Origin of the sequence: Salinivibrio sp. IB574 (genome assembly GCF_001996205.1) — a bacterium.
Classification (GTDB): domain Bacteria; phylum Pseudomonadota; class Gammaproteobacteria; order Enterobacterales; family Vibrionaceae; genus Salinivibrio; species Salinivibrio proteolyticus.
Map to the genome: position 1 here is coordinate 1 of NZ_MUFN01000013.1, position 53,930 is coordinate 53,930.

Sequence of the window (53,930 nt, forward strand, 5' to 3'; positions counted from 1 at the left end):
CTGAATCAAAATGCTGAGCAAATTGGCAGCGTGGTGACCACCATCAACGCCATCAGCGAGCAGACCAACTTATTGGCCCTGAATGCGGCGATCGAGGCTGCCCGTGCGGGCGAGCAAGGGCGTGGCTTTGCGGTAGTCGCCGATGAGGTGCGCACCTTGGCAAGCCGCACTCAAGAGTCCACGGTCGATATTCAAACCATGATTGAGTCGCTGCAAACGCATACCACTGAGTTGCGTCGCGTTATGGAGGGCACAGTCGAAAATGCGTCTGCCAGCGAAGCTGCGGTGCAAGAGATTGATGCCGAGATCAGCCAAATCGCCGCTCGTAGCAGCACGATTTCTGATCGCAGTACCGAAATTGCAGCCGCCGCCGAGCAACAAGGCAACGTGGCGAGTACGATTTCACAAGATGTCGAACAGGTGCGCAGCCAGTCCACGCAAGTCGCACAAATGCTGCGAGATTCTGCGACCGAAGTCAGCGAGCTTGGCACGCAAGCCCAGCAATTGAAAACCTTGGTGGCAGGACTTCGTACCTAACTCCCTTGGTGTACCGTCCGTATGCTTCCTATCACGCGCCCACCTCTGGGCGCGTTTTTATTGCAATGACACCAGCCTTGCTCGACAATACCCGCCCTTTTTTGCTTTATCCGCAAGTCACGTCATGATGCAGGTGCCTTACTCAGCATTTTGACGTGTTTTGCACCATCAAATTGTTAGGAACGCCCATGACTGCCACTGTGTATCTCGCCAAAGGCCGCGATAAATCCATCAAACGCCGCCATCCTTGGATTTTCTCGCGCGGCATTGCCCGCATCGAAGGAAAACCTGCTTTGGGTGACACGGTCACTGTTTGTGATCATCAAGGTGAATTTTTAGGGCTAGGCGCCTATTCACCGCAATCGCAAATTCGAGTTCGCATGTGGTGTTTTGAAAAAACCCCCATCGACAGTGACTTTTTCCTTGCCCGTATTCGTGCGGCAAAGCCGCTGCGCACCATGCTCGCTCAGCGTGATGGGCTCACTGGTTATCGCCTATTAGCCGCTGAGTCTGACGGCGTCCCCGGTATCACCGTCGACAAGTACGATAACTACTTGGTGTGTCAATTGCTTAGCGCCGGCGCGGATGCTCAGCGTGATAACCTCGTTAATGCCCTGCGTACCGAGTTTCCAGAGTGCCATATCTACGAGCGTTCCGATGTGGCGATTCGCAAAAAAGAAGGCCTTAAACCGCGCACCGGCGTTTTACACGGTGAGGAACCGCCTGCGTCCGTCATCATCGAAGAAAACGGCGTGGCGATTGAAGTCGATATTGCCAATGGCCACAAAACCGGTTTTTATCTCGACCAACGGGATAGCCGCGAACAAGCGGTGAAATACATGGATGACAAACGGGTCTTAAACTGCTTTTGTTACACCGGCGGTTTTGGCTTGTATGCGCAAAAAGGCAATGCTAAGCAGGTCACTAATGTGGATGTGTCACAGCCCGCGCTCGACAAAGCGAAAGCCAATGCGGCGCGAAACGGCTTTGATCTCACCCGTGCTGAGTTTGTGAATGCCGATGTGTTCAAGCTGCTGCGCACTTATCGCGAACAAGGCGAGCGCTTTGATGTGATTGTGATGGATCCGCCCAAATTTGCAGAGTCCAAATCCCAACTGACCGGCGCATGTCGCGGCTACAAAGATATTAATATGCTCGCTATGCAGCTTCTTAATCCGGGCGGTGTGCTGCTCAGCTATTCGTGCTCGGGCTTAATGGATGCGGGCCTGTTCCAAAAGATACTGGCAGACGCGGCATTAGATGCCGGTAAAAACGTGCAGTTTATTGAGCGCTTTGCACAAGCGGCGGACCATCCCACTCACAGTGCATATCCAGAAGGTTTTTACCTCAAAGGCTTTGCGTGTTTGGTGCAATAACACACGGTCTTTAACTGGTGTGCGGACGGGCGCAAAGCGCGTCCGCACTTCTGGACACAATTGTCTGATGAATCTACGTTTAAGTAAGTAGCGACCCGACAGGAGTGTTCAGATGCTAAGCCCCATTAAGCCCAACGACGAAGCTCAACGCCTCAAAAAATTACAAGACACTGGCGTGCTTGATACCGAAGACGAAGAGCGCTTTGATCGCATCACTCGCTTAGCTAAACGCCTTTTCGATGTCCCTATCGCCCTCGTCAGCCTCATTGACGATGATCGCCAGTGGTTTAAATCCTGCTTTGGCCTTAACGTGCGCCAAACGCCACGCGATATCTCTTTTTGTGGTCATGCTATTTTGGGCGATCAACCCTTTGTGGTGAAAGACGCCAGCCTCGATCCACGCTTCGCTGATAATCCCCTTGTTGCAGGCGAGCCACATATTCGCTTTTATGCCGGATACCCGCTCTCGCTCGGCGACGGGAGCAACATGGGCACCTTGTGTGTGATTGATGATAAGCCGCGCCGTTTTAGCGATGAAGATCTGCGCTTTTTGAAGGATTTGGCCCTACTCGCCGAGAGTGAGCTCTCCTCAGCGCAAACCGCATATACCGATGATCTCACGGGAATATCTAATCGACGCGGCTTTATGCAGCTAGCCAGTCGCGCCGTACAGCACTGTCAGCGCATGAATTCGCCGTATTCACTCGCATTCATCGATTTAAACGATTTTAAAATCATCAATGATACTTATGGTCATTCCGAAGGGGATATCGCCCTTCGTCATATGGCTAATCTGCTGCGCGCCAACATGCGCGAATCCGATGTGTTTGCGCGGTTTGGTGGCGATGAATTTGTGGTGTTTCTCTCCGGTGCTGGGCGTGAAGCCGCCGAGCAAGCACTCGACCGTTTTGCCGGTGTGGTGGAGCGGTTTAATCAAATCAATCGCCACACCTACCCTATCTCATTCAGTTATGGCGTGGCGACCAGCTCCATGTCGACGCCGCGCAGCTTGGATGATCTACTGGATGAAGCCGACACCAAGATGTACCAGCAAAAAAATGCCAAGGTGTAAGCCAAAAAGCGGGGTGTCCTACCCCGCTTTGCGTTAATACTCGTGCGAATGCCTGCCTATTCCTATTAGGAAGAAGACAGCGCCGCTGCAATGGTCTCCAAACTGCTCGGATCATCAATCGTCGAGGGGACTTGGTAAGATTCGCCATCCGCCATCTGGCGAATAATACGACGCAAGATTTTACCTGAGCGTGTTTTAGGCAACTTCTCCACGATAACCGCGTGTTTAAAGCAAGCGATCGCGCCAATTTGATCCCGCACACGCTGCACCAACTCCCGCTCTATCTCGCCACTCACTGAGACAAAACCGTCTTTCAGTACCACCAAGCCGAGCGGCAATTGGCCTTTGAGCTCATCGTGCATGCCCACCACCGCACATTCGGCGACCGCTTCATGGCTGCCTAACACCTCTTCCATTTCGCCGGTCGATAAGCGGTGGCCCGCGACGTTAATCACATCATCAATCCGTCCCATCACAAATACGTAGCCATCTTCGTCCATGTAGCCGCCATCACCCGAAACATAGTAGCCGGGGAATTGGCTAAGATAGCCAGATTCAAAGCGATCGTGGTTGCGCCACACCGTCGGCAGGCAGCTGGGCGGCAGAGGACGCTTCACGGCAATGTACCCTTGCTGGTTTGGTGCGGCAATCTCGCCCATTTCATCGAGAATACACACCTGATAGCCAGGACTTGGCATGGTTGCCGAACCGGGCTTGGTCGCAAAGCAGGTTAACCCCAATGGATTGCCCGCAATCGCCCAGCCAGTTTCGGTTTGCCACCAGTGATCCACCACGGGTCGCTGGGTCTTTTCTTCCACCCACTCCAATGTCGGTGGATCAAGCCGCTCGCCGGCCATAAACACCGTACGTAAAGATGTCATCGGATAGCGCGCAAGGTGCTCACCATTTGGGTCTTGCTTTTTAATCGCCCGAAAGGCGGTAGGCGCCGAGAATAAGATGCTGACGTTATGCTCATCACATACACGCCAAAACGCTCCCGCATCCGGTGTACCGACTGGCTTGCCTTCAAACATCACCGTGGTGCAGCCGTGTAGCAAAGGGGCATACACAATATACGAGTGCCCCACTACCCAGCCGACATCCGATGCGGCCCAAAACACTTCACCGGGTTTGACGTTGTAGATCGCGCTCATGCTGTACTTCATCGCCACCGCGTGGCCGCCATTGTCACGCACTACGCCTTTGGGTTTGCCCGTGGTGCCGGAGGTATAGAGGATATATAGAGGATCGGTGGCATTGACGGGCACCGGCGCTGCAGGGGTGGCTTCAGCTAATAACGACGCCCAATCAGCATCACGCGGATTGTCTAAATTGGCACGACACATCGTACGCTGATAGACCACCACATGGTCGGGTTTGTAGCGACTGTCCATGATGGCCTGATCAACCATCGGCTTATAGGCCAAGGTTTTCGCGCCCTCGATGCCGCATGAGGCGGTAAGCACCACTTTAGGTTCTGCATCTTCAATCCGTACGGCCAGCTCGTTCGGGGCAAAGCCACCAAACACCACCGAATGRATMGCACCAAGCCGTGCACAWGCGAGCATCGCYACGGTKGCTTCTGGGATCATGGGCATATAAATCACCACGCGATCCCCCTTNACCCCTAACTCTGCCAGCATGCCAGCAACTTTCGCCACGTAGTCACGCAACGCGGCATAAGTGTAGGTGGTTTTTTTGTCGGTAACCGGCGAGTCGTAAATAAGCGCGGTTTGTTCGCCCCGACCTTGTTCAACATGCGCATCGAGTGCCATATAAGCGGTATTCATGGTGCCATCAGCAAACCAGCGCTCAATGCCATTATCGTCTTTGCTAAGAATGGTTTGTGGAAAGGTAAACCAATCGAGCTGCTTGGCCTGTGCCTGCCAAAATTCCTCGGGGTCACGACTGGCCCAATCCGCATGGTGTTGGTAACTTGCTTCTTGCATAAGCGGCTCCTTATCGCCCACCCTTGGCAGGCGATACGTTTGCAAGCAATGGATTCATTCCGCGTGCTTAGTTAATCACAAACAACGACATAAATTCGTGCACCGGGGTTTTCTCCAGCGCCGCCTGATCGCTACACAAGGCAACAATTTTTTCACTCTGTGCGCGCGGGAAACGGGTCGCCAAGTTGGTGCGGAATTTTTGCTCCAGCACGGGGATCCCTTCCTCGCGACGACGGCGATGACCAATCGGATATTCCACGGCGACTTGTTCAGTGCTGCTACCATCGGTAAAGAAGATTTGGATCGCATTGGCAATCGAGCGCTTATCGGCTTCTAGATATTCCGCGCTATAGCGTGGGTCTTCTTTGATCACCATTTTTTGCCGTAGCGCGTCAATACGCGGGTCGGCGTGATGGAAAGCGTCTTCATAGTGCTCGGCCACTAGATTGCCGTATAGCAGCGGTACTGCCACCATATATTGCAGGCAGTGGTCACGGTCAGCCGGGTTAGCCAACTCCCCTTCTTTAGAAATGATGCGAATGGCGGATTCATGGGTGGTGATTTCAATACGTTCAATCTCATCCACGCGGTCTTTCACCTGTGAATGTAAAGTCACCGCCGCTTCCACCGCGGTTTGAGCATGAAACTCAGCAGGGAAAGAAATCTTAAACAGCACGTTTTCCATTACGTAGCTGGCAAAGTCTTGTTTGACACTAAAAGCGTTGCCATTAAACAGCACATCGTAATAGCCCCACTTAGGTGCGCTGAGCACCGACGGCAAGCCCATCTCGCCTTTCATGGTGATCATCGCCAACCGCACCGCGCGAGAGGTGGCATCGCCCGCCGCCCACGATTTGCGCGAACCGGCGTTCGGCGCATGGCGGTAGGTGCGCAGCGCACAGCCATCCACCCAAGCTTGTGAAACGGCATCAATGATCTGATCGCGATTGCCGCCCAGCATTTTGGTGACCACGGCTGTTGATGCCACGCGCACCAATAAAACGTGATCGAGCCCGACACGGTTAAAGCTATTCTCAAGGGCGAGCACGCCTTGGATCTCATGCGCTTTGATCATCGCGGTCAACACATCGCGCMTGGTGAGTGGTGGTTTGCCTTCGGCCACGGCCACGCGGCTTAAATAATCGGCGGTGGCCAAAATCCCGCCCAAGTTATCTGACGGATGGCCCCACTCGGCGGCGAGCCAAGTATCGTTAAAATCGAGCCAGCGAATAATACAACCGATGTTAAACGCGGCGGTGACCGGATCAAGCTCGTGAGAGGTGCCCGGTACCCGCGCCCCGTGGCGTACTGTGGTGCCCGGCACCAGTGGCCCTAAGTGTTTGGTACATTCAGGGAAACGTAGCGCCAGCAAGCCACAGCCAAGGGTATCCATCAAACAGTTGCGTGCGGTGTTGTAGGCCTCTGCCGAGGCAATCGGCGTGCTATCGACATAGTCAGCAATTTGCACCAATAAGGCATCAGGGTCAGGGCGCTGGTTTAGTTCTACGTTGTTGCTCATGGTCAATTCCTTCTGTGATTTCAATCGGGAGAATGCGCGCTGATTAAGAGCGCTGATCGATAGGTAGCCAATCTTGGTGTTCAGGGCCGTCGTAATCGGCACTTGGGCGAATAATGCGGTTATTAGCGCGCTGCTCAAACACATGCGCCGCCCAGCCCGTTACTCGGCTCATCACAAAAATCGGGGTAAACAATTTGGTTGGGATCCCCATAAAGTGATAGGCCGATGCGTGATAAAAATCGGCATTGGGGAACAAGCCTTTCTCGCGCTTCATCACTTGTTCGACCCGCTCAGACACGTCGTACAGCCAAGCGTCTGGCGCGTTTTGCGCTAGCTGTTTCGACCAATGTTTGATAAGCGCATTGCGGGGGTCTGACTCACGATAAATCGCATGACCAAAGCCCATCACCTTGTCTTTATTGGCGAGCATTTGCATTAACCCTGCTTCGGCTTCGTCAGGTGTGCGCCATTGTTCTAGCATCGCCATCGCCGCTTCATTGGCACCGCCATGCAATGGGCCGCGCAAGCTGCCGATGGCCGCGGTAATGCAAGAGTGCAAATCAGACAAAGTGGACGCGCACACACGGGCGGTAAAGGTCGAAGCATTGAACTCATGCTCGGCATACAGCACCAGCGAGCAATGCATCACAGACTCATGCAGTGGCGACGGGGTTTCATCAGTGAGCATTTTGAGGAAGTAACCGCCAATGCTTTTCACCTCCGGCTGATAGGTATCGACTCGCACGCCATCATGCGAATAGCGATACCAATAGCATATAATGGCCGGCAACATCGCCAACAGCGTATCGGTTTTATCCGCTTGCTCACTAAAGTCGGTTTCTTGATCCAAGTTACCCAGCATCGAGCAACCAGTACGCATCACATCCATGGGGTGCGCATTGGCAGGAATTCGCTCCAGCACGGCTTTTAAGGCGTCAGGTAACCCCCGCTTGCCAACCAAGGTTTCTGTGTAGTCAGCCAGCGCTTGGCGATTGGGGAGTTGGCCTTTGAGTAGCAGGTAAGCCACTTCCTCAAATTGGGCGTGATTGGCTAAATCGGTAATGTCATAACCGCGATAGGTTAATCCAGTGCCGGTTTGCCCCACCGTACACAAGGCGGTGGTGCCGGCACTTTGTCCGCGAAGGCCCGCGCCGGAGAGTGATTTATCTTTGGGTGCGACGGCGACATTTGTCATGATTGGCTCCTTTCCTTTGATGCCATCAGATTCAACCGCTGCATGAATCCGTGAACGTGGCGATAATTCCAGTGGTGTAACCGACGTTTTCACACCGAGGGTGTGCGTCTGTGATCACTCTTTTCCAAATAGGCGATCCAATTGCTGTTCGTAGGTGTGATAGCCCAAGAAGTCATAAAGGGCATCACGGGTTTGCATGGTGTCGACCACGTTTTTTTGGTGGCCATCATCCAGCAGGTGTTGATACACATTGAGAGCGGCTTGGTTCATAGCACGAAACGCAGAGAGCGGATACAGCACCATGCTGACCCCGACGCCCGCCAGTTCTTGGCTGGTAAACAGCGGGGTTTGACCAAACTCGGTGATATTCGCCAGTACCGGCACCTTTACTTGCTCGACAAAGGCTTGGTACTGCTCGAGTGTTTGCATGGCTTCGGGGAAAATCATGTCCGCTCCCGCTTCTACGTACGCTCTGGCGCGGGCGACGGCACTGTCCATGCCTTCCACCGCCAAGGCATCAGTGCGCGCCATGATCACAAATTCAGGATCGGTGCGCGCGTCCACCGCGGCTTTAATGCGGTCGACCATTTCAGCTTGGCTGACAATTTCTTTGTTAGGGCGATGACCGCAGCGCTTTTGCGCCACTTGATCTTCCATATGCACCGCGCCCGCGCCGGCTCGTTCCATTTCACGAATAGTGCGAGCAATATTGAGCGCACCGCCAAAGCCGGTATCAATATCCACCAGCAAGGGTACGTCTGTCGCTGCGGTGATCCGGCGGACATCTTCCAACACATCGTTGAGAGTCGTAATCCCCAAATCCGGTAAGCCGTAAGAGGCGTTAGCAATCCCGCCTCCGGATAGATAAATGGCTTGATGCCCCACCCGCTCTGCCATCATGGCGCAATAGGGGTTAATTGTGCCGACGACTTGCAGCGGAATATTGTTGCGTACCGCTTGGCGAAAACGTGCACCTGCACTCATAGCATTCTCCTTTTGAGCTCATGGCTTAGCGGGTTGAACCGCCGGCATTTCGTAGCCAATAGCATGTTAGTTAATCGGTAATTTGCTGTTCAATCAGTTGGCGACTGCGCTGAATATGACGACGCATCAGCATTTCCGCCAACTCGGCATCTCGCTCGCGAATTGCCGCTAATATTTGCATGTGCTCTTGCAGCGCCTGCTTAGGGCGAGAATGGGCCCGCGGCGATTGAAACCGGTACATCCGCAAGAGGTGATACAACTCACCACACAACAGGTTGATCAGTTTCTGGTTATGGCTGGCTTTGATGATGCAATAATGAAAATCAAAATCGCCTTGTTGGTGAAAGTAGGCCGCCCCTTCCACCCGTTCGATATAGGCATGGTGGGTGTCGAGCACCGCACTGAGCTGCTCAATTTCCGCATCGGTGATGTGCGCGCAAGCCAGTCTTGCGGCCATGCCTTCTAACGCTTCTCGTACCGCGTAAATCTCCGCCAATTGTCGATGGGTGAGTGTCACTACTCTCGCGCCCACATGAGGGACGCGCTCGACCAACCCTAAGGCTTCGACCCGCATCATGGCCTCGCGCAGTGGCCCTCGACTGACGCCAAATGCAGCAGCCAACCCTGCTTCCGATACCTTGGTGCCCGCTGGATAGGTGCCGGTGACAATCGCCTCGATAAGCTGCTCGGTCAGGCTGGCTGACTTGGTGGGCTCACGTGAATCAGCCGGCAACGATTGCGCGTGCTGCGCGAGAAATTGGTCATTTGTCGACAATAAAGACATAAATACCGCCTAATAACTTCAATAAAGCCAGAATAGAATAAGATTGTAGACAATGTAGATTAGACTTTGGTCTGTAGCGGCGCCTTTTTATCGTGATCAAAACCACAACGTAAATGATAATGTACGCATTGAATTGTTATTCACTTGTTATCAAACGGGCGTTTGACTCGACCTATTGCGAGAGCGGCGTATGGTAGTGCGGTCGTTTTAATAGGGATAGAACGCAAATATGGATAGAAATCATTCCAAGCGTGAAAACGCACTCGCGCTGCTTATCGGCAGTAGTTTGGTGTCACTCGGCATCTTCTTTTTCAACCAAGTAGGTTTACTGACCGGCGGCACCGCTGGATTAGCGCTGTTTTTACAGCGAGTCACTGACTTCAGTTTTGGTGAGCTTTTCTTCGTGATCAACCTGCCTTTTTATTGGCTCGCCTACACCCAAATGGGGAAACGCTTTACCTTAAGTACCTTGGTTGCGGTCAGCATCGTCTCATTTTGCGCCGATCATTTAACCGCAGTGCTCACCATCAACACCATTCATCCTGTTTATGCCGCGCTATTTGGCGGCGGGCTAWTCGGCATGGGCATGCTAGTGATGTTCCGCCATCAATGCAGTTTGGGCGGATTTAACACCTTAGCGCTGTTTTTGCAGCAACGGTTTGGCATCCGTGCCGGAAAAGTGCAAATGGCGCTGGATTGCTCGATTGTGATCTTATCGCTGCTAGTGGTCGAGCCTTGGCTAATTGGCTTATCGGTCGCTGCCGCAATCACCACCAATCTTGTCCTTGCCATGAACCATAAACCCGGACGCTACCAAGTTCAGCCACCCCAAGCCGCATAGCGGGCGTGAATGACACGGAAAACACAGATAAATATAGATAGAGGCGGCCTTCCGCCTCTTTTTTCAATCACTTCCTCTGCGACACCTTTTCCCCAATCGTTACGATAGCGCCTCGACATCTAAATACGAATCACTCTTACAATTGATTGCTGCACATGCTAAATTCCGCCTTTTAGGCGCCAATCATAAGGAGTGTTGATGAACGCGGCCGATCCTAGCTTTGACACACCACAACTGCCTGCCGCGGTTGCACTGTCCCCTTTTCCCACTGCTTTAGGCTTGTCAGTGATCCCTGATGATGTGCAAGGCGTGTCGCTTCGGGAACAACTCACCACACCACAAGGTCTCGCACAATGTTTTGCCACGGTAAACTCGACCTATGGCGATGCCGATAGCCGCGCTCAAGGCACGCTTTTTATCGGTGCCTATGCCTATGAGTTTTTGCTTCCGGTGCTGGCTAGCTGGCTTCAGGCTGGACAGCTCCCCTCGCTGGACTTAGATAACTGGCAAGTTAAATACCAACCTACCCGCGTCACTAAACCGAATGGCAAGGAGCTGGTGTATCACAAGCCACATTTTTATCTCAATGCCTTGATTGGCTGGAAACAACCCGCGGCAGAAGAGTGGCTAACTATTTTGCACGGCGCGTTATTACGCCACTTTTCACCTATCGTCGATGCGGTCGCGGAACAAAGCGGTATGCGTGAGGGGCCACTTTGGAAAGTGGTTGCCGATTCAATCTGTATTGCCTTTTTGATGGTGGGTAAACATCGTGATTGCGAGCAGGCCGCACGTGACGCCGCGCTGTCGATCGTCCATCAACGCGGCACCCCGCTTTATAGCAAGCGCAGTGGTTTTCACGATGTCACCGTCTACGATCCGAACGACACGCAAACCGTATTACAAATCCACAGCTTCCGTTTGCGCGGCGGCTGCTGCCGGATCTTTACCGTGGATGAACACAGTTATTGTTCAACCTGCTGTTTTTTAAAGCCTGACGAACAAGCTAAGCGCCTCGCAGAAGTTGCGTGTCAGCGTGAAGGCGTGGCGCTGGATACGCAGCCTCGCTAACTCAGCGCCACATCGACCCAAACAAGGCGATGATCGGAGTGAGCACGCGCATGCTCTTGGCCGTTTTTATCACAAATCAGTGGGTAGTCGGCATCATCAGGGGCAGGCCAAAATACGCCGGAGGCTAACACCGCGAGCTCACGCGAAGGTAGGACATAATCGAGGCGCAACCCACCGTTATGGGTAGCAATTGCCCGCCCTTTACCATTGATAAAGCGAAACGCGTGAGACTGGGCCGCGTCACTTTTTGGCACCTGCGTGCCGATAGCAACCTCGGGATGCACACGCGGATGGTGAAGCAAGGCGCCAATGGCTTGCTTATCCCCATCACCGTAGCTCGGGTCTGCATTTAAATCGCCAATTACCACAAACGGTGTCTTGGGAGATATTCCGCCGTGAGCGCCCTTGTCGTCCACCAACCAATCGACATTATCCAAAAGGCCAATCAGTTGGTGAATTTCATCACTGTTGCGCCGCCAGTTACGCTTTTCTGGCCCATCAAACACGGGCGGTGTGGGATGACACGCCACCACCTGTATTCGATCATCACCAACCAAAATCGGCACTGAAACCAAGTTTTTCGAGGCGAGACGTAGCGCCTGTTGTGCTTGTTCGGTGTAATAATCCGCAGGGAGTTGATGGTGAGGTAATTGATGCCACGCGAAATGCTGCCAAGTGCGAATTTCGGTGTCTTCGATGGGATAACGCGATAAAATCACATAACCAAATTGACCATGATAATCGCCAAATCCATGGCATTGCTGGGCCTCCGTTAAGCGTTGATGCTCGCTGACCGGCACCGTCAGTTTTAACCCCGTGTTGGTGGCGGGTAAATAGCGATACGGATAATCAATCGGCGTTTCACCGTGTTGCGATTCGGCCAAGTGGCGTTCACAAAATGCGGCGAGCGCCCCATCATCACCGCCATCACCTGGATGATCAAATTCACAAAGTACCACCACATCGGGTCGCACTCGTTGTATGGTCGCGGCGAGATTTTTAATTTGTCGGCTGGGGGTAGGCGCTAGCATCTTTGCTTTAATTTCGCCGGGCTGACGCCCAGCCAGAGACAGGTTGAATTGTGCCAACCTAAGGGTTGAAGGTGCTGTCATAACATCCCAACAATGCGCTACATGATGGGCTATTTTAACAAGCTATCGAGGGCACGACGAATTTGTCGCGCATCTTCTTCAGCACGATGCGGTGCTGGCCCCAACGCCTCCATTTCGCGGCTAAAGTCACGCCGATCGAGATCACTGTGCTTTTTTAGCCACTGATTCACCTCCATTAGGGTGAATGAAGGGCGCATGTAGCAGGCTTTGTAAAGCCGCCCCATCCAAAACAGATCCCATTGACTGTCGCACAAAACATGATCAAAAGGCGCGAGGGTCTGGTTGAGATGCTGGCATACATCGAGCACACTGATGCCTTCGCTAAAAAGGCGTTCACGCGAGATCCCATGTATTCGGGTTTCGGCTTCTTTATCCCAGTGATTCCAGTGGCCACTGGCGGTGGAAGGGTCAATCAAAAAACTGTTGCTGTCGCCACTTGGCAACACGTATCCCACCTCGATGGGATAAGACGATAACGACAAACCGGATGCTTCAAAATCCAGTGTCACCCACATACGCGTACTCCTTGCTCATAAACTCTCCTGCATGACTAGGCACTTCCTTTGCCTTGTTAGTTAACTGTAGCCTTTTTGTTGCCACTTCGATGGGTTGTCGCGCTACTTTTGCGTGCTTGGTTAACTTGTGACTGAAAATCCTGACGTTTTTCATTGAATGCGTTAGTTTTTTCTTATTATGTGGCACTCTAAACAGTGCTATGCCAAGGTTTTGTCAGCGGTACGCTATATTTCACTACCGGATTGAATTAGGCTTCGATAACACCCTGCTAAACGCAGTTTGACGTTAAACCGCCATGTTTTAAATAGGAAGCAGCATGAAACAAACGTCTCGCACCATGTCCGCGCGCAAACACGTTGCATTAGTGGCGCACGATCACTACAAAGACGCTTTGACTGAGTGGGTAAAAGAAAACAAAGCGACACTCAGTGAGCATGAGCTTTATGCCACCGGCACCACGGGGCATATTCTTGCGCGAGAAACCGGATTAAAAATCACCCCGCTGATCAGCGGTCCCATGGGCGGTGACCAGCAACTAGGTGCCATGATTTCTGAACAGAAAATTGATGCGATGATTTTCTTTTGGGATCCGCTCAATGCCGTACCACACGACCCTGATGTTAAGGCGTTGCTGCGTGTCAGCTCTGTATGGAACATTCCGATTGCTACCAATCGCTCAACCGCACGCTTTTTGATCACTTCGCCGCTATTTGGCCAAGAGGTGGATATTCAAATCCCTGATTATCAAGCTTATTTAGACGAGCGCTTGTAATCTTTTACCCCGCACTGTCCGTCGATGAGCAATGTCGCCTATGACTAACAGTGCGGGGACTTTCTCACAGATACCCTTTCAGTTCCTCCACAAACGGTGAGGCATGGCCTTTTTGGTGTACTAGCCACACTTGTTTTTGGGCCCGCGTCAGGGCGACATAAAACAATCGCCGCTCTTCCGCGTGCTCAATTGGCTCTTCATTTTTCCCTAACAATGCCTCACCGAGTGAGAGCGAACGCGGCTTGGCCGGGAAGACCCCATCATCCATGCCGAGGATAAACACATAGTGGGCTTCTTGCCCCTTGCTGGCGTGTGCGGTGGTATAGCGAAGCGTCAATGAAGGATACGCATTCTGCCAGCTTTCTAGCGCGTCAGGACGAATAGCGTGCGTGCGGCCTAGCAGCATCACACTCACTGCATGCTCTGCGTTAGCATACTTTTTGGCAAGGCTTGCCAAGGTTTTATCTAACTTGTCGTCCGTGATCGCTTTGATCGCTTTAGGCGCTTTCGCTGGTGCCTTGTCACGCGCATAATCCAACTGTTTGCTGAGCTGCTTGGGGTTTTGCTCAATGAACTGCTGCGCCACCTTCCCCAAGGTAGACGGATAGCGATAACAGGTGGTCAGCCAGCAAATTTCGCTGTCACCGAAACGCTGCGCAAACTCTGTGGTTAAGCCGACATCGGCACCAGCAAAGCGATAAATAGCTTGCCAATCATCTCCCACGGCATATAGCGAGGCACGTGGTGATTGGGTTTCACTGTCCGCTTTACCGTGACACAGTGCCTCTAACATTGCCAATCGTGCAGGCGAAATGTCTTGGTATTCATCGACCATGACAAACTGGATGGGCGTGGTGAATTTTCGCTGCTGAAACAGCTTAGTGGCTTGGGTAATCAAGCTGTCAAAGTCTACCGCGTTCTCCGCTTTTAGCGCCTGTTTGTAGGCTTGGTACAATGGCCAAATCACGGCCAGTTCATTTTTTAAGGCGGCCTGCTCCTCAAAGCTTGCCAGCTTATCGTTCAGCGCACGCTTGGTGGTATTGGCTTGGATCACTCGTGAAAGGCGCGACCAAACCCAAGTGTGCAACCGGCTATCATAGGCACACGCAGTCAGTTCAGCGTTATCATCAAGCGGCAGTGTTTGTTGCTGATGCAGTTTGTCCCATGCTTTACGGTGAGTGGGCTGTTGCCACTGTTCGGCGAGTGTTTGAGTCAGCCAGGCCGCTTTGGCCGTCTCATCACTGGCGAGTGGAGAAATCATCGGCGCCTGCCCTTGGTGCTCGACAAGTTGCTGGCGGGCAAAGCCATGAAAGGTAGTGACATTCACTTCATGGCCGGTTTTGGTTTTTATCCGCGTTTTCAGTTCTTCAGCAGCATCACGACCAAAGGCCAGCAGCAATAGCTGCTCTGGTTTGGCTTGACCACTTTCAATTAAATACGCGGCGCGTGCCACTAATACGCTAGTTTTTCCACTACCGGGCCCCGCCACCACCAAGGTATGAGATTCATCGGTGAGCACGGCGGCACGCTGCCCGTCATTCAATGGCGATGATTCGATGCGATCAAACCAAGCTTGCCACTGATTGAGCATCATCGCTTGCCATTGCTGATTGCGCGTCTTGAGCCACTGTTTATCCCCCCGTAAAACGGGTGCCAGTGTCGTTGCCATCACTTCATCTAAGCTAGCCAAGAATGAGGCTGGGATCCCCTCGCCTTCTAGCTTGTCGACTAGGATTTGTTGCGTCGCGCGCAATTGCGATAAGCGAACATAAGCGGGTGCATTCACCAGTGCATCATACTCTGCCAGCAAACTGGGCCGGATCATCGCCAGCCGTTTTTGATAACGGGCAATATAGGCTTGATAACTGCGATAAATGGTTTGCCCTGCCTGCTGGGCACGGTGCCAAGGCAAGCCAAAGACCTCAAAAGGTAGCGGATTGCCCTCGTCAGTATAACCGGTGAGCGAAATCGTTCCCCACAGCAACCCGCGCGACACCGTGAGCTGCCCATCCCATGCCGAAAAAGGAATGTATTGACGATGGTGGCGAGATTCGAGCAGTAAGCCGTCATCTTCGAGCTGCAAGCTGTAATGGTCGCCATAAACAAGCCATTGTGCCCAGCGGTTTGCGGAGAGTTTCATACTCATGAGTCAGTGCGTAAAAACGCGCTTTCCAGCCTTGATAAGATGACAGGCATGCTACTGCGCAACTCTCGATAAATCAATTCACTAGCAATATGGCTTCCCGCCGCATCACCTATAGCACGCTATGGATTTGACTTGTCGCAAGCTATTTCTAAAAAGCGCACGAAAACGCGCGGATGACGCTTAGTTTTTCAGTATCTTTCTGCTATCTTGCCCTCATTGTTGGCTTAATCCGTGTTTTTATGTCCTTTTCGTTGCCACGCTTTCCTTCGATGCCACTGACGCTACGCGAATACTGGGCGAACCACCGCATCAATGACAGTATCCGCGTCCTAATCGCTTTAATGGGGGTTGCCCTTTACGCGGGATACGCTGGTCGCACCGATATTGTCACGCCACTGGTGCTCGGGGTCATCGCTTCAGCATTAGCGGAAGTGGATGATCACCTATGGGGGCGGATAWAAGCCTTGGGCGTGACGCTAACCTGCTTCGCGGTCGCCTCTTTCTCAGTTGAATTGCTTTACGATTGGCCTTGGCTGTTTGCATTAGGGCTAACCGTTTCCAGTTTTGGCTTTATCATGCTGGGGGCTATTGGGGAGCGTTATGGCACCATCGCCTTTGCCTCATTGCTACTGGCGGTATACACCATGTTGGGGATGGAGCAAGGCAGTGATCTGTGGCTTCAACCCATGATGCTGCTCTCAGGCGCATTTTGGTACGGGTTACTATCACTGGTTTGGATTGTGATTTGGCCGCACCGTCCCGTGCAGCATCGGCTCGCAGCGGTCTTTCGTCAAACCGCCACTTACATGGAAACCAAGTCTAGTTTGTTCCATCCGGTTGCCGAATTGGTTCCGCAACCTACCCGCATCGCCGCCGCCAACCAAAATGCGCAAGTGGTAGCCGCGCTCAACCAAGCCAAAGCATCATTACTGGCGCGAGCACGACGCGGCCGTCTGACCCAGCGGCATCAAACCTTGCTGCAAACGTATTTTATCGCCCAAGACATTCACGAGCGGGTTAGCTCATCCCATTATCGTTACCAAGATCTTGCCGCCCACTTTTTCCACTCGGACATTTTGTTTCGCTTCGAAGCATTGCTCAATGTGCAAGCGCGCGCATGCCGTGAGGTAGCGCAAGCGCTCTCGTTGGGGATCAGCTATCAACATCATCATGCAGGGCAGCAAGCGTTAACGGCTATCCAGCAATCGATGGCGTATTTGGCTAAACACCAAGACAGCCATACTCGCACCGCATTGCTAAATCAGTTGCAGTTTTTATACAAAAACCTGGAGACGGTTGAGCAGCAGTTGGCGAGTTTGAGTAACCTCGCAGTTGATAGCCGCGCCCAAGAAAATGAATTGGCTGATCCCGATGCGCGTTCGCTTGGTGAGATGGTCTTTCGCATTCGCCAACAACTGACGTTTCGATCGTTGCGTTTTCGCCATGCAGTGCGCTTGTCGTTATCGCTCCTCGCGGGGTATGGCGTGATTCAAGGTCTATCACTTGAACATGGCTTTTGGATCTTGATGACCATTCAGTTCGTTTGCCAAACCAATTACTCAGCCACACGCAGTAAGCTTAAAGAGCGGATTGTCGGCACTGTGGCTGGCTTGCTACTCGGCGTGCCGGCCTTATACCTGTTTCCCGATCCCAGCAGTCAATTGGCCTTGATGGTCGTCACTGGGGTGCTATTTTTCGCGTTCCGCACCGTTCAGTACACCCTAGCCACCTTGTTTATCACCTTATTGGTATTAATGTGCTTTAGTCAGTTCGGGGAAGGTTTCGCAGTGATCTTACCGCGTTTGGGCGATACCGTTATTGGCTGTTTGATTGCCGTTGCGGCGGTCCGTTATGTGTTGCCCGACTGGCAAGCGCACCGTCTCCGCGGGATCATGACAGAAGCCTTGCAAGCCAATCGGGACTATTTGGCCCACGTGATTGCTCAGTACCGAGTAGGTAAACGTGACACTCTTACCTATCGAATTGCGCGGCGCCAAGCGCACAATGCGGATGCGGAGCTGACTACCGCGATCAGTAATATGTTGGCGGAGCCCGGCCGCTATCGCACCAATATCGAAGAAACTTTCCGTTTCTTATGTTTAAACAACGCGATGCTGAGCTATATCTCTGCCCTTGGCGCGCATCGAAGCCGGATGGATGATGAGGTCAACCATCAAAAAGTGGCCCAGCTTCACCGTGATATCCACCAAGGATTAACCCAATTAACCGAGCTACTGGCCCAGCCTACCAACCATGATGCACTGCTGGCGTTACAAACTACTGATGACATGCATCAGACTCACGGCGGCTACGGAGAGACTGTCGATAACACACCGCTGACGATGGTATTGCAGCAATTACAACTGATTCAGCGCATGCTGCCAGAGCTTAACCAGTTGACACTCACGCTGCGCCAACAAGCCCTGAAACAAAGTCGCGCATAATTAACGGCGGGGCCAAGGTTCCGCCTTCGGTGACTCACCCTGTGTACCAATACTCGCGTTGCGTGCGGATACTCGACTGGCACGCCAACGCTAAGTCAGCGGGATGTCAATTTACAACAATTTACGTTGTTGACGGTTGAAAGCCCTAGTCGTAGACCGGATATTATTAACAAAGCCACCTAAGTGACTTAACGCTATACCCAAATGACTCGTTTGGAAGCTAGGGTATACACTTATATTTTTAGCGGCTCGTTTAGCCGCATCGCCCGCCTGGAGCAATTATGGCTATTCATGTAGGAATCATCGACTCGGATCCCGTCCGATTGGTCACCCCCGTGTTACACCAGCAACTGCCGGTGAGCAAGTTGGTGTTAATAGGCACCCTTGAGCAAGACCTAGAATTTGAACGCCTTACCCGCGTACTTGCGCCAAAAGGCATCGAAACCGAGTTTTTTGAAATTTCCGATGATATCAATATCCGTGAATTAAAAAGCCAAGTAAAACAACTGGCCGAACAGCTTAGCACCACCTCTGAAGATATCCTTTTTAACGCGAGCTGTGGTCTCCGTCATCAACTGCTGTCTGCTTACGAAGTTTTTCGCACTTATCAATGGCCTAGCTATGTTATTGAACCTTATAGCGATGAATTATGCTGGTTGTATCCAGATGGATTGCCACAACAACAAGTCGAAGACCATATTAGCTTGACCGAATACCTCACGATTTTTGGCGCCCGTTGTGAGCGTCATGATGACGATGTGATCGGTTGTTTAACCGATGATATTTATCGTTTGGGCGAAAAATGGGCCAGCAATGCTTATGAATTAGGACCCGGCTTGGCGACACTGAACTATTTAGCCACCACGTGCCGCAAGGAACAGTGCCTTGATGTGACGTTAAGCGAGAAACAGCAAGGCTACCGTGAACTCGGTATGCTGCTTGACGATCTGACTGAAGCTGGGCTCGCAACATACCAAAATGGGGTGCTAACCTTTAGTTGTGAGGAAGCACGTCGCTTTGCCAATGGTGAATGGTTAGAAAGCTACGTCCATTACACCGTCACGTCTATTCAAAAAGAAATGCCAACCATTCAAGATAATTCACTTTCCGTGCAAGTGTATCGCCAGATTGGCGAGCGCGAAGTGCGTAACGAGCTTGATGTGGCGACTGTGGTCAATAACAAACTGCATATTATTGAGTGTAAAACCAAAGGCATGTCGAGCGATGGCGATGACACCTTGTACAAGTTAGAGTCGCTGCGCGATCTGCTTGGAGGGTTACAGGCGCGAGCGATGTTGGTGAGCTTCCGTCCGTTGCGCCATCACGATATTACTCGAGCTACCGATCTGGGCTTAGCACTGATTGGTCCTGATCAACTTGGTAACCTGCGTACCCACCTTTATGATTGGTTTGTCGCCGCCGGTGGCACCGTCGCGATTCGCACCAGCTAACTCGCGCGCCCAGATTGGCCATCATAAAAAAACGCGGCGCTCATGATGAGCGCCGCGTTGTCTTGATACCGAATGTCTGAATTACAGCAGTTTACGAGCGGCTTCAACCACAATCTTGATCGAGCGCGTTTCGGTTTCTTTAAGCGTTGCGTGGTCAGGGATCTCTTTTTGGGTACGATTAATAATCACACCTGCAACACAGCCCGCACGCAGACCTGAGCTAGCACACATGGTAAGTAGCGTGGCGGACTCCATTTCAAAGTTCAGTACGCCCATGTCTTGCCACTCTTGCATCGAGCCTTGGAAACGACGCACGACACGACCACTGAAGGTATCGTAGCGCTCTTGGCCCGGATAGAAGGTATCGCTTGATGCAGTCACACCGGTGTGAACCGTTGCGCCATCTTCATCAACCGCCGCTTTCATGGCCGTTGCCACATCGAAGTTAGCCACGGCTGGGAATTCCATCGGTGCAAAGTGGGTGCTCGCGCCATCAAGGCGAACAGACCCTGTGGTGACGATCATATCGCCGACATTAATGTTAGGTTGAATGGCGCCGGTAGTGCCGACACGCAAGAAGGTGCGCACACCCAATTGCGCCAGTTCTTCAACCGCAATCGAGGTTGATGGGCCACCGATACCGGTTGAGCAAACCACCACAGGCTTGCCGTCTAACCAGCCTAGGTACAAGGTATACTCGCGCTGAGAGGCAAGAAAGGTTGGGTTGTCCATCAGGTTCGCGATTTTTTCTACTCGCGCAGGATCGCCGGGAATAATCGCAGTGGTGGCGCCTTGTAGGTCGGCATGGTTAACGCCAAGGTGGAATACAGGGGTATCAGACATAATCAGTCTCCTCGCTGGATGCTGTCAGCAGCATCTTCAAATGATTAAAGGCCTGCCAAAGCAGGCCTGAACTCGAAGTTGTTATGCGTCTAGGATACCCAATTCTTCGGGTATTTATGTGACTTTTATCGACCTATTACACTGTCAATCCTTACAGATTTCAGAATTTAGAGATCGCTATCACTTTATGACGGTGTATGAAGACAAGTGCTGTCAGATTTATTGGCGCTTGTCTCGCAACAGCCGTAATGCATTCAACGTGACCAGCGCCGTCGCGCCACTGTCCGCTAACACCGCCACCCAAAGCCCGGTGATCCCCAAGACACTCGTGACCAGAAAGACACCTTTTAGCCCTAGCGCAATGATAATATTTTGACGGACGTTCGCTTGCGTTGCGCGCGCCAACTGTAAAATTCCGGGCAATTCAGTCAAACGGTTATGACTTAACGCCGCATCGGCCGTTTCAAGCGCAACATCCGTACCACTGCCCATCGCTACGCCTAATTGCGCCGCTTTCATCGCCGGTGCGTCATTAATACCGTCTCCCACCATAGCAACACGATAGTGTTTCGCTAAGGCTTCAACAGCATGAACTTTATCTTCCGGCAATAAGCCTGCGCGAAAGTCGATACCCAACTCTCCTGCAATCTCTGCTGCCGCAGCCGGATTGTCACCGGTTAGCATCACTGAATGAATGCCCAAATCACGTAATTGGTTGACGGCTTGCTTGGCATCGTCCCGCAAGGTATCACGCCAGCCAATCAGTCCGTACGGCGCGCCTTCAACCATGACGACCGCCACCGTGACACCTCGCTGTGTAATCTCTCCAGCTTGGTGTCGCTGATTCGGTGTCAACATATCATCCGTCAGTCGATCGAGTGCAATCAAGCTAATCCGGCACCCATCGACATCCCCTTTCACACCCTGTCCCGCTTGCGCTTGGATATTACGTGCTTCTGGCACTTCAATGCCTCGCTCGGCGGTATAAAGCACCAAGGATTTGGCCAGTGGATGATGACTGCCTCGCTCGATTGCCGTGGCATACTTAAGTAAATCCTTCTCGTCACCTTGCCATGTCAGCACATCAGTCACAGTCGGTTTACCCTCAGTGAGCGTGCCCGTTTTATCAAAAGTGACCGCATTGACACTGGCGAGCATTTCTAACGCTGCACCGCCTTTAATCAGTGCGCCTCGACGCGCTGCCGTCGCCAGACCTGATGTGATCGCTGCTGGCGTTGAAATCACCAATGCACACGGACAGGCAATCAATAGCAAAGCAAGGCCTCGATACAACCACTCTTGCCAACTGGCGGCAAAAAACAACGGCGGGACCACAACGACTAATGCGGCAAGCGCAATCATGGTCGGCGTATACCAACGGCTAAATTTATCGATAAACCGCTCAATCGATGCTTTTTTCGACTCAGCCTGTTCGATTAAACGTAAGATCCGGTCAATCGCATTTTCGCCTTGTGCGGATGTGACGGTAAGCTGGACCGTTTTATCGGTCGCAAGGCTGCCTGCCATCACAGCATCACCGACCTCAATATCAACCGGAATGGGCTCTCCCGTCAGGGCGCTTTGATCAAAGCTTGCCATTGTCCCCATCAACTGGCCGTCTGCAGGCAAACGCTCGCCAGCGCTAATTTCAATCACATCCCCTGGTTGCAGTGCGCTCGCCGCCACGGTTTCACGCTCACCAGATGCATGAACGCGAGTCACTGTCTCAGGAACCAAGGCCATCAGTGACTGAATACCATCTCGTGCCCGTGAGGCAGCATAACCTTCCAGCCTTTCACCAATCAGGAACAGTACCAGCACCATCGCGGCCTCGGTGGTCTCACCCAAGTACAAGGCCCCGAGCGCGGCGATACTCATCAGTGTTTCGATAGAAAAAGGTGACCCACTTTTGGCCAGACGTATCGCTTTGCCCACGATCGGCGCCAGTCCGACTAAGGTCGCCAAAGTAAACAGCGTCCCCGATAAAGGTTCAGACCAATAATGGAGTCCCCACGCCACCATCATGACCGCAATTAGCCCGAATAACAGCGCATCTTGCCGCCACTTGTTCCATCCGGTTACCTCAGGTTGTGTTTGGTTGAGAGCGACGAGAGGAAAGCCCGCTTTTTGGGCGGCTTGTTCAACAGCACGTTCGGTAGAAGCCTGTGCATCGGCCGTATAAGTGACACGCAGTTTCTCCGTTGCAAACATCACCTGTGCTTGCGCTACGCCTGACGTTGCCAGAATGGCTTTTTCGAGTTTCGCGGCACAGCTCGGACAGTCCATACCGGTCACGCCCCACTCGTGCGCATTCACTGAATCAATTGATGCGCGCTCAGAAGAGGTGTCTGCACGTTGTCGCTGAGCGTGCGCGTGGCAATGCCCATCCGGGTCATCATCGCCGGCGTTACCCTCGCCCTCCGCATGACTGCTACAACAGCCGCTGTCTTGCGCACATTGTGTGGTTTCAAGCGCAGAGGTGGTCGGGTTTTGATGATGGGGTTGATGACAATGGTGCGATCCACAGTATTTGCACATAGTCGGCTCCTTATGGGCGGTATATCGAACGTTTATACCTACTATAAGGGTTGGAGCCCACTCCAGAGTCAAGCGATGATCGAAACTCATCGCATTTGTCTTACGTTGTGGGTCGGGAAAAGTGCTTGGATTAAGGGAAGCGCTGTGATGCGGGGAAAGAAAGCGAAAAGTGCGCTCAGTGATTAGCACTGAGCGCGTTCGGTTTACTGAATAATAAAAATGTAGCCCTGCAGAATGATAAGATTCACAATATCGATGAAGAAAGCACCGACAATGGGCACCACCATAAAGGCTTGAGGTGCCGGGCCAAAACGATTAACAATCGATCCCATATTCATCACGGCTGTCGGCGTGGCACCTAGTCCAAAGCCACAATGACCACCGGCAATAACTGCCCCTGTGTAGTTACTTCCCATCAACTTAAATGTGACGTAATAGCTAAAGATACCGATTACGATCGACTGAATGGTAAGAATAATCAAGAAAGGGACAGCCAGATCGAGAATATTCCAAAGCTTCAATGTCATCAGCGCCATGGCAAGGAATAGTGACAATGACACTGTCCCAACCATATCAACCGTTTCTGATTCCAGCTTTCTAAATTTAAAGATCTCAAGGGTATTGGTAACAATCACACCCAAAAACAAGGCATATACAAAGTCTGGGATCATTAACCACTGAATATTAAAGCTATTAACCCATTCCGATAAATAACGCGCGCCCGTAATACAAAGCAATAAGATGAATAAGACTTCGATCACTTTCTTTGCGGTTACTTTGTCTTCTTCATTTTCGTTATAGGTCACCAACTCAGGATATTTCTGATGTGTCGTCGTGCCACGACCATATTCTGATTCTAATTGGTGCTTATTAATCAAGCGTTGAGCAACCGGGCTGCCGATAATGCCACCAATGACCAAACCGAGTGTGGCGGAGGCCATTGCAATCTCGAGCGTGCTCTGGATACCGTATTCATCGGTCAATATCTGTGCCCATGCCGCGCCTGTGCCATGCCCACCAGACAAGGTAATGGAGCCAGCCACAAGGCCCATCAGTGGATCCAAGCCAAGCATCGATGCAAAGCTCACCCCAATCGCATTCTGAATAATAATGTAGAAAGAAGCGATAGCGAGGAACCAAAATACTTTTAACCCACCTTTCACCAATTGTTTATAATTAGCCGCTAAACCCACAGTGGCAAAAAACATTAGCATAAAGGTGCTTTTTAACGGCAAGTCAAATTTAAAATCTATACCGTTTGAATGCAGCACTGCAATAACACAGGCAATAATTAATCCGCCAACAATAGGTTCGGGGATATTAAATTTACGTAATACAGGAATTTTTGAATTAACAAAATGGCCTAGAAAAAGCACACCAATGGCGATCAAAAATGACTCTAGTGCACCAATAGAATTGAGTTGATACATATAACCTCTTTGTTTCTCTCATCACATCCTCCCTGATAATCCAATTTGACCTTTGTCTTTTACCTCATGTTATTCACGTTGAAGTCAATGCTGGCTTCCACATCCCAACGACATCTCAGCATCCTGCTTATCGTTTTTAGTTGTTTGACACTGCGAGTATCGCCAAGAGTTGCTTGACGCCTCGGTGTGTCTGATTCGCGGCACAATAGCAGAAATCTGTGATTTTGGCACCAAGTATCGAACTTTATGCGTCAATATCGCCGCTAATCATTGAATTAGCGAGATTATTTACGTCAAAGACAGTGAGTAATGTTGTCGACATTTTCAGCAAAAATCGCCTACATTCGCATCTGTTGGCGACAAATGACGGAGGCGGCGTCGCAGATCGATCGCTAACCATGCCCCCACAGGTATTGCCAATGCCAAATTAGAGGCCGGATAGGCCAGCCAAACCCCATCCAATTGCCAATATGACGCAAAGAGAAATAAAAACGGGAGTTGCAGTACGATATTACCGATACTGATCATTAGCGCGGTTCGCCCGTGATGAATGGCTTGAAAGTACGCGGCGGCAACGACAATAAAGCCATCGAGAAACAGAAGGATCAGATGCAACCGTAGCCCATTAACTGTGCTATCCAGTAAGGCCGGATTGCCGCTGCCAACAAATACGCGTGCCAAGGTGTTGGGTAAGCCATTGATCACTGCTACAAAGGCAACGCCCGTCACTAAGACACAAGACAACGCCATCAATAAGCACCGCTTTACCCAGTGTGGCTGACTGGCACCCGCATAAAAGCTCACTAAAGGTTGCATCCCATTGGCTACCCCCTCGGCTAGCAAATAGTACACAATGACCACATAGCCGATCACGGCATACGCCCCTACCGCCAGTTTTCCGCCGTGCAGCATTAAAAGGTGATTGTGCACCGCCACCATCACAGCGCTATAACCATACATAATCCAACTCGCCGCACCGATTGCACAGATATGCCGTGTGATTGACCAAGCCTGTGACCATGACGGCCAAATAACTTGCAACCGACTCCGCCGAGAAAAAAAGTAGCTGACGCCTACCAGCGTTACCGCCGCTTGCGCTAACGCTGTGGCAATGGCAGCGCCGGTTAATGCCCACTCAAGCCAGACGATAAACACCAGATCAAAACCAATATTGAGCAGCGCGCCTAACATCATCAATCGCGTCGCCAAGCCGGGTTGATCGTCGTTACGCAGTAAAATGGGCACCGCCATCGAACCGAGGGTAAACACATTGGCCCAAACCAGCACATCTAAGTATTGCACCGCAAAAGCCAGCGGCACCTGCTCTGCGCCTTGAAGTGCTAGTAGATATTGGCCCCAAGCGACCAGTGCGAGGCTTAGAAAAACACTGAGAAGTAGCACTAATCCGATCGCGACCGCGAGCGTGTGATGCCCTGATTGATCATGCCCTTTTCCTCGCGCAGCACTTATTTTCGCCCCAGCGCCAACACCAATCATCAGACCAATCCCTAACATGCCTGCGATCAATGGCCAAATCAGGTTAATGCCTGCCAAGCCATCAGCCCCCATGACATGACCGATAAAGATGCCATCAATGACTTGATAAAGACCATTAACCAACATAGCGGCCACGGTAGGTAACGTATAGCGCCAGAACTGGCGTGACAGTGAATGAAGTTGTGCAGGCATTAATGAGCAGTGCGTCAGGGTATGATGATGAGTATCATACCCAATCGACGCCATAGTGCTGGTTTGGGATCAGCACAGTTTGGGATAGCGCACGTGTGAGTGATATTGATAAGTTACATCGTTTCCTCGTACGCGAAAGCGCGCAAAGAAAAACGCCTTGGCCACTTCTCCCCTCAAAGAAACAGCACAAGACGCTTGAGTCTTTCATTTAGACAGGATGCGTGAGGCACTCTCCCATTTGAGTGCTGATCGCCCGGAGAACGTCTCGCCGAGTGATAATCCCTACCAATTTACCCTCATCAACCACTGGATACAGCTTAGGCTTGGTGGGCATCATCATTTCGGCCAGCTTAATGATACTGTCTTCTGATTGCACCGCCAGTGCATTCGGCGTCATACAATCAGACACAGAGTGGGAGTCTTGACAGTGATAGCTGTCTCTTAGCAATTGCTGCAGCATATCTTGCTCGGAAATAAACCCCACTAAACGTTTGTTGGCATCAATCACGGGTCCACCAGTTTGTTGGCTTCGCAGTAATTTTTCCAGCGCACTGGATAGTGGCATATCTGGCGAGAATGTCACCGGCCGCTTGTTCATATAATCTTTGACTTTGATCGACTCCATGTCGCCCCCTCTTCAATACTTAACTCACGCCATATACCTGCTAACCACGTCATATCAAAATGTGTATGCCGCGTAGCGTGGCTATGGTTGTCCCGTTCTTTAAGTGTTGTCTAAGTTAGCGAAATGTCTAAATCACTTTGAACAATTTGTGTGATTGGACAAAGCAATGATGTGGCGTGATTGCTTTATACCGGCTTCACACGCCTCTCAGCCTCACTTGCAACAAGATAAGCTCGTTCGCCCTTCTCTTTTTGTTTTGTCACAAATTGTTAAATAAAACAGTTAAAGAGGTAGATAGGGTTTCATCGATTTCATACCGTATCAAAATAAATGGATGATATTCAAAACGATGGCGACTCACGCACGGGAATGGGAAGAAAACGATGAAAATTATTGCGGTTTACAGTAACAAAGGTGGTGTGGGAAAAACGGCGACGTCGGTGAATATGGCGCATTTGATGGCAGAAAGCGGCTATCGCGTCTTACTTTGCGATCTCGACCCGCAAGGCGCGTCATCGTTTTACTTTAAACTCAAGCCATCCAAGCATTTAGGGCAAGACAGCTTCTTTACCCGTGATAAAAAGTTTAAAAAGTCCATTCAACCCAGTCACTACCCCAACCTTGATGTGGTACCGGCGCACCATGATTTTAAAGACTTCGATATTTTTCTAGCCTCACAGAAAGGCGGGTCAAAAAGTCTCTTCAAACGTCGATTTAAAGCCGTCAAGGATGACTACGATATCGTGATACTCGATTGTCCGCCCTCTCTTTCCGCACTGTCTGATGCCGTATTCCGCCATTGTGATGAACTGCTGACCCCCGTGATCCCGACGACGCTTTCTGAACGCACGCTTGAACAGCTTTATCAGTATTTTATCGCCCATGATTTTGATGTGGCGCGTATTCACCCCTTTTTCTCGATGGTGCAGAAAACAAAGCGCTTACACGTCGACACCATGCATCGGATGCAGAAACAATACCCTGCTATGTTGGATTCTCATGTGCCCTTTAGTAGCGATGTAGAAAAAATGGGCGTGACCTGTGCACCTGTCACCGATATCGGCAAAGGAACCGCTGCGGCCATGTATTATCGTCGATTATGGCGGGAGTTCGCAGCGCGGGTGCTTTCCGATCAACACGCTGCATAGGCGGCGCGCCTAAGCGCGTAACCATTCGCGCATTACCAACCCAACAAGCGGTACAACTCGCCCGTTCTTACCGCGCGATGAGCCTGCGCAATGGTGCCGTCGCGCGCCCACGACTCAATGACCGGCGCAATGATTGGCTCCACCTGACGCCAATTTTGTCCGGCTTGTATGTCTGGCAAGTACAAAAGTCGCAGTAACAAGCCGTCTAAACCCGTTAATAGTTGTTCCGGCGTGCGATCATTAAAAATGGAAGGAAACACGTTATCGTCGTCATTGGGCAGCCCCATGATCTGGGTTAGCTCTTCAACCACACAGGCGACTAACTTACCTTTAGATCGCGCCAAATCAACTGGGATCACGACCGCTGCACGCCGTATCCAACCATTTTTATCAACGGCAAAATTAGCCGCACAGACCGCTTTGCGTAATGGGGTGACATCGTTGGTTTTAAAGTATTGCCGCGCATCGTCTAAAAAGCGTTGGTGGTTGGTAAATACAATGGTCAGATTAGCGGCTTTAGGGTGCGAAGCCGGGATAAAGTTTATCCCCGTCAAGCTTTGCAAATGGTCAAGGTGGTAGCGGACGAGTTTATTGTGAAGTTCGCTGTCGCTGACGACATGCGACACGGTATAGCGCACGGGCTCCTTCCACTTACGAACACCATGTTCACCTTCTACATATTCACTTTTCAGCGCAATGCGATAAAACGCATCTTGAATATAACTCGGTTGCTGCCAAGGTTGCTCAACAGCAAGCGTACTGAACGAGACCAGCCATACGATAAGCCCGATACTAACTCGACCCTTAAACAACAACCTTCACTACCTCAACCCCGCGCTTTCGATGCCTGTTTAGCGTAGCACACCAGTTGAAAAACAACTGGTTGAATTGCGTGCTGTCTGTTTTTTCTTACCATATCTGTTGAACATGGAATAGGGATACCATTTTTCTAGACATTTTTTGAACCAGACCCTCAATTTGATAGCGATCACATTTTTAGTTATTCAGTAATGTGGATAGTAACGGGCGATTTGTCTCACTAACTCGAGGATTCTATGCGTAAAACAGCGCTCGCACTCTTACTCCCCTTTGCGTTTTCCGCCCACGCCGCCACCATCGTTGATGCCTCTGATTTGGATCTTAGCCAAGCACTAGACGCCAATACGGCACGCTCAGCAATGGCGGCAGCACCTGCACTCAGTTTTCGTGAAAAATCACGTATGCAAGTGGGCAATCAATCACTAGTTCGTAAGCAGCAACTGCATCATGGCATTCCGGTTTACGGCTATTCTGTGGTTGAAAACACTACCGCACGGGGCTTTGCGCCAAGTGTTAAAGGTGACGTTGTCACTGATATCGAACAAGATATTGGTGGCACGCTACCCATGATTAACCAGCAGCAGGCCATTGCGATTGCTCAAGGTCAGACGGGCCAAGGCAATCGCCATTTTCATCAAGCGGATGCAAACACGGAATTGTTGATCTGGTTAGATGAACAACAAACAGCGCGTCTCGTCTATAAAGTTGACTACCTTGCCAGCGATAACGGTCATCCTTCGCGTCCGATGAAAATCGTCGATGCGAAATCGGGAAATATATTAGATAGCTGGGAAGGGATCGCACACTTAGAAGCTGGCGGCCCCGGCGGTAACCAAAAAAGTGGGCGCTATACCTTCGGCCCTAATACCCAACTGGGTGGCTTTGAAGTCAACCGCTACTGTCAAATGGATAGCCCCAACGTTGTGACAGTCAACATGAACAATCGGGAATGGGGTGGAAGTGTTCACCAATTTAGTTGTCCCCAGAACAACTACCGCCAAGTCAACGGCGCCTATGCGCCGATGAATGATGCGCAGTACTTTGGACAAAAAGTCTTTGAAATGTATCAAGATTGGCTCGGCGTGCGCCCTATCCGTCAAAAGCTCACCATGCGTGTTCATTATGGTCAAGGCTACGGCAATGCATTCTGGGACGGACAACAAATGACCTTTGGTGACGGCAACGGCAGCATGTATCCGTTAACCACTTGGGATGTGATTGCCCATGAGGTCAGCCACGGTTTTACTGAACAAAATTCAGGGCTCGAATACCGCGGCATGTCGGGAGGCATGAACGAATCTTTCTCTGATATCGCCGCCGCGGCACTTGGTCAGTATGTTTATGGCGACTTCAACTGGAAAATGGGTGAAGACGTGATGAAATATAGCGATGCGATGCGCTATTTCATCAATCCAAGCCAAGATGGACGCTCCATTGGTCATGTCGACCGTTATTATCCTGGCATCGACGTGCACTTTAGCTCAGGTATCTTCAACAAAGCGTTTTACCATCTTGCCACCAGCGCAGAGTGGAATATCCAAAAAGCGTTTACCGCGTTTGCCACCGCCAACCAATTGTACTGGCAACCTAACTCGAGCTTCCAACAAGGCGCTGATGGCGTATGTGAAGCCGCGAAAGCACTAAACTATTCGGCCGGTGCTGTCAGCCAAGCCTTTGCTGAAGTTGGTATCCAAACCCAAAGCTGCCAAGGAACCGGTGAAACGCCTACCCCAGATCCAGAGCCGCAGCCGACGCCTGAAGTGGTACCGCTCACTTTCGATCAGCCAGTGGAACTTCACGGCTACGCAGGTACGGCTCACCAGTTTGTGATTAAGAATGCACCACGCGGTACAGTATGGCTACAAACTTATCGTGGTCAGGGTGACGTTGATTTATATACGGCGGTTGGCCGTCCAGCGAGCGCCGAAGATCATGACTGTGCGTCCACTAACGCGGGTAACGAGGAATACTGTGGTTTTAGTGAGATTCAGGGCATGGATCTATATGTCACTGTCACCAGCAAGGTGGACTACGCCACAAACGTGATCGCACGCCTTGATGACCGTGGTATCGAGCAAAACCGCTGTAGCAATGTCCCTAGCTGGGGAACCTACAACTATTACTACTCCGGCGTCAGCGTTCAATATCAAGGGCATCTGTTCCAAGCGACGCAAGATAACTGGGGCATTGATCCATTCTCGAACCAATGGGTTTGGCAATATCAAGGAAGCTGCCAAGGTTAATATTGCTGYCTTGTGACTGGCGGCTAGCCACGGCTAGTCGCTTTTTTATGATTATCTCGCAGGCCGTTTCCTCACGACTGTGATCACGCCACGATTCTGCCTTCTCCCTGAAAGTGACATTCGCATTACTTCTTTTTTACATCTATGTTAATGATTATTGGTGATAATCAGATAATTGGGCAGATTGAATGCATCTGACGATTTTTTCTAACATATTTCGCGCCAAGCTTGTGGCGCTGCTGTTTTTATTGTGTTCCCCACTCGTTTGGGCCACGCAAGGCAATGCTGAGAACATTCAGTATCCTAGCATGATCATGGGATTACTCGGCGGGCTGGCGCTGTTTCTCTATGGTATGGACAAGATGTCTAATGCCCTCAAAAGCGCCGCCGGTAGCCGCTTAAAAACCTTGCTCGCCAAACTGACCACCAACCGCGTGGCTGGGGTGCTCACGGGCGCCGGCATTACTGCCACCATTCAATCGTCTTCCGTCACTACCGTATTATTGATTGGTTTTATCTCAGCAGGCCTGATGTCACTTGCCCAAGCGACCGGGGTCATTATGGGTGCCAATATTGGTACCACGGTTACCGCGCAAATTGTTGCCTTTAAGATCACCAAAGCAGCGTACGTAATGGTCGCTGCCGGCTTTCTCACCCAATTTATCGCCAAAGCCGACCAAACCAAACACTACGGTAATATGCTGTTCGGCTTAGGTCTGATTTTTCTGGGTATGAACGTGATGAGCGATGCCATGTCACCGCTGCGCGATTATCAGCCCTTTATCGACGCGATGGCGACCATGGATAACCCTCTGCTCGCGATCTTACTTGCGGCGCTGTTCACCGCATTGGTTCAGTCGTCTTCAGCAACAACCGGGATCGTGATTGTCCTTGCAGGACAAGGCTTTATTTCACTGGAAAGTGGTATTGCCCTTGCGATGGGCGCCAATATTGGTACCTGCGTGACAGCACTTCTCGCCTCTATCGGAAAATCCCGAGAAGCCAAACAAACCGCCAGCATTCATATTCTTTTTAATATCATCGGCGTCATGATTTGGCTGCCACTGATCTCGCTATTAAGTGATTGGAGCGTCGCGCTTTCTCCAAGTCACCCCCAACTGACAGGTGTCGACCGCTTAGGTGCTGAACTGCCGCGGCAAATTGCCAACGCCAATACATTGTTTAACGTACTAAACACACTGATCATGCTGCCATTCGCTAGTGGTTTTGTTTGGCTAGCGAAAAAGATTGTGCCACGCTCGAAAAAGCCACTCAGCAGCGACCAGCCCATTATCACGCCCAAATATCTGGCGAAAGAGTTATTGATGACACCAGATATCGCGATGGATCAAGCGCAACTTGAGATAGGCCGTATTGGACGGCGGGTCTGTAATATGATGAACACCCTGCCACCACTCACCTCGAAACTGGCAAGCCAACCACAACGCGACGCGGCGATCGCCGCATTAAAACAAATTGACGAAATTGAAAATCAAGTCGATGCCCTGCACGGACACATCCTGTTTTATTTAGGCAGACTGCGCAAAGAACCACTCAGTCACGCGCAGAGCCAACGACAAATGGCGTTAATTAGCATGACCGACCAACTTGAGAGCATTGCGGATCTGATTGCTAATACGCTAATCCCGATAATGGAAAAATCTCTCAACGCTGAAATCACGATCAGCAATAAAATGCGCGCAACCCTGGATGTGATGCAAGAAAAAGTGACCCATGCGTTACTGGATTGTGTCAATGCGATTCGGCGAGGCGACGATAAGCGTGCCAAACAGGTCTTACATGCGAAACGCGAGCTGAACGCCCTGCTTGATAAAGTGCTCGCCCATCAGGCTGAGCGTCTAGTAGAAGATGATGCTAACCGCTTACAGCTATTTAGCATTGAGATGGAGTGGACCGAGTCTCTCAAACGTGTTTATACCGTCACCAAACGGATCGCGAAGTTGCATTTGCGCGAAAAAGAAGCTTAGCGCTTTATCGATTGGGCAATATTGATGCATGAATAGCAGAATAGACAAAGAAAACGGAACCAAGCCCTAACTTTTGGGCTTTATAACCCAAGCATGTCGGTAAAATCGTTATAACGGCTCCGCCTAATGATATCTAGGAGCCTGAAATGTATACATTATTCCCTTCCCGACCTAAACCTTTATCGGCACTGATTGCCCTCGCTGCATTTAGCAGCACTAGTGCATGGGCTGATGCTCAATGTGAGATTGCCGATTTGGCGACGAGCAACGCACCAATCCAAGCCATTATGAGTGCTGAACGCAGTTGCTTTACCAGCTGGTATGACACCACGTCTATTCGATACAGCAACGTCTACCAAGAAACTTTTGTAAGCAAAGTGGCACAGCGTTTATCGCAGACCATTACCCATTATCAGGGTGAGGACGACCAAGCTCGCCAAATTGCTAACTTAGCTGAGTATGTGCGTGCCGCCTACTATGTTCGCTTCTATGGCGATAAAGCAAATCCTGACTACTCTGACTCGCTGGGCGATCGCCTTGCGGATGCGATCAATACGTTCTTACGTTCACCTTTCGCCACGGCCAAGGGTAGCGCCCAAACCGATGCTTTGCATGGTTTAACGCTGATGGCCGACAGCATCAAGCGCTTGCCGCAAACCCTAGACCTGCAAATTCAACTGCTTGAAAACCTCGACCAAGAACGCTTAGACGAGCGCCGTTACGCGGATGCGCTCAATAACCTTTTCCGCGCTATGGCTGGCCACCAATCTCGTCAAGCCTTTTACGATGTGCTCGCCGCTGATCTCTCCTTGATTGACCGCCTTTATCAGTTCGTTATCAATCACCCTAAGCTGTCTAACAGCAACCACGGCGCGTTGTTGGTATCAAATACGGTCCGCGAAATGGGACGACTATTGATAGCCCCCCAAGCCAGCGTGCGAGATCGTGTGACTAGCCACTATAGAGATCTATTACCCCGTTTCCCGTTGGGCGGTCCAAACGACGCCGTTTGGGTGGGCATGGTAGAAATGGTGGATGCTTACGCTCCCGACAAGATGGCCGAATTAGGCTTGTCTGATGCCAAAGCCACGCTCGAAGCCAAAGTAATGCCTTATCGTCACCAATGTGACGGTCCGGCGATCATTCGTTCACAAAGCATGACACAAGCGCAATCGCAACAGGCATGTGAAAGCCTGCACAACAAAGAAGTTGCCTTCCATCAAACCGTTAACTCAGGTTATCAAGCGGTCGCCGACGATCTGAACGACAGCGTTGAAGTTGTGGTGTTTGATAACCCGTCCGACTACAAAACCTATTCCTCATTTTTGTTTGGTAACTCGACGGATAATGGTGGTCAATACTTAGAAGGAAACCCTGCCGCCCCGGACAACCAAGCCCGTTTTATTGCTTACCGTAATGATAATGGCCAATCGCTTTCGATTTGGAACCTTGAACACGAGTATGTCCATTATCTCGATGGTCGATTTAACATGTACGGCGACTTCAATGACGTGCTTCGCCACGGTCATACCGTCTGGTGGTTAGAAGGCTTTGCTGAATATATGGCCCATGGAGATGACTATGCCGAAGCAATTCGCTTAGGCAAAGAAGGCGGCTATTCACTCAGTGACGTGTTTGCCACCACCTACCAACATGATGTGAACCGCGTGTATCGCTGGGGATATTTGGCGGTACGCTTCTTGTTTGAAAAGCATCCTGAGGCTGTGGATACTTTGCTTGACGCGGGTCGCACCGGGAAATTCGAGCAGTGGGCAAATTTAGTTAAAGACTATGGCCATCGTTATGACCAAGAGTTTGCGCAGTGGCTGACCACCTTGGAAGACACCAATGGCGGCGAACCACCTCGTCCAGAACCGGAGCCGGAGCCAGAGCCAGAGCCAGAGCTGCCAGAAGTAACAACACTGTCTCTCGGTCAAACCGTCACCATTAGCGGTCAAGCATACAGTGAGCACCTGTATCAAATTGATCTAGCCCACTCTGCCAGTGCGCTGACATTTAGTATCGAAGGACAGGGCAACGCGGATCTGTACGTGGCAAAAGGCCGTCAAGCGCACTATTACGATTTTGACGCTACCGAGTGGAACCAAACCAGTAATGAAACCGTGACGCTTAATGATGTGAAACCAGGTCGGTATACCTTAAGTGTCACCGGTCGTGGTGACTTTACCGATGTCACTGTCAAAGTGAATGCAGAAGGCCAAGTGCAACCCGAGCCAACCCCAGAACCAGATCCTGAAACACCGGCAGGCACTGATGACTTGCGCCCAACGCAACTTAACGTCGCCAGCCCAAACAGTATTAGCGTTTATCAACGTCGCTATCTGTATGCCGATGTACCTGCGGGAGCCACCAAGGCGCAAGTGTGGGTCATGGCGGATGGTGACRCGGGGGATCTGAGCGTATTCGCCGCCGAGGATTACTGGCCCACGCAAGCACAAAACCAAGCAGCCTCTAACGTACCGGGCAGCAACCAGTACATCGAAGTTGATTTACGTGACCAGCAGCGTCTGCACTTGCTACTTGTAGGTGATGGAAGCCGAAGCCAAACCGATGTGCGTGTTTATTTTCGCTAAGCACTAAAAAATGTTACCAAGCGCCACTGCCGAGTGGCGCTTTTTTGTTCGGTTGCCATATAAATGGGAAAAGAATAGAAAGAGGAAAAAGACGCAAGGGATGATTGCTGTTTTCTCTCCCACACAAATTGAGACAATGCGGCGAGAACCAACCTTTATCGCTATTCACGAATAATAAGGAGAAACCATGACCGAATGGGAAAAGATGTGCCAAGGACTTGTGTTTGATGACAGCGATGGCTCCATTGATATCCGGCGGGACCACGCCACACGAACCTTGCAAGCATTCAACCAAAGCGTAGAGACGGCAACAAGAAAGCAACTGCTCAACACGTTATTACACACTATCGGCGAGGGTTCGGTGATCCAACCGCCGTTTTATTGTGAGTTTGGCGAAACCATACAGATTGGTAGTAACACCTTTATCAACATGAATGCCACTATGCTGGATGGGGCCCCGATCACGATTGGCAACCATGTGCTGATTGGCCCCAATACCCAGTTTTACACCGCAACCCACTCTCTCGATTATCAAAGCCGCCGCTCGTGGGAGACCTGGTGTAAACCGATTGTGGTCGAAGACGATGTATGGATTGGCGGTAATGTGGTGATCTGTCAAGGCGTCACCATCGGCGCACGCAGCGTCATTGCCGCCAATGCGGTGGTGAAACACGACGTGCCACCTGACAGCCTGTACGGTGGCACGCCTGCACGGTTAATCAAGTCGCTTAATCATCACGATTAATCAATATTGCGCCAGCCATTTGGCGCATTAAGTCCCCAGCGAGTAAACTCGGCCCCACTGTAAATGGCGCGTCCCTGTTTGCCATGAATCACCGAGATAGAGGACGCCTCTTCACCAGCCAGTATCCGATTGACGTACTCTCCCGCCTGAACGCCTTGTGATTCACCAAATAACACCACCCCACCTGCGGTTTGGCCTTTACCCACTGAAAAGTCCCAGAAACCAAACAAAGGGATCGCACTGTGTTGGTTGGTCCATGCCAACACCTTATCCGGGTCTACAACATTACCATTGCTATCACGGATAATTTGATAGAGTCCCACAACAATAATGTCATAGCCATCGCTACTGTTGACCGAGGCTTTCCACGCGTCAAACGTCTCATGGTTCTCAATCGTAGCATCAATCCCCAGTTTGTTCTTCAAACTCTGATACTGTTTACTGATATGATCAGTGGCAATGGTCGCGGTCGTCCCTGCATCAAACATGATTTTGACAATGAGCTTATCTTTATCCAACATCTGTCCAATCTCTCGCATACTGCGCGCAAATAGCGGGCGCTCAAGCACACCGGTTACTCTCGCCTTACCGCTATATTTGGCCATCAATCGACGTGGGTTAGAATTGATACCTAAAAATACAATATCGATATCTTCATTTTGTAATCGAGGTAGCATGTAGCCCAACGCATTATCGTCACCCAGCACCACTACATCTGGCGCGACCTGTTGATACATAGCAAAGGCTTTGTCGGCTTGACTGTCGTAATCAGCTTTCGGTAAGCGTTTAGTGTCCATCTCAAAAGTGTGTAAGGTCACATCATCGCCAAGCGTACTTTCAAGCCCACGAATATAGCTTTCATCCCAGCCGTATTCTTTGTGATAGCTCTCAATCAAGAGGACGTCGGCAGCCCATAAAGGACCCACTGAGGCAGCATAGACCACGATAATCAGTAGCCAGTTTTTCATACTCACGCTCCGTCTTTTGCTTTTTCGTGCTATTAACCCTAGTCAAAAGATGGATATTAAGAAAGCACATAAAAGGAGTGAGAGCGCAGTCATGAATAAAAAGGAAAAAAAGCCGCCACATTCGTGACGGCGGTAGATAAGTGCTTATCGAGGGATAAAGGTATTTTTGTAAAACCCATGGAAGCCCGAGTTCGGCACATAAAATTCGACCCCGCCGAATAAGCGCAGTGCTTTCCCCTCGCCTTGGGTCTGTTGCTCAGGTTCGATGGCACCAAAACGTTTATAACGACTTTGCGACACAAGAATAAATTCGTGTCTACCATCATTGTCCCCTACTGGTGGCGTGTAATGACCGACAATATGAAGCCCCCCACTATGAGCCCCCTCAGGTAGCGGCATATCTTGCAGTAAACGCACCTGAGTAAAGTTGTGTTGTTCATCACGCTCGATAATTGTCTGATATAGGCGACGATCTTCTTCTGCAACACCATCCAGATCAAGGGTATAGAAGATACTCACCATATCGCCAGTACAAACGAGCGTTAACGATGGGAAGTAGTCATCCGGGTAGCCATCGGTAAAATCTTCGGTGATGAGTGATACCTGTCCATCTTTGATTTGATAAACATGCTTGTCTTTGCAAACCACAATAAAGATGCATGACTGCTGCTGGTGTACCGCGACAATATCAAGAATGTCCTGCGAGCGTGACGTCGGAAGCTGAATAATGTCGCTGCTTTGTGGGGCATCTTCGATGCCTTGTGTGAAGTACAGATACTTCGAATAACTCTTTTCGCATAAAAATAATGCTTGGCTATTTGAGTGACGGTCAACACATTCACTTGCTATTGTGCAGCGATCTATTTGCCAATCTGGGTTCCATTGTTCGTAGCTCAAACTATCATTAAACCCATCGCTGAAAAATCGATCGGTACGACCAAACTCAGGGTAATCGAAATCACCGCCAAAGTAATAAGTGCGACCCGTGATTTGAGAAGATACCATCGCAGCCAAATGCGTGCGGGTTTTATGATCCTCAATAGATGGCAATTCTCTCCAATCGGTATTCATCGTTTTCACATCAAACGGCCTAAAGCAGGTATGCGCATCCGAATATATCCGAGTACGACAAATGTACTGACCAACGTCGGCATGAATGAGGTCTGCAGGTCGCACCACTTCATTGGTATAACGCTGTATCGGCGAAGGCTCGGGCTCCGGCTGACGTAAAGCATCGAAAATCCATTGTGCAATCGCGACAACGATACCTACGATAGCGACCACAATACCTAACGGTCCTGCCAACACACTTCCCATCAGTGCCGCGACCGCGAGCCCAAATGCAGCGCCCGATATCAAGAAGTTAACTGAAGCCCACACAATATCCGCGACATCACCGCTGGCAATCGCTTGGCCAAGATTCCATCCGGCAATGCCGACCGCAATAAAGGCGAGCCCTACAAAGCATTTACTCACCAGACTCGATACTCTGCCGAGAAATAATGACTCCGCAATTCGACGCTCAACGTTCATAAACTTGGCAACACGACCGGTCAGTTTGCCCAGAAACTGACTAAATTTAGACATGACTTTCGCGATCTCATCGGTTCTTGGTGTTCCATTACCGAATAAAAAGTGTGTCACTTTAGTCGCAAGGATCTCGTAGCTAATTTGCAGCGAGGTTTCGATAAATGCGGCTCCCAACCCGATAAGTTCAACGGGATTATCCCACTCTTCTCTGTCTGTCGCGGATGCCCAAGTGAAATGTCCTACCCCCAGTAACAAGGTCAACGAAGATAGTACAATGTCAGTCATACTTCGTTGGCCGCTGACCGGCGTTGCCAATTCAGGATATTGTCTCGTCAACGCTTGCTGAGTAGCATCATTCCCTAAGGTCTCATCGCGTAACCCAAGTCCTTTAAGCGTATTCCAAACGCTATGCTCACCACCATTATTGCTAAAGAATTGCTGCCAGAACTGGCTTTGAGTCGACGAGTCATTGTTCTGCAGAATACGGGCAACGGCCAAGAAGTTCTCCTCATTGGCGAGCACAGAATACTGATCGCTCTCACTCCCCCAGCGCAAACTAAACGCGACGCCGTTAATCACAGTGCCGAATAGTACGCGTTCGATGTCACGCAGCGCGTCCTCCGTTTTGGGACGGCCTGCTGCAATATTTAAAGTGCGTATTTTCGCGCTCGTCGCATTCACTTTTTGAACCGCAATATTGAAGCGGTTATCGGCATTGTCGTTTACCGCACAATCGTTAAGCAGCGACTCAAGCGTACTATCTTGCTGGTAGTATGTGACCAGCTCATCTAACCAATAAGACGCATTTTGCTTGTACTGTCCCAGTGCATTATTTTGACAATAGTTTGTCGCGATGGCGTAAAGCTCATCAATGATTTGTTTGAAGGTTTCCCCTTTCTCTGCCAAGTCGATATTGGCATGCGCTTTGATCATGTCCCAACTGTTGTAGGCAAGGCGATTATTGACGTCCACATTGTCTTGCCCTTTATAGCCATACTGTAAATATTGACTGATGTATTCAGCCATATAGTCATCAAAGTAGGTTTGATAGCGCGCATAAACATCACTTACTGACTGTTGATTATCATGCATGGCTAGTACATCGTCATTTGGCTCAACCGCACCGCCTATGTCGGAACTTAGCCCACTGTGATGGATCCGAAAGTTATGTTTCATCATATTCTGAAACATCACATGCGCGAGGTAGTTAGCTTCGTCAGTGGACGTCTCGAAATCCACTCGGTCTAACCCTAAACCGCGATGTTCTGAGGARTCCGTGTAAAAACTGATCGCATCAAGCTCACTGAGCCCTGCTGAAGTGGTTGGTGCGATCCACTGTGCCGCTTTGACAGATTTTGGTAACACGGCACCCGCCGCTATGGTTAACACGGCCGCCGACGAATGGGTTAAAAAACGACGACGACTTTGGGAGCGAAGCCCTTCCCAGACATTGCATTTGCTTTTCATGATCGTCCTCTTTTCAATCGGGATTATCTTGAATGGATAAAAAAACCCGCATCTTCAGATGCGGGTTTGAGGTTATTTAACCGGCTTGATGGTCAACTCGGCATTGTCGAAACCGAGGCTCGCCAGTTCATCGGGGTCAAAGTTAGAAATCAATTCCACCCCATTTGCTTCACCAGTCGTGGTCATTGGTGAAATAGAGCGCTTAACGCGAGAGGAAGTCGCTTTGCCAATCGGCTTCGCTTGGCCAAGCTCAATGGTCCCTGCATACTGGGATTCCGCATAAAAATCACCCGACACATAGGAATAGAACGGACGCAAGCTCTTCCCTGTTGCCCACTGCATGCTTTCTAGGCCATATTTTTCAACTGCCCAGCTCCAGTCCCACCATTTCACTTCGCCAGGAATGTAGCGGTGATGCCATTGGTGTGCGATATCCGCAGACGGCTCACTACTACGTCCCATCGTAAAGGTGTGGCGTACTGTAGGACGATTTTCAGGGTGCGAATGCCACGCGTTACCGCTCCAACGCAAGAAACCGTCAAAAGTCACGTCATAACTAATATCGGCGCCAAAGCGGTACGGATAAGAAATGCTCGACCGATAAAGCTCAACGCGAATAGGGATTTCGGAGTTCGCCGGAACAAATGGGCGCGCTTGTAACGTCACCTGCTCACTGCTCGAGCCACCATTGCTGTTAGCAAAGCTTTGATTCGCCTCAAATGAGATAGTGAGCTTGGTTTTACCTACCAATGGCCACTTAAATTCGTTTTCTGTTTGTACTTTTTGCGCAAATCCATAAGTATTGGTTTTCGACCAATTGGTGGCCTCATCGACTTTGAGGTCAACGACCACTTGTTGAGGCTCGTCGAGGTTATTTCGAGCGACGGCAGAAATCGTTTTGACTAGCTGTTTATCGGACTCAACCACATCACCATGCCAAAAATCGCTGTCATTTAAGGTGTAGGCAAAGTTATCCACTTTGATGGTGGTCTTATCACCACAGCGGTAGCCATCACACCCACCATCATTGTTGCCGCGGATCAGCCATTGATCGCCGGAACGCCAAACGTTCATGTCTTCACCGACGTAATCACTGTGGTTGCCCCCCACCCATGCGTAACCCAGGTAGTGCGCGAGATAACTCAATGGTTTAATAAAATCACTACGGTTGTTGACCAGAGCATATTGAACATCGAGCTCAGTTCCTTCTGGTACGCTTTGAGCAGCGTAATCCGGAATCTCGCCCTCATCATTGATGGGATAGCACCATGTATCTTTCGTTTGGCCGTAGTGTTTGATTTCACCGTTATAGCCGCTACCCATGATCGCCCAATCGCCTTCAAGTCCAGCGATTTGCCATTTTCCCATGCGGTCCATCAAGAAGTGGCGGTGGGTACTCGCCTCGTCTGCTGTTAATGGCCGATAGTTGGCTCGACATTGGTCATCGCCTAAGGTATCGAGCACAATTTGGTCAGGATAGACTCTCGCCTGAGCAACCCCCGCACTGACGAGCACTGCGATGGTGGAGAGAGTCAAGGTTGTTGTACGTGAGATTGTCGCCATTTGACGTCTTCCTTTTGTTACGTGTTATTAGAGTCTTGTCGGCCATTCCAAAGCTGACCCTTTTGACCTTTCCATAGCCAATAACAAAAACAAAATGAAAAACGATGATTTAAATTCCCTATATAGTTCATTACGTTAAGCTGAATTCATATTTATTCTCATAACGTAAAACGTGATATTTATTCAGGAACAAAACTCACCCCCAGAAAAGCAAAGAAAGCCAATTAGAGTCAATGCACTATTATTTAGGTATGGATTTCTATGGTAGGAAGTCGAAATAATAAGACGTTGCAAAATCTACTCAACAAGGCTTATAAAAATAAAGCAAATACTCTATTTTTACTCCCCAGCGAGAAATTGCTCAATTTCATGAGTGGCATGCTCAATATTGAAAGGAGAATATCGGATAAGCACACTGCGATTCGTCTTTCTTGAGACAAAATGAATCGTGGCATACTTGTGCTTTTTTTCTATGTAAACGAGACAATCACACTGACTGTGGGTTAAAAATTGCTCCATTGGAAAATCAAGGCGTGTTTCTTGCGGATAAAAAACGTAAAGGCTTCCGACACGTTTCTGTGTCAGCCCGCCTCGCTGAACCAAATCACTCCAGCGCCAGCCATTGATTTTTCCTACCACAAACACGCTGCTCGCCACACATGCCAATAACATCAACGCCATCATGGCACACTGGCGTATCGGTTTGCTCGATACTGCCTTATTGTCATCGCCCTGCCTCGAGTCGCTAGCAGAAATACCCGTTGCTACATTCGTCGTTAACGGTGCTACCTTAGTTTGCTCTACAGTTGCCTGTGACTCGCTGACAGTCTTGGTTTCTACCATACCCTCTACCATGCGATAGCCTTGCTTGGGTACGGTGACGACCAACGTCGGATCCGCGCTAATCGCCATAAGGCTTCGTCTCAGCGCACTGATTGATTTGGCTAACGATGTTTGACCAATGTATTCATTTCCCCACGCGTAACAGATCAAGGTTTGCTTACATACAGTCTTTGGGGCATGCAGCAACAAACATTCCAGCACTAAAGCTTCACGGAAGCCAAGTCGAGTCGATTTGTGGTCTTTGTGGAGTTTCCTAGCAACAGCGTCGAAGTAAATCATAGGCTTTTTCTTTTTGATTATAAAAAACTCAATAAATCATTGCGATAGTAAACATTTTAATTCGAAACAAGATCACATTTTACATAAAAGTGAGACTCACTCTATTAATATAAAAAATAATAACCGCAATAAAATTAGGCGATTAGACGTATAAAACCGATAATAAATCGCCATCAATGGTTTATTTTCTATACAAAACAGACAAATAAATCAGATACAAATTTTGGAACGATGTCAAATGATTGATTACTGAGCTATTTATTACTATGGAAGTTATTGCATAGTAAGCTATATAATACTGAGTGTTTACTCAAAACAGGTTGGCAACAATAATGAAATATATTTATAAGATAACGATGGCAATCGCCCTACTTATGATGTCTTCAATAAGCTTTGCTGCCATCGGGCAATACAACATTGTATTAGTGCATGGTTTTCAGCCCGCACAACTAAAAACGCGTCCTGATCATGATGAGGTGGTACGCGATGGCGGCGACTATTGGCAAAACTTCTGGTTACAGCATGCTGATGCTCGGATTGACTGGCCTGCTCATGAACGCATCGAAGGGAAAATAGCTTCCGATTATCTTTGGCCTGCGTTGAAAAACCTTTCCGAGCAAGAAACCTGTCTGTCCGGCTGCATTTTAGTCACTCACTCTACCGGCGACCTAGTAGCACGCTATCTGCTCGATAACCAAGAAAACTGGCTGAGCAACGCCGGGCTTGAGCCCCTCAATATTGTCGGCACCTTTGATTTTGCTGGCGCCGGTGGCGGTGTTGAGTTAGCCAACATCGCCGTTAACCTTGCCGAAGGTGGTGGCTGGCTAAACCATGCGATGAAAAAAGCCGTGTCACTTTGGATGGGACAAATGCCAACCAAAGACAACATTGGCGTACTGAATGACTTAAAAGTAGCTAATGCACGCCAATTGGCGATGTGGCCAGATAACCGTGTGCCGCGTATTCGCTTTGTGGGCAATGGTTCGGACTTTTTGGGTACTACGTCTCCCTTTATTCCGGGTAGTGATGATGGCGTGGTCGCCGCCCACTCAGCCTGTGGTGCCGCCGATGCCGATGAGTTTGACAGTTGCTCCACCACTATTGAGTTTGATGGTAAATTGGATTACGTCCATAAAGGCGTTAAACGCTTTATGCCGTTGCACTATCCGCTGTTGATGGGCGATAAGTATAGCCACCTCACCATCTTTAACCCTTGGCACAAGGGAAAAGTCACAGCAACTGATCCTGAGCTTGTGCTCGGTGATAATTCGCGGATTACCGTCGAAACCGTGGATAAAGATGGCTGGTTTGGTAAGAAATATCGCTTTGTCCGTGATTCCGACCGTGACACCTTGTCCGAGCTTGTTCATGCCCTTCCGCAATAATCTCGGTCATGCTGTGACCTGACCAACAAAGCTGCTCTTTTTTTCACAAAGAGCAGCTGGTCAGATTTATTCGCTTTTATCAGCTGTGTTAGTTTATTCACGAATCGTTAATTAGGGATTGCTATGACTAGACTGCTACTCGCAGTAACCTTGGTAGTATCTATTGGAGTTACTGCCTATCTATGGCTTGATGTTCCCGACGCTCCGCCTGCCACACTGACTGCTGAGCAGAACCATCAACTGCCGTCGCCTGACACTGCCGAATACGTACCACCGACGCAAGCATCTACCGCTATAAATACGCAATATCGTCCCGAAGAGCCCGATATCGTGCAGACTTCGATGACACCCACACTCAGCTATATAGCGGCCGATTATGCGGAGCAAATCCAGCACCCCTCCTACTCGATCCCCATTCCATCAAAGCAAAGCCCTTATCTACACTGGAATCGGTATGTTTCGACGCCGATGCCGATTCTCGATGGCTCGGTGAAAGCGGCATTGAAGCTTAACCAATACCGTTACTTTTACCCAGAAAACATCCAAGCCTCACTGGTCACCCCAGCCTCTTTTAATCACGCGACCTTATCGGTCATTGATGTCGAGTCTAATCAGGAACTGACCCGCCTCGATGTCACAGATACACAGTGGAGTATTGAGCCCGAAGCCGATTGGCCTATTGAGCTTCGCCTCAAAGCGGCACTCAGTTTTGATGGTGGCGACGATGTACTCACCGCGGACTTCCGCCTCTACCAACCTATTGCGGAAGTGAAAGGGGTGAAGCCAGTTTTCGGCCGTGGGCCGGATATGGTTATTCCACTCGTTTTGGATATCGATAAAGGCGGTATTTATCGAGTACGTGCCAATTTATTTACTGCTGACGATCAACCCGTTGCGGTGTTAACCACTAAGACACGCCTCAGTGAGGGAGAACAATCGCTGGAGCTGCGCGCATTTCGGGCTTCAATGAGCGGCTATGGTGATGAATGGCAACTGAAGGACGTGGTGATTGAACGTATGTCCGGCTATCCCGGTGAGCGAGCACAATTTGGCATCAGTCCTCAAGACCATTATTTCCTCGGCATTTTTGATACTGGGCAACTATCTGACGAGCCCTATCAAATGACTGAGCAAGAGCGGATGCAATTAGAGTTTTTACAGCATGCCGCTCAACGGTCTTAACGGCTCAGCTTGYCATCTGAGTGACTTGCTCTCGTGCGGTATGAATACATTGACGCACAACATGAGCGGTATTAGTTCGCTGCCACGCCAATACGACGTGACTCACTAAGGGCATGTCTTTAACCGCGACCACAGCGACATGGTCGCTCAGTTGCGTAGTCAATGATTCAGGCACTAAGGCAATTCCAAACCCCGCTGAAACCATCGCCGTTGCTGAATGCAATTGTGGCGCTAGCGAGGCATTCGATGGCGTCAATCCCGTCCCTTTTAGGGCATCCACCAAGGCATCATGCAATCCTGGGCCAATATCACGCGGAAACAGAATAATGGGATCATCGCCTAGTTGTGACAACGTCACGCTTTGTTGCTTGGCAAAAGCATGATTAGCAGGCACCACCAGCTTAAACGGATCAGGAAACAAGGGCGTGTGTGCCACGTGTTCACTGGCATAACATGGTAAGCGTAGAAAGGCGAGATCGACATCCTGTTGGCGCAAGGTTTCCACCAACGCTGGCATGGGTAACTCTATGGGTTGAAAATCAATGTCTGGATGGGCTTGCTGTAACCGCCGAACAAGTTCTAACACGGCTTGGCTCACCACCGTCGAGCTGGCAAATCCAAGCCGCAGTTGATTCCGCTCTCCTCGCGCCACTTGTTTGACCCGCTGTACCGCATGATCTAACTGCGCCAAGATTTTCACCGCATCATCATAAAGCACCTGACCGGCGGGTGTTAACGCCACCCCGCGAGATAAGCGTTCAAATAACGGCACCCCCACCTCTTGCTCTAGCTTTTTAATTTGCTGGCTCAGTGGTGGTTGCGCAATGCCCAACTTTTCGGCTGCGCGGGTGAAGTGTCGGCACTCTGCCACCGTCACAAAATACCGTAAATACCTTAGCTCCATGACCCTGCCTTTGAGAAATCAATGATATTCAGTATCTTACCACGTTTTTTATGTGCCATATCTTTTCGATATCAAAGCCAACCTTTTTTGTATTGGATGCTATCCACGTCAGCTCGCATCATATCTATAGGTTTCATACAACAAACCGTTTGGTTATCAGAACGGTTGTTAAACACGGTTAACGAGGACGCTTTATGAGCACCCAAACCTGCCACTGTGCCGAGCACATTGCGGCCGCCTACGTTGAGCATCACCAACACACTGGAGAAGGCGAAATCTATCAAACCTCCCTGATGAGTGCCTTGATTGATGGCGTCTACGAAGGCGACACCACCATGGCCGATCTCCTCAAACATGGCGACTTCGGCCTCGGCACATTTAACCAACTAGACGGTGAACTCATCGCCTTTGATAAAACCATATTTCAGCTGCGCGGTGATGGCTCGGCGCGTCATGCCGACCCGGACCAAAAGACCCCCTTTGCGGTCATGACCTTCTTCAAGCCAGAGATCAACCAATCTTTTGATCACCCCATGTCGCGCCAAGAGCTGCATGATGTCATCGATAGCTTGGTGCCAAGCGACAATATTTTTTGTGCGGTTCGTATCGATGGTGCCTTTGAGCATGTACGCACTCGCACTGTGCCCAAACAAACCCCACCGTACAAACCCATGCTTGAGGCCATCGCTGCACAACCTGAGTTTCGCTTTGACCATGTCAATGGCGTGATTGCTGGTTTTCGCAGCCCACAATATACCCAAGGGATCAATGTCGCTGGCTATCACGAGCACTTTATCACTGACACACGCCAAGGCGGTGGCCATGTCCAAGACTACGAATTGGCTTGTGGCACCTTGCAAATTGGACGGGTCTCTAAACTGGTGATTGATCTTCCGACCAATGCCAGCTTCCTCGGCGCGAACTTAACGCCGGACAACATACACGCCGCTATCGAACAAGCAGAAAAATAATATCACCTCCCATCGGGAGGCAACCTCACGAGGAGCCCAACATGACTAAAAAAACACAGTGGGACAATGGCGCACAACTGATCGCAAATCACCTAGAACGCCAAGGCGTGGAATACATTTTTGGTATTCCTGGCGCCAAAATTGACCGTCTCTTTGACGCGGTTGAAGACACCAACATTAAGATGATCCCCGTTCGTCACGAGGCGAATGGTGCGTTTATGGCAGGCGTCGTCGGCCGTCTAACCGGCAAGGCGGGTGTGACCATGGTGACCTCTGGCCCTGGCTGTGCCAACTTGGTTACCGGCCTTGCAACCGCAACCTCTGAAGGCGATCCCTTGGTCGCATTAGGGGGTGCAGTGAAACGGGCCGATCAACAAAAACAAACCCACCAAAGCCTTGATACCGTGAGCGTATTCCGCTCCGTCACCAAATACAGCGCCGAGGTTCAAGCCAGCACTGCTGCGTCTGAGATCCTTGCCAATGCCTTCCGCTCAGCAGAAAGCGGCCGCCCCGGCGCTGCCTTTGTCAGTCTGCCTATGGACATTCTCAACGAACCTGTGGAAAGCGATATTCTCGCGCCAACCTTCCCCGCCCAGCCCGGCATGGCAGATACGCGAGCCATCAGCGAGGCAGCCAGTAAAATCAAAGCGGCGAAAAACCCGGTTTTCCTCCTAGGCTTACAAGCCAGTCGCCCCGAGAATGCCGCCGCTATTCGTACTCTGCTTAATCGTACCCAATTACCCGTTCTCGGCACCTATCAGGCGGCAGGTACCGTTGATATTAGCTACTACCAGCGCTTTGCGGGTCGCGTGGGTTTGTTCAACAACCAACCCGGTGATCTATTGCTTGCAGATGCAGATCTTATCATCACCATTGGCTTTAGCCCGATTGAATACGACCCTGAACTTTGGAATACCCATCACACAGACATCGTTCATATTGATGTCGAGTCTGCGGAAATCGAGCACTACTATCGCCCCAGCGTTGAGCTCGTGGGTCAAATTGAGCCTACCCTGAAAGCACTCACCGAGCAGCTCGATCACCACTGGCTGATGCCGTCTACCACCGTCGATGTGCTCGAAGAAGTCGCCCACCAACGTCAAGCGATTCGGGCTTATAGCCAGTCACACCAAGAGTTTGCTTTGCATCCGTTACACCTAATCAAAGTGATGCAGGATGTGATCACCCCAGACACAACCTTGTGCTTGGACATGGGCAGTTTCCACATTTGGATTGCCCGTTACCTCAACTGCTTCCGTTCCCGTCAATTGTTGGTCTCGAACGGTCAACAAACCATGGGCGTTGCGCTTCCTTGGGGGATCGGTGCTAGCTTGCTCAACCCCGATCGCAAAGTGGTGTCCGTTTCCGGAGACGGTGGGTTTATGCAATCGAGCATGGAGCTTGAGACTGCTGTGCGCCTCAAATGCAACTTGCTACACATTATTTGGGTAGACAACGCCTACAACATGGTTGAGATGCAAGASGTCAAAAAATATCAGCGCTTTTCCGGTGTGAAATTCGGCCCGATTGACTTTAAGGCCTACGCCGAAGCGTTTGGCGCTAAAGGCTTTGCGGTCACCCGCCAAGAAGAGCTCGCCAGCCAATTGAAACAAGCCATGGATACCGAAGGGCCCGCAGTGATCGCAATTCCTGTTGATTACAGTGACAACTACAAGCTGATGGCCCCTCGTGAGGCCGGCAGTATGGATCCGGTATTCGCCTAATAGATAAGCTAAATAATGGAGATAACTATGAAAGGTATTAATCAAAAAGTGGCATTGATAACCGGTGCTGCAAACGGCATTGGCGCAGCCATTGCCGACCGCCTCTATCAAGAAGGCGCTAAAGTGGCCATTGCAGACTGGAACCAAGCAGCATTAAATGACACAGCCGCAAAATACGATAGTGATCGCGTCTTGAAGCTCTCTGTCGATGTGTCAGATCCAAAAGCGGTAGAGGCGATGATTCAAGAAGTTGTGTCTCACTTTGGACAGCTAGATATGCTGATCAATAACGCTGGGGTCCACACACCCGGCTCTGTAATTGACGGCACATTGGCTGATTGGGAAAAAATTTCAGGCGTGGATATTGATGGTGTGGTCTTCTGTGCAAAATATGCCATGCCGGAGTTAATTAAAACTAAAGGCTCGATGGTAAACACGGCATCAGTATCAGGCCTAGGCGGTGATTGGGGCGCGGCTTTTTACTGTGCCGCCAAAGGCGCGGTTGTGAACTTGACACGTGCCATGGCACTTGATCACGGCCTTCAAGGCGTACGTATTAATGCCGTTTGTCCGAGCTTAGTTAAAACCAATATGACCAATGGATGGCCTGAATCGGTTCGAGAAAAATTTAATGAACGTATCGCGCTTGGCCGTCCTGCAGAGCCTGAAGAAGTGGCTTCTGCGGTAGCATTTCTTGTCAGTGACGACGCATCATTTATCTCCGGTGTTAACCTCCCCGTTGATGGAGGCGCCACCGCCTCGGATGGTCAACCTAAAATCGTCTAACTCCTTCCATCCTATTTGTGTAGAACAAGGCAGCATCAAGATTGCTGCCTGTTTAAACCTCACCACATAAGCTCAGCCACAATAATATTCGAGTCACTTCAAATATTTAGTACATAGGGCTCATTGCTTAAACCAACACATCTCTTAACATGAAGAAACTATCACAACGATAATGGAGTTCACTATGGCAACGACCCCTCGCACGGTAACCTCTCCGAAAAAATTCATCATCGGAACCGGTCTACTGGCCCAATTGCCAGAGAGCATTCAAGACTTTGGTTCTAACGCGTACATTATTTGCGATGAGTTCTTTCTCGATCAGGTGAATCAAACATCGCTTCCAGCCATTGAGCGCGCAGAAGGCTTAGCCGCTCATGTCGAGAAATTTCAATACGAATGTACCCAGCAAGAAATCGATCGTAACCTTGGCATCGCCGAACAACAAAAAGCCAATGTCATTGTCGGTATTGGTGGAGGGAAAACCCTAGATTGCGCCAAAGCTGTCGCGTACGAGCGAAAAGTGCCGGTTATTTTATATCCGACCATTGCTTCAACCGATGCCCCCTGCACCGCCTTGTCAGTGATCTACAAACCTGACGGTGAGTTTGATCGCTACTTATTCTTGCCACAAAACCCAGATGCAGTGATTGCCGATACCGGCATTATTGCCAACGCGCCAGCACGCTTCTTTGCGGCAGGCGTAGGTGATGCGTTGGCTACCTATTTTGAAGCACGCGCCTGTTATCGTGCCGACGGCGTTAACTTGGTCCAAAAGCGCCCTTCACGCACGGGCCTTGGCCTCGCTCAGCTTTGCTATGAGTTACTCAGTGAAAACATTGATGCCGCCATGGATGCATTAGCCAGTAAAGTCAGCACACCAGCACTAGAACAGATGATCGAAGCAACAATTTATCTCAGTGGTGTGGGCGCAGAAGCTGGCGGTCTTGCCGCCGCGCACGCGGTGAATAATGGAATGACCGCGGTGGCCGATTTGCATCATGCCCAACATGGTGAAAAAGTTGTCTTTGGCTTGCTAACCCAATTGGTACTGGAAAACGCCCCTAAAGAAGAAATTGATAATGTGGTCCGAATTATCAAAACAGCGGGTTTGCCACTCACGCTCGAACAAATGGGACTAAAAACCTTTATTGAAGAAGAGTGGCGTCAAGTTGCGCGCATCGCATGTGCAGACGGTGACACTATGGGCAATATGCCAATGACGGTCAGCGAAGACGATGTCTATCACGCCATGTTAGCCGCGAATAATATGGCAAAGCGGTATTCCGCGGCCTAAACACATCAACCAACTGATTCACCAAGCGCCCGTTTTGCCGGGCGCTTTTTTAGTGGCGCACTGTCAATCCACGCGCTGCGAGCGCGCGAGCTGTTCAGCCAGATGAAAATCAACCACAAACAACGGAGGACGTTCTGGGTAGATTTGCAAAATCAGCGCTTTCAGCTCAGTCAGCGACATTCCTTCTTGTTCAGCATGGCGGGCATTAATGTCCTCGAAAGCAAGCGGAGCAACGCTGTCGATCACAATGTCACACACATAATGATCGGTTTCTAGCTGATGCACCGCGACGCGCGAACCAGGTTGATAGTGACTTTCGGATTCATCGCGAATGGTGATGGTTTTAACACCGGCGGCCACCATGGGCGTTAAGGTGGAGAAAAAGGTGATTTTGGTCGGGGCAGTCATGTTGTTTTCTTCCAAAACTGTGTTGGCCTATAGTGCGATACGATTAAAAAAGCCCGCGAGCACTTGCACGCGGGCTTTCCATACCTTGTGACGTTACGCCATCATCGGCACCAATACAAGCGTGCCAATAATCACGGTAATTAACCCGCAGATAACTGGCACCGAGGTGCGTTTAACCACTTCAAACGGGCTGAGTTTTGCCATCCCAGATGTCGCTACGATCACTCCCGACACGGGCGAAACCGTGCGGCCTAAGTTAGATGCTTGCAACATGGGGATAATCAAAAAGGCTGGGTTAAGCCCCATCTTCGCAGCTAACGAGGGGGCAAGCTCGACAAACGCATAGAAAGGCGCATTGCCTGACCCGGTCGCAATCGCTGCCGCGACAGTGAGCAGGGTTAGCAACAACATCAGCGCGATACCGCCTGCGCCCGCACTTTCCGCTAGGCCCAATAAGTTGTCTATCGCACCAATCGACATCAAGCCTTGAGCAAATACACCGGCAGCCACCAACAGCATCACGACGCCTTTAAAGGCATCCGCCATGCCTTCATAGCAAGCATCGAGATCTTCTAGCGTTCTTCTACCATCAAATTTCTTGGTCGCAAAGTCCACCAATGCCCCTAAAAAGATCGACAAAACCACGATGGTATAAATATCAAGATACAGCCCCTCGATGGTTTTCCCATTGAATAGGAACACCCCGATAATGGGTAAAAACGGCAACACTGCGTAATAAGCAGGCGCGTGGGTTTCTATTTCAGAGACATCCACACGCTCCATCGGCGTGTTTTCTTTGTTATCCAGATATTTATTCCAAAAGTAAGCCGCGGCGGCCATCACGATGATCGCACAAATAGAGACCGGCAATACGGTTTCAACCGCGAACACATGGAGAGGCAACCCGGATTTTTCCGCCGCAATCACCACATCGCCCGACGTGGGTGACAAAATAATGGCAGCAGGTGACGCACACACTGCGGTGGCAGCAGGACGAGAAATGCCCATCGCGGTCATCATCGGGAACAAGGTTGCCATCAGAAGGACACCTAACCCAGTTGCAGAGCTGACAGCCAGCGACATTAAACATGCCACGATATAAGCCGCTACGAGCAGCACATAGGGTGACTTGATCACCGATAGCGGCTTAGAAAACTGTTTCACCACGACGTTGTTGGCACCAATGTGCGACATATAGGCCGCAAAGCCGCACAACAACATAATTTGCATCCCGAGGCCACCACCTCGGTATTGCAACATGTATTTCACGTATTCCAGCGAGTCGGTAAACAGATTCCCCGTTGACGTCAATTTAGCCGGCAGCACACTGTGCCCGATTAACCCGGTGATAATCAGTAATAAAATCCCTGCGGTTAGCAAGGTGCTTGCAGCACGATAACCTTTGACAATGAAGTAGCCCACAGCCACTGTTACAACGAGCCCAATGAGCAGTTCTAGCATAATTCACTCCGCCAGATGATAAAGATAAAAGAATGGGATGGAATTTACTCAGCTCACTGTACTAAACCCCTGCCTGTAGCACGACAACAACCAACCCTGAGCTTGATTTAAGACAAATAAAAAGCCGCCTCTCAATAAAAGGCGGCTTGGCGATCACAGTTTGTCTTGATTAGGTTATCGGCTAGTGGTGGAGATCAAAGCGATCAGCGTTCATCACTTTCACCCACGCCGCCACGAAATCGTGTACGAACTTGGCTTGGTTGTCATCTTGCGCGTAAAACTCAGCATAAGCGCGTAAAATAGAGTTTGAACCGAACACTAAATCAACGCGACTTGCCGTCCACTTCACCGCACCAGAGTCGCGCGCAATGATTTCATAGCGGTTGCGGCCGACGGGTTTCCATTGATACGCCATGTCTGTCAGATTGACAAAAAAGTCATGACTTAGCTGCCCCACTCGGTCAGTCAGCACACCTTCCGACGCACCGCCATAATTGGTCCCCAGTACGCGCATTCCTCCCAGTAGTACCGTCATTTCAGGGGCCGTGAGTCCCATCAATTGGGCACGGTCGAGCAGTAACTCTTCAGGCTGAACGGTGTAGTCTTTTTTCAGCCAGTTACGGAACCCATCTGCAACCGGTTCTAACACCTCAAACGACGCTACATCGGTTTGTTCAAGCGTGGCATCACCACGACCGGGCGCAAAGGGAACGTCGACGGGGAAGCCAGCAGCC

Annotated in this window: 41 protein-coding genes; 19 read left to right on the plus strand and 22 right to left on the minus strand. The window is 50.4% G+C overall.

The features are described from left to right. The 3 genes from BZJ17_RS07875 to BZJ17_RS07885 all read left to right on the plus strand — a co-directional run. Nucleotides 1-537 (plus strand): methyl-accepting chemotaxis protein (locus BZJ17_RS07875; protein ID WP_241836778.1); only part of this gene is annotated, 537 nt, incomplete at its 5' end. 188 nt (nt 538-725) lie between these two features. Then, nucleotides 726-1,913: a class I SAM-dependent methyltransferase gene (locus BZJ17_RS07880; protein ID WP_069588349.1), complete on the plus strand. Its 1,188-nt coding sequence runs from the start codon at nt 726-728 to the stop codon at nt 1,911-1,913. 112 nt (nt 1,914-2,025) lie between these two features. Further along, a complete protein-coding gene (locus BZJ17_RS07885) occupies nt 2,026-2,985 on the plus strand; it encodes a sensor domain-containing diguanylate cyclase (protein ID WP_077456961.1) in 960 nt (319 codons plus the stop codon). A gap of 65 nt (nt 2,986-3,050) precedes the next feature. Here BZJ17_RS07885 and BZJ17_RS07890 read toward each other — a convergent pair whose 3' ends face one another. From BZJ17_RS07890 to BZJ17_RS07910, 5 genes are all read right to left on the minus strand, one after another. Further along, entirely contained in the window at nt 3,051-4,955 is a 1,905-nt protein-coding gene (locus BZJ17_RS07890; protein ID WP_277868796.1) for a propionyl-CoA synthetase, read from the minus strand. A gap of 46 nt (nt 4,956-5,001) precedes the next feature. Further along, nucleotides 5,002-6,453, minus strand: a complete 1,452-nt coding sequence (locus BZJ17_RS07895; protein WP_077640356.1) for a bifunctional 2-methylcitrate dehydratase/aconitate hydratase — start codon at nt 6,451-6,453, stop codon at nt 5,002-5,004. Between the two features lie 43 nt (nt 6,454-6,496). After that, on the minus strand, nt 6,497-7,648 hold the full coding sequence (gene prpC / locus BZJ17_RS07900; RefSeq protein WP_077640357.1) for a 2-methylcitrate synthase: 1,152 nt from the start codon (nt 7,646-7,648) through the stop codon (nt 6,497-6,499). Nucleotides 7,649-7,762: 114 nt separating this feature from the next. Continuing rightward, nucleotides 7,763-8,632 (minus strand): methylisocitrate lyase, encoded by an 870-nt coding sequence (gene prpB, locus BZJ17_RS07905; RefSeq protein WP_069588340.1) that lies wholly within the window; start codon nt 8,630-8,632, stop codon nt 7,763-7,765. Nucleotides 8,633-8,702: 70 nt separating this feature from the next. Beyond that, nucleotides 8,703-9,416, minus strand: coding sequence for a GntR family transcriptional regulator (locus BZJ17_RS07910; protein WP_077640358.1), 714 nt, complete (start codon nt 9,414-9,416; stop codon nt 8,703-8,705). Nucleotides 9,417-9,645: 229 nt separating this feature from the next. Between BZJ17_RS07910 and BZJ17_RS07915 the strand changes: the two genes are divergently transcribed. Beyond that, nucleotides 9,646-10,257: a YitT family protein gene (locus BZJ17_RS07915; protein WP_077640359.1), complete on the plus strand. Its 612-nt coding sequence runs from the start codon at nt 9,646-9,648 to the stop codon at nt 10,255-10,257. A 198-nt stretch (nt 10,258-10,455) separates the two neighbouring features. Beyond that, the gene (locus BZJ17_RS07920) at nt 10,456-11,328 is read left to right on the plus strand and encodes a ferric iron reductase (RefSeq protein ID WP_077640360.1); all 873 of its coding nucleotides are present in this window, start codon (nt 10,456-10,458) and stop codon (nt 11,326-11,328) included. Here BZJ17_RS07920 and BZJ17_RS07925 read toward each other — a convergent pair. Together BZJ17_RS07925 and BZJ17_RS07930 are read right to left on the minus strand one after the other, a co-directional pair. Then, entirely contained in the window at nt 11,325-12,440 is a 1,116-nt protein-coding gene (locus tag BZJ17_RS07925) for an endonuclease/exonuclease/phosphatase family protein (protein ID WP_077640361.1), read from the minus strand. The genes BZJ17_RS07920 and BZJ17_RS07925 overlap by 4 nt on opposite strands. A gap of 29 nt (nt 12,441-12,469) precedes the next feature. Beyond that, a complete protein-coding gene (locus BZJ17_RS07930; protein WP_069588330.1) occupies nt 12,470-12,955 on the minus strand; it encodes a hypothetical protein in 486 nt (161 codons plus the stop codon). 317 nt (nt 12,956-13,272) lie between these two features. Here BZJ17_RS07930 and BZJ17_RS07935 point away from each other — a divergent pair, with 317 nt between their 5' ends. Then, nucleotides 13,273-13,728, plus strand: a complete 456-nt coding sequence (locus tag BZJ17_RS07935) for a methylglyoxal synthase (protein WP_077640362.1) — start codon at nt 13,273-13,275, stop codon at nt 13,726-13,728. A gap of 64 nt (nt 13,729-13,792) precedes the next feature. On the opposite strand, the gene helD is transcribed toward BZJ17_RS07935, so the two are convergent. Beyond that, nucleotides 13,793-15,874 carry a DNA helicase IV gene (gene helD / locus BZJ17_RS07940; protein WP_077640363.1) on the minus strand — a complete coding sequence of 694 codons (2,082 nt, stop codon included), beginning with the start codon at nt 15,872-15,874 and terminating at the stop codon, nt 13,793-13,795. A 239-nt stretch (nt 15,875-16,113) separates the two neighbouring features. On the opposite strand from helD, the gene yccS reads away from it, so the two are divergent. Both yccS and BZJ17_RS07950 read left to right on the plus strand, forming a co-directional pair. Next, nucleotides 16,114-18,318 carry a YccS family putative transporter gene (yccS, locus tag BZJ17_RS07945; protein ID WP_241836779.1) on the plus strand — a complete coding sequence of 735 codons (2,205 nt, stop codon included), beginning with the start codon at nt 16,114-16,116 and terminating at the stop codon, nt 18,316-18,318. Between the two features lie 281 nt (nt 18,319-18,599). Continuing rightward, the gene (locus tag BZJ17_RS07950) at nt 18,600-19,769 is read left to right on the plus strand and encodes a DUF1887 family CARF protein (RefSeq protein ID WP_077640364.1); all 1,170 of its coding nucleotides are present in this window, start codon (nt 18,600-18,602) and stop codon (nt 19,767-19,769) included. Nucleotides 19,770-19,850: 81 nt separating this feature from the next. On the opposite strand, the gene udp is transcribed toward BZJ17_RS07950, so the two are convergent. From udp to BZJ17_RS07975, 5 genes are all read right to left on the minus strand, one after another. After that, nucleotides 19,851-20,612 carry a uridine phosphorylase gene (udp, locus tag BZJ17_RS07955; RefSeq protein ID WP_077456987.1) on the minus strand — a complete coding sequence of 254 codons (762 nt, stop codon included), beginning with the start codon at nt 20,610-20,612 and terminating at the stop codon, nt 19,851-19,853. 219 nt (nt 20,613-20,831) lie between these two features. Next, a complete protein-coding gene (locus BZJ17_RS07960) occupies nt 20,832-23,150 on the minus strand; it encodes a zinc/cadmium/mercury/lead-transporting ATPase (RefSeq protein ID WP_077640365.1) in 2,319 nt (772 codons plus the stop codon). 203 nt (nt 23,151-23,353) lie between these two features. Next, nucleotides 23,354-24,580, minus strand: a complete 1,227-nt coding sequence (gene gltS / locus BZJ17_RS07965) for a sodium/glutamate symporter (RefSeq protein ID WP_077640366.1) — start codon at nt 24,578-24,580, stop codon at nt 23,354-23,356. Nucleotides 24,581-24,904: 324 nt separating this feature from the next. Then, nucleotides 24,905-26,323: an MATE family efflux transporter gene (locus BZJ17_RS07970; protein WP_077640367.1), complete on the minus strand. Its 1,419-nt coding sequence runs from the start codon at nt 26,321-26,323 to the stop codon at nt 24,905-24,907. Nucleotides 26,324-26,477: 154 nt separating this feature from the next. After that, nucleotides 26,478-26,894: a CBS domain-containing protein gene (locus tag BZJ17_RS07975; RefSeq protein WP_077640368.1), complete on the minus strand. Its 417-nt coding sequence runs from the start codon at nt 26,892-26,894 to the stop codon at nt 26,478-26,480. Between the two features lie 383 nt (nt 26,895-27,277). Here BZJ17_RS07975 and BZJ17_RS07980 point away from each other — a divergent pair, with 383 nt between their 5' ends. Continuing rightward, complete coding sequence (locus tag BZJ17_RS07980) at nt 27,278-28,042, plus strand: AAA family ATPase (RefSeq protein WP_077640369.1); 765 nt, start codon at nt 27,278-27,280, stop codon at nt 28,040-28,042. A 32-nt stretch (nt 28,043-28,074) separates the two neighbouring features. On the opposite strand, the gene BZJ17_RS07985 is transcribed toward BZJ17_RS07980, so the two are convergent. Next, nucleotides 28,075-28,854 carry a DUF2927 domain-containing protein gene (locus BZJ17_RS07985; RefSeq protein ID WP_157893174.1) on the minus strand — a complete coding sequence of 260 codons (780 nt, stop codon included), beginning with the start codon at nt 28,852-28,854 and terminating at the stop codon, nt 28,075-28,077. Between the two features lie 243 nt (nt 28,855-29,097). Between BZJ17_RS07985 and BZJ17_RS07990 the strand changes: the two genes are divergently transcribed. The 4 genes from BZJ17_RS07990 to BZJ17_RS08005 all read left to right on the plus strand — a co-directional run bounded on the left by BZJ17_RS07990 (nt 29,098) and on the right by BZJ17_RS08005 (nt 36,431). After that, nucleotides 29,098-31,104 carry a M4 family metallopeptidase gene (locus BZJ17_RS07990; protein WP_077640371.1) on the plus strand — a complete coding sequence of 669 codons (2,007 nt, stop codon included), beginning with the start codon at nt 29,098-29,100 and terminating at the stop codon, nt 31,102-31,104. A 188-nt stretch (nt 31,105-31,292) separates the two neighbouring features. After that, nucleotides 31,293-33,092: a Na/Pi cotransporter family protein gene (locus tag BZJ17_RS07995; protein ID WP_241836780.1), complete on the plus strand. Its 1,800-nt coding sequence runs from the start codon at nt 31,293-31,295 to the stop codon at nt 33,090-33,092. Nucleotides 33,093-33,238: 146 nt separating this feature from the next. Next, on the plus strand, nt 33,239-35,686 hold the full coding sequence (locus BZJ17_RS08000; RefSeq protein ID WP_077640372.1) for a M9 family metallopeptidase: 2,448 nt from the start codon (nt 33,239-33,241) through the stop codon (nt 35,684-35,686). A 187-nt stretch (nt 35,687-35,873) separates the two neighbouring features. Continuing rightward, nucleotides 35,874-36,431 carry a sugar O-acetyltransferase gene (locus BZJ17_RS08005; RefSeq protein WP_077640373.1) on the plus strand — a complete coding sequence of 186 codons (558 nt, stop codon included), beginning with the start codon at nt 35,874-35,876 and terminating at the stop codon, nt 36,429-36,431. On the opposite strand, the gene BZJ17_RS08010 is transcribed toward BZJ17_RS08005, so the two are convergent. The 4 genes from BZJ17_RS08010 to BZJ17_RS08025 all read right to left on the minus strand — a co-directional run bounded on the left by BZJ17_RS08010 (nt 36,428) and on the right by BZJ17_RS08025 (nt 43,081). Then, nucleotides 36,428-37,399: a hypothetical protein gene (locus tag BZJ17_RS08010; protein ID WP_077640374.1), complete on the minus strand. Its 972-nt coding sequence runs from the start codon at nt 37,397-37,399 to the stop codon at nt 36,428-36,430. The two genes, BZJ17_RS08005 and BZJ17_RS08010, sit on opposite strands and share 4 nt — an antisense overlap. A gap of 144 nt (nt 37,400-37,543) precedes the next feature. Beyond that, entirely contained in the window at nt 37,544-40,396 is a 2,853-nt protein-coding gene (locus BZJ17_RS08015; RefSeq protein ID WP_077640375.1) for a twin-arginine translocation signal domain-containing protein, read from the minus strand. Nucleotides 40,397-40,468: 72 nt separating this feature from the next. After that, nucleotides 40,469-41,959: an aerolysin family beta-barrel pore-forming toxin gene (locus BZJ17_RS08020; protein WP_077640376.1), complete on the minus strand. Its 1,491-nt coding sequence runs from the start codon at nt 41,957-41,959 to the stop codon at nt 40,469-40,471. Between the two features lie 339 nt (nt 41,960-42,298). Then, entirely contained in the window at nt 42,299-43,081 is a 783-nt protein-coding gene (locus tag BZJ17_RS08025; RefSeq protein WP_077640377.1) for a winged helix-turn-helix domain-containing protein, read from the minus strand. Nucleotides 43,082-43,413: 332 nt separating this feature from the next. Here BZJ17_RS08025 and BZJ17_RS08030 point away from each other — a divergent pair, with 332 nt between their 5' ends. After that, nucleotides 43,414-44,466, plus strand: coding sequence for a hypothetical protein (locus tag BZJ17_RS08030; protein ID WP_077640378.1), 1,053 nt, complete (start codon nt 43,414-43,416; stop codon nt 44,464-44,466). Nucleotides 44,467-44,589: 123 nt separating this feature from the next. Continuing rightward, entirely contained in the window at nt 44,590-45,648 is a 1,059-nt protein-coding gene (locus BZJ17_RS08035) for a hypothetical protein (RefSeq protein WP_077640379.1), read from the plus strand. A gap of 4 nt (nt 45,649-45,652) precedes the next feature. Here BZJ17_RS08035 and BZJ17_RS08040 read toward each other — a convergent pair whose 3' ends face one another. Further along, the gene (locus tag BZJ17_RS08040; protein WP_077640380.1) at nt 45,653-46,552 is read right to left on the minus strand and encodes a LysR family transcriptional regulator; all 900 of its coding nucleotides are present in this window, start codon (nt 46,550-46,552) and stop codon (nt 45,653-45,655) included. Nucleotides 46,553-46,746: 194 nt separating this feature from the next. Here BZJ17_RS08040 and budA point away from each other — a divergent pair, with 194 nt between their 5' ends. The 4 genes from budA to BZJ17_RS08060 all read left to right on the plus strand — a co-directional run bounded on the left by budA (nt 46,747) and on the right by BZJ17_RS08060 (nt 51,327). Then, nucleotides 46,747-47,523 (plus strand): acetolactate decarboxylase, encoded by a 777-nt coding sequence (gene budA / locus BZJ17_RS08045; protein WP_077640381.1) that lies wholly within the window; start codon nt 46,747-46,749, stop codon nt 47,521-47,523. Nucleotides 47,524-47,564: 41 nt separating this feature from the next. Then, complete coding sequence (gene alsS / locus BZJ17_RS08050) at nt 47,565-49,247, plus strand: acetolactate synthase AlsS (protein WP_077640382.1); 1,683 nt, start codon at nt 47,565-47,567, stop codon at nt 49,245-49,247. 27 nt (nt 49,248-49,274) lie between these two features. Beyond that, nucleotides 49,275-50,033: an SDR family oxidoreductase gene (locus tag BZJ17_RS08055; protein WP_077457498.1), complete on the plus strand. Its 759-nt coding sequence runs from the start codon at nt 49,275-49,277 to the stop codon at nt 50,031-50,033. A 184-nt stretch (nt 50,034-50,217) separates the two neighbouring features. Next, complete coding sequence (locus BZJ17_RS08060; RefSeq protein WP_069590201.1) at nt 50,218-51,327, plus strand: glycerol dehydrogenase; 1,110 nt, start codon at nt 50,218-50,220, stop codon at nt 51,325-51,327. A gap of 63 nt (nt 51,328-51,390) precedes the next feature. Here the strand turns inward: BZJ17_RS08060 and yqfB are convergent, their stop codons facing one another. The 3 genes from yqfB to BZJ17_RS17425 form a co-directional block, all read right to left on the minus strand. Next, the gene (gene yqfB / locus BZJ17_RS08065; RefSeq protein ID WP_077640383.1) at nt 51,391-51,735 is read right to left on the minus strand and encodes a N(4)-acetylcytidine aminohydrolase; all 345 of its coding nucleotides are present in this window, start codon (nt 51,733-51,735) and stop codon (nt 51,391-51,393) included. Between the two features lie 93 nt (nt 51,736-51,828). Further along, a complete protein-coding gene (gene dcuC, locus BZJ17_RS08070) occupies nt 51,829-53,196 on the minus strand; it encodes an anaerobic C4-dicarboxylate transporter DcuC (RefSeq protein ID WP_077640384.1) in 1,368 nt (455 codons plus the stop codon). Between the two features lie 181 nt (nt 53,197-53,377). Continuing rightward, nucleotides 53,378-53,930 (minus strand): peroxidase family protein (locus tag BZJ17_RS17425; RefSeq protein ID WP_347230978.1); only part of this gene is annotated, 553 nt, incomplete at its 5' end.

Coding starts and splice junctions, on each gene's coding strand:
- BZJ17_RS07880 (WP_069588349.1), top strand. CDS start 726: ATGACTGCCACTGTGTATCTCGCCAAAGGCCGCGATAAATCCATCAAA.
- BZJ17_RS07885 (WP_077456961.1), top strand. CDS start 2,026: ATGCTAAGCCCCATTAAGCCCAACGACGAAGCTCAACGCCTCAAAAAA.
- prpC (WP_077640357.1), bottom strand. CDS start 7,648: ATGACAAATGTCGCCGTCGCACCCAAAGATAAATCACTCTCCGGCGCG.
- prpB (WP_069588340.1), bottom strand. CDS start 8,632: ATGAGTGCAGGTGCACGTTTTCGCCAAGCGGTACGCAACAATATTCCG.
- BZJ17_RS07910 (WP_077640358.1), bottom strand. CDS start 9,416: ATGTCTTTATTGTCGACAAATGACCAATTTCTCGCGCAGCACGCGCAA.
- BZJ17_RS07920 (WP_077640360.1), top strand. CDS start 10,456: ATGAACGCGGCCGATCCTAGCTTTGACACACCACAACTGCCTGCCGCG.
- BZJ17_RS07925 (WP_077640361.1), bottom strand. CDS start 12,440: ATGACAGCACCTTCAACCCTTAGGTTGGCACAATTCAACCTGTCTCTG.
- BZJ17_RS07930 (WP_069588330.1), bottom strand. CDS start 12,955: ATGTGGGTGACACTGGATTTTGAAGCATCCGGTTTGTCGTTATCGTCT.
- BZJ17_RS07935 (WP_077640362.1), top strand. CDS start 13,273: ATGAAACAAACGTCTCGCACCATGTCCGCGCGCAAACACGTTGCATTA.
- helD (WP_077640363.1), bottom strand. CDS start 15,874: ATGAGTATGAAACTCTCCGCAAACCGCTGGGCACAATGGCTTGTTTAT.
- BZJ17_RS07950 (WP_077640364.1), top strand. CDS start 18,600: ATGGCTATTCATGTAGGAATCATCGACTCGGATCCCGTCCGATTGGTC.
- udp (WP_077456987.1), bottom strand. CDS start 20,612: ATGTCTGATACCCCTGTATTCCACCTTGGCGTTAACCATGCCGACCTA.
- BZJ17_RS07960 (WP_077640365.1), bottom strand. CDS start 23,150: ATGTGCAAATACTGTGGATCGCACCATTGTCATCAACCCCATCATCAA.
- gltS (WP_077640366.1), bottom strand. CDS start 24,580: ATGTATCAACTCAATTCTATTGGTGCACTAGAGTCATTTTTGATCGCC.
- BZJ17_RS07970 (WP_077640367.1), bottom strand. CDS start 26,323: ATGGCGTCGATTGGGTATGATACTCATCATCATACCCTGACGCACTGC.
- BZJ17_RS07975 (WP_077640368.1), bottom strand. CDS start 26,894: ATGGAGTCGATCAAAGTCAAAGATTATATGAACAAGCGGCCGGTGACA.
- BZJ17_RS07980 (WP_077640369.1), top strand. CDS start 27,278: ATGAAAATTATTGCGGTTTACAGTAACAAAGGTGGTGTGGGAAAAACG.
- BZJ17_RS07990 (WP_077640371.1), top strand. CDS start 29,098: ATGCGTAAAACAGCGCTCGCACTCTTACTCCCCTTTGCGTTTTCCGCC.
- BZJ17_RS07995 (WP_241836780.1), top strand. CDS start 31,293: ATGCATCTGACGATTTTTTCTAACATATTTCGCGCCAAGCTTGTGGCG.
- BZJ17_RS08005 (WP_077640373.1), top strand. CDS start 35,874: ATGACCGAATGGGAAAAGATGTGCCAAGGACTTGTGTTTGATGACAGC.
- BZJ17_RS08010 (WP_077640374.1), bottom strand. CDS start 37,399: ATGAAAAACTGGCTACTGATTATCGTGGTCTATGCTGCCTCAGTGGGT.
- BZJ17_RS08020 (WP_077640376.1), bottom strand. CDS start 41,959: ATGGCGACAATCTCACGTACAACAACCTTGACTCTCTCCACCATCGCA.
- BZJ17_RS08025 (WP_077640377.1), bottom strand. CDS start 43,081: ATGATTTACTTCGACGCTGTTGCTAGGAAACTCCACAAAGACCACAAA.
- BZJ17_RS08030 (WP_077640378.1), top strand. CDS start 43,414: ATGAAATATATTTATAAGATAACGATGGCAATCGCCCTACTTATGATG.
- BZJ17_RS08035 (WP_077640379.1), top strand. CDS start 44,590: ATGACTAGACTGCTACTCGCAGTAACCTTGGTAGTATCTATTGGAGTT.
- budA (WP_077640381.1), top strand. CDS start 46,747: ATGAGCACCCAAACCTGCCACTGTGCCGAGCACATTGCGGCCGCCTAC.
- BZJ17_RS08055 (WP_077457498.1), top strand. CDS start 49,275: ATGAAAGGTATTAATCAAAAAGTGGCATTGATAACCGGTGCTGCAAAC.
- BZJ17_RS08060 (WP_069590201.1), top strand. CDS start 50,218: ATGGCAACGACCCCTCGCACGGTAACCTCTCCGAAAAAATTCATCATC.
- yqfB (WP_077640383.1), bottom strand. CDS start 51,735: ATGACTGCCCCGACCAAAATCACCTTTTTCTCCACCTTAACGCCCATG.
- dcuC (WP_077640384.1), bottom strand. CDS start 53,196: ATGCTAGAACTGCTCATTGGGCTCGTTGTAACAGTGGCTGTGGGCTAC.